This is a genomic window from Streptomyces abyssomicinicus (assembly GCF_008974245.1).
In the GTDB taxonomy this organism is placed as follows: Bacteria; Actinomycetota; Actinomycetes; order Streptomycetales; family Streptomycetaceae; genus Streptomyces; species Streptomyces abyssomicinicus.
This window is the reverse complement of the sequence record NZ_BBZI01000009.1, coordinates 364,135-421,805: the sequence shown is the minus strand read 5'-3', so window position 1 is coordinate 421,805 and position 57,671 is coordinate 364,135. Positions and strand designations below refer to the sequence as shown.

46 protein-coding genes, 2 tRNA genes and 1 pseudogene (1 of these 49 running past the window's edge) are annotated in these 57,671 nt (G+C 70.7%); 28 read left to right on the top strand and 21 right to left on the bottom strand.

The window, feature by feature from the left end; genetic code table 11:
• Window positions 1-652, top strand: the 3' portion of a protein-coding gene (locus tag GBN72_RS22220; protein WP_151773626.1) for an MFS transporter. It extends 638 nt beyond the left edge of the window; only the last 652 of its 1,290 coding nucleotides appear in the window; its start codon lies beyond the left edge, outside the window; it ends in the stop codon at window positions 650-652.
• A 113-nt stretch (window positions 653-765) separates the two neighbouring features.
• Here the strand turns inward: GBN72_RS22220 and GBN72_RS22215 are convergent, their stop codons facing one another.
• Window positions 766-2,208 (bottom strand): CCA tRNA nucleotidyltransferase, encoded by a 1,443-nt coding sequence (locus GBN72_RS22215; RefSeq protein ID WP_151773625.1) that lies wholly within the window; start codon window positions 2,206-2,208, stop codon window positions 766-768.
• A gap of 281 nt (window positions 2,209-2,489) precedes the next feature.
• Between GBN72_RS22215 and GBN72_RS22210 the strand changes: the two genes are divergently transcribed.
• The 7 genes from GBN72_RS22210 to trxA all read left to right on the top strand — a co-directional run bounded on the left by GBN72_RS22210 (window position 2,490) and on the right by trxA (window position 12,240).
• The gene (locus tag GBN72_RS22210) at window positions 2,490-4,841 is read left to right on the top strand and encodes a DUF6049 family protein (RefSeq protein WP_151773624.1); all 2,352 of its coding nucleotides are present in this window, start codon (window positions 2,490-2,492) and stop codon (window positions 4,839-4,841) included.
• Between the two features lie 47 nt (window positions 4,842-4,888).
• The gene (gene murJ, locus GBN72_RS22205) at window positions 4,889-7,171 is read left to right on the top strand and encodes a murein biosynthesis integral membrane protein MurJ (protein ID WP_151773623.1); all 2,283 of its coding nucleotides are present in this window, start codon (window positions 4,889-4,891) and stop codon (window positions 7,169-7,171) included.
• 117 nt (window positions 7,172-7,288) lie between these two features.
• Window positions 7,289-8,962, top strand: a complete 1,674-nt coding sequence (locus tag GBN72_RS22200) for a protein kinase family protein (protein ID WP_151773622.1) — start codon at window positions 7,289-7,291, stop codon at window positions 8,960-8,962.
• Window positions 8,963-9,043: 81 nt separating this feature from the next.
• The gene (gene sigM, locus GBN72_RS22195) at window positions 9,044-9,769 is read left to right on the top strand and encodes an RNA polymerase sigma factor SigM (protein ID WP_151773621.1); all 726 of its coding nucleotides are present in this window, start codon (window positions 9,044-9,046) and stop codon (window positions 9,767-9,769) included.
• Entirely contained in the window at window positions 9,766-10,698 is a 933-nt protein-coding gene (locus GBN72_RS22190) for an anti-sigma factor family protein (protein ID WP_151773620.1), read from the top strand. Before sigM ends, GBN72_RS22190 begins: the two co-directional genes overlap by 4 nt.
• A gap of 199 nt (window positions 10,699-10,897) precedes the next feature.
• On the top strand, window positions 10,898-11,869 hold the full coding sequence (gene trxB, locus GBN72_RS22185) for a thioredoxin-disulfide reductase (protein WP_151773619.1): 972 nt from the start codon (window positions 10,898-10,900) through the stop codon (window positions 11,867-11,869).
• Window positions 11,870-11,907: 38 nt separating this feature from the next.
• Window positions 11,908-12,240 carry a thioredoxin gene (gene trxA, locus GBN72_RS22180; RefSeq protein WP_151773618.1) on the top strand — a complete coding sequence of 111 codons (333 nt, stop codon included), beginning with the start codon at window positions 11,908-11,910 and terminating at the stop codon, window positions 12,238-12,240.
• A 136-nt stretch (window positions 12,241-12,376) separates the two neighbouring features.
• Here trxA and GBN72_RS22175 read toward each other — a convergent pair whose 3' ends face one another.
• From GBN72_RS22175 to rpmH, 9 genes are all read right to left on the bottom strand, one after another.
• Entirely contained in the window at window positions 12,377-12,994 is a 618-nt protein-coding gene (locus GBN72_RS22175) for a GNAT family N-acetyltransferase (RefSeq protein ID WP_151773617.1), read from the bottom strand.
• Window positions 12,995-13,144: 150 nt separating this feature from the next.
• Entirely contained in the window at window positions 13,145-14,263 is a 1,119-nt protein-coding gene (locus GBN72_RS22170) for a ParB/RepB/Spo0J family partition protein (RefSeq protein ID WP_151773616.1), read from the bottom strand.
• Entirely contained in the window at window positions 14,260-15,396 is a 1,137-nt protein-coding gene (locus tag GBN72_RS22165) for a ParA family protein (RefSeq protein WP_246212791.1), read from the bottom strand. The genes GBN72_RS22170 and GBN72_RS22165 overlap by 4 nt, the downstream gene beginning before the upstream one ends.
• Before the next feature lie 454 nt (window positions 15,397-15,850).
• Window positions 15,851-16,570, bottom strand: coding sequence for a 16S rRNA (guanine(527)-N(7))-methyltransferase RsmG (rsmG, locus tag GBN72_RS22160; protein ID WP_151773615.1), 720 nt, complete (start codon window positions 16,568-16,570; stop codon window positions 15,851-15,853).
• 121 nt (window positions 16,571-16,691) lie between these two features.
• Window positions 16,692-17,204, bottom strand: coding sequence for a Jag family protein (locus tag GBN72_RS22155; protein WP_151773614.1), 513 nt, complete (start codon window positions 17,202-17,204; stop codon window positions 16,692-16,694).
• Between the two features lie 15 nt (window positions 17,205-17,219).
• Window positions 17,220-18,491: a membrane protein insertase YidC gene (gene yidC / locus GBN72_RS22150; RefSeq protein ID WP_151773613.1), complete on the bottom strand. Its 1,272-nt coding sequence runs from the start codon at window positions 18,489-18,491 to the stop codon at window positions 17,220-17,222.
• A gap of 3 nt (window positions 18,492-18,494) precedes the next feature.
• A complete protein-coding gene (gene yidD, locus GBN72_RS22145; protein WP_151773612.1) occupies window positions 18,495-18,869 on the bottom strand; it encodes a membrane protein insertion efficiency factor YidD in 375 nt (124 codons plus the stop codon).
• On the bottom strand, window positions 18,866-19,237 hold the full coding sequence (gene rnpA, locus GBN72_RS22140) for a ribonuclease P protein component (RefSeq protein WP_151773611.1): 372 nt from the start codon (window positions 19,235-19,237) through the stop codon (window positions 18,866-18,868). Before rnpA ends, yidD begins: the two co-directional genes overlap by 4 nt.
• 21 nt (window positions 19,238-19,258) lie before the next feature.
• On the bottom strand, window positions 19,259-19,396 hold the full coding sequence (gene rpmH / locus GBN72_RS22135; protein WP_009716483.1) for a 50S ribosomal protein L34: 138 nt from the start codon (window positions 19,394-19,396) through the stop codon (window positions 19,259-19,261).
• Window positions 19,397-19,915: 519 nt separating this feature from the next.
• Here rpmH and dnaA point away from each other — a divergent pair.
• The 12 genes from dnaA (at window position 19,916) to GBN72_RS34860 (ending at window position 37,404) form a co-directional block, all read left to right on the top strand.
• The gene (gene dnaA, locus GBN72_RS22130; protein ID WP_151773610.1) at window positions 19,916-22,084 is read left to right on the top strand and encodes a chromosomal replication initiator protein DnaA; all 2,169 of its coding nucleotides are present in this window, start codon (window positions 19,916-19,918) and stop codon (window positions 22,082-22,084) included.
• A 1,136-nt stretch (window positions 22,085-23,220) separates the two neighbouring features.
• A complete protein-coding gene (dnaN, locus tag GBN72_RS22120) occupies window positions 23,221-24,351 on the top strand; it encodes a DNA polymerase III subunit beta (RefSeq protein WP_151773792.1) in 1,131 nt (376 codons plus the stop codon).
• A gap of 240 nt (window positions 24,352-24,591) precedes the next feature.
• Window positions 24,592-25,467 carry a phosphogluconate dehydrogenase (NAD(+)-dependent, decarboxylating) gene (gene gnd, locus GBN72_RS22115; RefSeq protein ID WP_151773609.1) on the top strand — a complete coding sequence of 292 codons (876 nt, stop codon included), beginning with the start codon at window positions 24,592-24,594 and terminating at the stop codon, window positions 25,465-25,467.
• Between the two features lie 86 nt (window positions 25,468-25,553).
• Complete coding sequence (gene recF / locus GBN72_RS22110; RefSeq protein WP_151773608.1) at window positions 25,554-26,675, top strand: DNA replication/repair protein RecF; 1,122 nt, start codon at window positions 25,554-25,556, stop codon at window positions 26,673-26,675.
• Window positions 26,676-26,788: 113 nt separating this feature from the next.
• On the top strand, window positions 26,789-27,277 hold the full coding sequence (locus tag GBN72_RS22105) for a DciA family protein (RefSeq protein ID WP_246212758.1): 489 nt from the start codon (window positions 26,789-26,791) through the stop codon (window positions 27,275-27,277).
• A gap of 809 nt (window positions 27,278-28,086) precedes the next feature.
• On the top strand, window positions 28,087-30,147 hold the full coding sequence (gene gyrB, locus GBN72_RS22100) for a DNA topoisomerase (ATP-hydrolyzing) subunit B (RefSeq protein WP_151773606.1): 2,061 nt from the start codon (window positions 28,087-28,089) through the stop codon (window positions 30,145-30,147).
• Between the two features lie 101 nt (window positions 30,148-30,248).
• The gene (gene gyrA, locus GBN72_RS22095) at window positions 30,249-32,924 is read left to right on the top strand and encodes a DNA gyrase subunit A (RefSeq protein WP_151773605.1); all 2,676 of its coding nucleotides are present in this window, start codon (window positions 30,249-30,251) and stop codon (window positions 32,922-32,924) included.
• A gap of 20 nt (window positions 32,925-32,944) precedes the next feature.
• Window positions 32,945-33,679: a DUF3566 domain-containing protein gene (locus GBN72_RS22090; protein ID WP_151773604.1), complete on the top strand. Its 735-nt coding sequence runs from the start codon at window positions 32,945-32,947 to the stop codon at window positions 33,677-33,679.
• A gap of 191 nt (window positions 33,680-33,870) precedes the next feature.
• A tRNA-Ile gene (locus tag GBN72_RS22085) sits at window positions 33,871-33,944 on the top strand.
• 155 nt (window positions 33,945-34,099) lie between these two features.
• Window positions 34,100-34,207, top strand: coding sequence for a putative leader peptide (locus GBN72_RS36075; protein ID WP_369695899.1), 108 nt, complete (start codon window positions 34,100-34,102; stop codon window positions 34,205-34,207).
• Window positions 34,208-34,479: 272 nt separating this feature from the next.
• A complete protein-coding gene (locus GBN72_RS22080) occupies window positions 34,480-35,241 on the top strand; it encodes a LamG domain-containing protein (RefSeq protein WP_151773603.1) in 762 nt (253 codons plus the stop codon).
• Between the two features lie 2,034 nt (window positions 35,242-37,275).
• Window positions 37,276-37,404 carry a DLW-39 family protein gene (locus GBN72_RS34860; RefSeq protein ID WP_007824483.1) on the top strand — a complete coding sequence of 43 codons (129 nt, stop codon included), beginning with the start codon at window positions 37,276-37,278 and terminating at the stop codon, window positions 37,402-37,404.
• Window positions 37,405-37,529: 125 nt separating this feature from the next.
• Here the strand turns inward: GBN72_RS34860 and GBN72_RS22065 are convergent, their stop codons facing one another.
• Window positions 37,530-38,084, bottom strand: coding sequence for a helix-turn-helix domain-containing protein (locus GBN72_RS22065; RefSeq protein WP_151773601.1), 555 nt, complete (start codon window positions 38,082-38,084; stop codon window positions 37,530-37,532).
• Between the two features lie 199 nt (window positions 38,085-38,283).
• Between GBN72_RS22065 and GBN72_RS22060 the strand changes: the two genes are divergently transcribed.
• Window positions 38,284-38,356, top strand: a tRNA-Ala gene (locus tag GBN72_RS22060).
• Window positions 38,357-38,915: 559 nt separating this feature from the next.
• Entirely contained in the window at window positions 38,916-40,274 is a 1,359-nt protein-coding gene (locus GBN72_RS22050; protein WP_246212756.1) for a sugar transferase, read from the top strand.
• Window positions 40,275-40,298: 24 nt separating this feature from the next.
• Here the strand turns inward: GBN72_RS22050 and GBN72_RS22045 are convergent, their stop codons facing one another.
• Window positions 40,299-41,249, bottom strand: a complete 951-nt coding sequence (locus GBN72_RS22045; protein ID WP_246212754.1) for a GDP-L-fucose synthase family protein — start codon at window positions 41,247-41,249, stop codon at window positions 40,299-40,301.
• Window positions 41,250-41,386: 137 nt separating this feature from the next.
• Between GBN72_RS22045 and gmd the strand changes: the two genes are divergently transcribed.
• The 3 genes from gmd to GBN72_RS22030 all read left to right on the top strand — a co-directional run bounded on the left by gmd (window position 41,387) and on the right by GBN72_RS22030 (window position 46,309).
• A complete protein-coding gene (gmd, locus tag GBN72_RS22040; protein WP_151773598.1) occupies window positions 41,387-42,400 on the top strand; it encodes a GDP-mannose 4,6-dehydratase in 1,014 nt (337 codons plus the stop codon).
• 180 nt (window positions 42,401-42,580) lie between these two features.
• Window positions 42,581-45,304 carry a CBM96 family carbohydrate-binding protein gene (locus GBN72_RS22035; protein ID WP_151773597.1) on the top strand — a complete coding sequence of 908 codons (2,724 nt, stop codon included), beginning with the start codon at window positions 42,581-42,583 and terminating at the stop codon, window positions 45,302-45,304.
• A 288-nt stretch (window positions 45,305-45,592) separates the two neighbouring features.
• Window positions 45,593-46,309 (top strand): prolipoprotein diacylglyceryl transferase, encoded by a 717-nt coding sequence (locus GBN72_RS22030; RefSeq protein WP_151773596.1) that lies wholly within the window; start codon window positions 45,593-45,595, stop codon window positions 46,307-46,309.
• A gap of 457 nt (window positions 46,310-46,766) precedes the next feature.
• Here GBN72_RS22030 and GBN72_RS22025 read toward each other — a convergent pair.
• Together GBN72_RS22025 and GBN72_RS22020 are read right to left on the bottom strand one after the other, a co-directional pair.
• Window positions 46,767-47,861 (bottom strand): annotated as a pseudogene (locus tag GBN72_RS22025) (glycosyltransferase); the annotation flags it as partial.
• 53 nt (window positions 47,862-47,914) lie between these two features.
• Window positions 47,915-48,454, bottom strand: a complete 540-nt coding sequence (locus GBN72_RS22020; protein ID WP_151773595.1) for a WcaF family extracellular polysaccharide biosynthesis acetyltransferase — start codon at window positions 48,452-48,454, stop codon at window positions 47,915-47,917.
• Between the two features lie 224 nt (window positions 48,455-48,678).
• Between GBN72_RS22020 and GBN72_RS22015 the strand changes: the two genes are divergently transcribed.
• Window positions 48,679-50,349 (top strand): hypothetical protein, encoded by a 1,671-nt coding sequence (locus tag GBN72_RS22015; protein ID WP_151773594.1) that lies wholly within the window; start codon window positions 48,679-48,681, stop codon window positions 50,347-50,349.
• Here the strand turns inward: GBN72_RS22015 and GBN72_RS22010 are convergent.
• From GBN72_RS22010 to GBN72_RS21995, 5 genes are all read right to left on the bottom strand, one after another.
• Window positions 50,336-51,088 carry a class E sortase gene (locus GBN72_RS22010; protein WP_439959794.1) on the bottom strand — a complete coding sequence of 251 codons (753 nt, stop codon included), beginning with the start codon at window positions 51,086-51,088 and terminating at the stop codon, window positions 50,336-50,338. The two genes, GBN72_RS22015 and GBN72_RS22010, sit on opposite strands and share 14 nt — an antisense overlap.
• A 45-nt stretch (window positions 51,089-51,133) precedes the next feature.
• Window positions 51,134-52,444: a class E sortase gene (locus GBN72_RS22005; RefSeq protein ID WP_246212752.1), complete on the bottom strand. Its 1,311-nt coding sequence runs from the start codon at window positions 52,442-52,444 to the stop codon at window positions 51,134-51,136.
• Complete coding sequence (locus GBN72_RS22000; protein ID WP_151773593.1) at window positions 52,441-53,079, bottom strand: aminodeoxychorismate/anthranilate synthase component II; 639 nt, start codon at window positions 53,077-53,079, stop codon at window positions 52,441-52,443. The genes GBN72_RS22005 and GBN72_RS22000 overlap by 4 nt, the downstream gene beginning before the upstream one ends.
• Window positions 53,076-53,237, bottom strand: coding sequence for a hypothetical protein (locus tag GBN72_RS34245; RefSeq protein ID WP_164540794.1), 162 nt, complete (start codon window positions 53,235-53,237; stop codon window positions 53,076-53,078). The genes GBN72_RS22000 and GBN72_RS34245 overlap by 4 nt, the downstream gene beginning before the upstream one ends.
• Before the next feature lie 91 nt (window positions 53,238-53,328).
• On the bottom strand, window positions 53,329-54,123 hold the full coding sequence (locus GBN72_RS21995; protein ID WP_151773592.1) for a DUF881 domain-containing protein: 795 nt from the start codon (window positions 54,121-54,123) through the stop codon (window positions 53,329-53,331).
• 162 nt (window positions 54,124-54,285) lie between these two features.
• Between GBN72_RS21995 and crgA the strand changes: the two genes are divergently transcribed.
• The gene (gene crgA, locus GBN72_RS21990) at window positions 54,286-54,543 is read left to right on the top strand and encodes a cell division protein CrgA (protein WP_151773591.1); all 258 of its coding nucleotides are present in this window, start codon (window positions 54,286-54,288) and stop codon (window positions 54,541-54,543) included.
• 247 nt (window positions 54,544-54,790) lie between these two features.
• Here the strand turns inward: crgA and GBN72_RS21985 are convergent, their stop codons facing one another.
• Together GBN72_RS21985 and GBN72_RS21980 are read right to left on the bottom strand one after the other, a co-directional pair.
• Window positions 54,791-55,660 (bottom strand): rhomboid family intramembrane serine protease, encoded by an 870-nt coding sequence (locus tag GBN72_RS21985; RefSeq protein ID WP_151773590.1) that lies wholly within the window; start codon window positions 55,658-55,660, stop codon window positions 54,791-54,793.
• 126 nt (window positions 55,661-55,786) lie between these two features.
• Window positions 55,787-56,308 carry a peptidylprolyl isomerase gene (locus tag GBN72_RS21980; RefSeq protein ID WP_151773788.1) on the bottom strand — a complete coding sequence of 174 codons (522 nt, stop codon included), beginning with the start codon at window positions 56,306-56,308 and terminating at the stop codon, window positions 55,787-55,789.
• Between the two features lie 270 nt (window positions 56,309-56,578).
• Between GBN72_RS21980 and GBN72_RS21975 the strand changes: the two genes are divergently transcribed.
• A complete protein-coding gene (locus tag GBN72_RS21975) occupies window positions 56,579-57,316 on the top strand; it encodes a DUF5324 family protein (RefSeq protein ID WP_151773589.1) in 738 nt (245 codons plus the stop codon).
• Window positions 57,317-57,671: the final 355 nt, after the last annotated feature.

Sequence of the window (57,671 nt, the reverse complement as noted above, 5' to 3'; positions counted from 1 at the left end):
GCTTCGGCAGGCGCTCACCGGAACCGCTCGCGGCCTGTCCGAAGGGCTGCGCCACCTCACGGAACCCGGCAGGCGCCAGGCCGCCTGGGCGTTGGCGTCGATGACGGTGATGCGCTTCTGCTACGGCGCCCAGACGGTGATGGTCCTGATGCTCTGCCGCCACGCCTGGAGCACCGGAACCACATCCGGTGGAGCGCAGGACGGCCTGGCGCTGCTGGGCGTGGCGGTCGCCGTGTCGGGCGCCGGCTTCTTCGTCGCCGCGGTGGTCACCCCTTCCGCGGCCGGACGCCTGGGGCCGCTGCGCTGGATGACCCTGTGCACCGCATGCGCCACCGTGCTCGCGCCGGCTCTGGTGCTGCCGTTCACTCCGGCGCCGGTCATGGTGGCCGCCTTTCTGCTGGGGGTGATCACCCAGGGAGCGAAGATCTCGACCGACACGGTGGTGCAGTCCCACGCCGAGGACCGGTTCCGCGGCCGCGTCTTCTCGGTCTACGACGTGCTGTTCAATGTGGCGTTCGTCGGAGCGGCCGGCGTGGCGGCACTGATGTTGCCTGCCGACGGCCGCTCGCCTGCATTGGTGATCACCGTGGCGGCGTTGTACGGGATCACCGCGGTGACCCTGTGGCGTATCTCGACGCAGGCACGCAGGTGACCACTCCGAACGCTCGATGGGCGATGTTTCACGTGAAACATCGCCCATCGACACAACGGCGCCTCGTCCCACACCGACGTTTCACGTGAAACATCCCGGGACGGCACCTCGCGTCAGCGCTGCCCGTCCCACCACTCCTTGAGAGCGGCCACTGCGGCGTCGTGCTCCATGGGGCCGTTCTCCAGACGGAGCTCCAGCAGGACCTTGTACGCCTGACCGATCGCCGGGCCGGGGCCGACCCCGAGGATCTCCATGATCTGGTTGCCGTCCAGATCCGGGCGGATCGAGTCCAGCTCCTCCTGCTCCTTGAGCTGGGCGATGCGCTCCTCCAGACCGTCGTAAGCACGGGAGAGAGCGGCAGCCTTCCTCTTGTTCCGCGTGGTGCAGTCGGAACGGGTCAGCTTGTGCAGGCGGTCCAGGAGGGGGCCCGCGTCCCGTACATAGCGGCGGACGGCGGAGTCGGTCCACTCACCCGTGCCGTACCCGTGGAAGCGCAGGTGCAGCTCCACGAGACGGGAGACATCCCGCACCATCTCGTTGGGGTACTTCAGTGCCGTCATCCGCTTCTTGGTCATCTTGGCGCCCACCACCTCGTGATGGTGGAAGGAGACCCTGCCGTCTCCCTCGAAGCGGCGGGTGCGCGGCTTGCCGATGTCGTGGAGCAGAGCCGCCAGACGGAGGGTGAGATCGGGCCCGTTCTCCTCCAGATCCATCGCCTGCTCCAGCACGATCAGGGTGTGGTCGTAGACGTCCTTGTGGCGGTGGTGCTCGTCCCGTTCAAGACGCAGTGCGGGAAGCTCGGGCAGGACGCGGTCGGCCAGCCCGGTCTCCGTCAGCAGGGTGAGGCCCTTGCGAGGGTTCGGGGAGAGGATCAGCTTGTTCAGCTCGTCCCTGACCCGCTCGGCGGAGACGATCTCGATCCGTCCGGCCATCTCGCCCATCGCGGTGACGACCTCGGGGTCGACCTCGAAGTCGAGCTGCGCGGCAAACCGAGCGGCGCGCATCATCCGCAGCGGGTCGTCCGAAAAGGACTCCTCAGGGGTTCCCGGCGTGCGCAGCACCCGGCGCGCCAGATCGTCACGGCCGCCGTGAGGGTCGACGAACTCCTTCTCAGGCAACGCGAGCGCCATCGCGTTGACCGTGAAGTCACGACGCACCAGATCCTGCTCGATGGAGTCGCCGTACGACACCTCGGGCTTCCGGGAGGTGCGGTCGTACGCCTCCGAACGGTAGGTGGTGACCTCGATCTGGTAACCGTCCTTCTGGCAGCCGACGGTGCCGAAGGCGATCCCCACCTCCCAGACCGCGTCCGCCCAGGGCCGCACGATCTTGAGCACGTCCTCGGGACGGGCGTCGGTGGTGAAGTCCAGGTCGTTGCCCAGCCTGCCCAGCAGGGCGTCCCGTACCGATCCGCCGACCAGGGCGAGACGGAACCCCGCCTCGTGGAATCGGTGTCCTAGATCGTCGGCGACAGGGGCCACGCTCAGCAGCTCGCTCACCGCGAGGCTCTCGGCCTGACTCAGGGCACGGGACTTGTCTTCGTTGGCGTTCGGCACAACAGAAAAGAGTACGTGGCCCGGCGCTCGGGGCGCTCGCCAGTGGATTCCTGGCCCGTGTATGAGCGATGGCACAGCCGGCCGGACCCTGCACAGCGCTCCGCCGGGGTCCTGCACAGCGGTCCGTGGCACTTCCTCTCCTCCCACCTCGTTACCATGCCTGGACGCACACTCGGACAGGAGCCGGCGAGCGGAACAACCCCGCAGCCGGTCGCCGTACGACCGGCGGCCGAAGATCCGGTACCGAAGACCACCACCGACGACGAGGGACGGACGAGCGCGTGGCCCAGGCGGCAGACTTCCAGGGGATGAGTTCCTCACCTGGCCGCCGGTGGTTGCGGCGCACCGGCGCAGTGCTTGCCGGAGCGCCTCTGCTGGCCGGCTTCCTCCACCTGCCCTCCGCCGGGTCGGCGGCAGCGGCCCCCACGGCCACACCGGCGGCCGCGGAGGCCGCTCAGGATGCCTCCGGGCCCGTGTCCGTCTCCCTGGACAAGGTGACACCGGGCGTCGTCACCGAGGACGACACGCTGACCGTCTCCGGCACCGTCACCAACACGGGTAAGCAGGCCGTCACCGAAGCCCGGGTCGACCTTCGGCTGGGCGAGGCGCTGCAGACCCGCTCATCGATCGAGGAAGTCTCCCGGCGCACCGCGTTCCAGAACGGCGTGGAGGGCCAGGCGGTCGGCGGCGATCACACCGCCGAGTTCGCCAGGCTCGAGCCGAAGGTGTCGCAGCCCTTCACCATCACCGTCCCGGCCGACGAGCTGGGCCTGGGAGGTGCCGGGGTGTACCAGTTCGGTGCCTCGGTCTCGGGCCGCACCGCCGACCAGCCGTGGGCGGAGCAGGTGCTCGGCATTCAGCGGACCGTGCTGCCCTGGCAGCCGGAGAAGGGGACCAGCACCCGTACGACCTTCCTCTGGCCGCTGATCTCCTCCGTGCAGATGACCGCGGAGACCGACGAGCAGCAGGCCCCGGTGTTCCTGAACGACTCACTGTCCCGCGAGATCGCGCCTGGTGGCCGCCTGGACCGCATGGTCTCGCTGGGTGACCGGCTCGACATCACCTGGGTGGTCGACCCGGACCTGCTCGCCGCCGTGGACGCCATGGCGGACGGCTCCTACCAGGTGAAGACCGAGGACGGCCGGACGGTGGCCGGCACGCAGCAGCACGAGACCCAGGCCAACCGCTGGCTGGCCAAGCTCTCCTCCGCGGTCGAGGACCAGGAAGTCGTCGCGCTGCCCTACGGCGACCCTGACCTGGCCTCCGTCGCGCACAACGGCCGGAATGTCAGCGGCACGCTGAACCACCTCAAGGAAGCCACCGGTGTGGCCGCCGAGACCGTGCGGACCATCCTCCATGTGGAGCCCAGCACGGAGTACGCCTGGCCGGTCGAGGGCGCACTGGACCCCGCCATCAAGAACGTGGCCACCTCCGCCGGCGCCGACAAGGTGATCGCACGCAGCGACAGCCTCAAGGACGACCTCTCCTACACCCCCTCGGCCGCCCGTCCCATCGGTGGCGGTACCACCGCGGTGGTGGCCGACGCATGGTTGTCGACCGCCTTCGAGGGCGACCTGACCCGGGCGGAGAACGCCACCCTGGCCGTGCAGAAGTTCCTCGCCCAGAGCGTCGCGATCACCCAGCAGACCAACAAGGACCGCAGCATCGTCGTCGCCCCGCAGCGGATGCCGTCCGCGAGCCAGGCACAGGCGATGGCTGAGGCCCTGACCGCCCTCCGGGAAGGGTCCTGGTCGACCCCGCAGACACTTGCGGAGGCCGTGGAGGACGATCCGGATCCCCGGGCCTCCACCACCGTGCCGCCGCAGTCGGCCTACCCGTCGGCGCTGCGGAAGAAGCAGCTCCCCCGGGAGGCCTTCGAGCAGATCGCCGAGACACAGGCCAAGCTCGACAGCTTCAAGGTGATCCTCAGCAACGAGGACCGGGTCGTCACGCCGTTCGGCCGGGCAATGAACCGCGCCATGTCCGTCTCCTGGCGGGGGCATGCCGGGGCGGCGGGCGACTACCGCGCCGATGTGAAGGCATACCTCGACGACCTCGCCGACCAGGTGTCGCTGATCGACAAGTCGGAGACCAAGCTCTCCGGGCACAGCGCCACCATCCCGGTGACGGTGCAGAACAACCTGGTGCAGGGCGTCGAGGGTCTGGTCCTCCGGCTGACCTCCACCAACCCCTCCCGTCTGGAGATCGACGGGCAGAAGTACGACGAGCAGCCGATCTCTGTGTCCGGTGGGCACAGCCACTCGGTGAAGTTCACCACCTCGGCCAACGCCAACGGCCCGGTCACGGTGGTCGCCCAGCTCTACACGGAGGACGGGCACGCCTACGGCCGCTCGGTGGCCTTCGACGTCCGCGCCACCGAGGTGACCGCCACGGTGATGTTGGTCATCGGAGGCGGCGTACTGATCCTGGTGCTGGCAGGCTTCCGTATGTACACCCAGCGCAAGCGTGCCGCGGCGCGCGACGAGGGCGATGCGGAGGCAGCCGCGGGTGACGAGGCCGGGGACGGGGCCGGGGACGGCCCGGACGCCCCCGAGCAGGCGAGTGACCCGCGCCCGGACACCTCGGCCGAAAGCGCCGACCCGTCCGCCACGGGTGAGAAAGTGGACCGTTGAGCGATGTCGTGGCCGGTCGGCCCGGGAAACCATGAGGTGGGGTAACCATGAACGCGCCGTACGACGGTGACCGCGGCCGGTCCGCGGGCGGCTCGGGCCACCCCGGCATGCCGCCGACCGAGCACGGGCAGGTGCCGCCGCAGCCGCCCACGGACATGTACCACCAGGACGCCTACGACCAGGACCCCTATCCAGGGCCGGACCATCGAGGGCCGGGCCATCGGGAGCAGGATCTCTCGCAGGAGCCGGTCGGTGAGGCGTTCTACGACGGCGCCATGCATCCGCCCGCCGCACCGGGCCCGCAGGACCCCTACGGCCACACCCGGCCGCAGGAGCCTCCGCGAGGTCCGGACCCGCGGGTCTGGGCTCCGGCGCCCGGCCAGGGCCCGGGCGGGCCGGTGGACGGTCGCACCACCCCGTACGTCGGCATCGACGAACTGGTGACCGGTGCCGCCTCGGCGGACCGGAGCCCGGACGCCTTCGCCAACCTCTATCGCGACCAGCAGCCGAACGGCCCCCGGCCTCCGGCCGACCCGGCCGCGGGCCCTGCCCTGCCCCCGGTGGGCGTCCCCGGCCCCGCACAGGCTCCGGTGGTGCCTGGAGTGCCCCCCGGCCCGGCCGGGCCGCCTCAGGCCTTTCCGCAGCCGCCCGGCACACCGGCCGCGGGCCCGGAGCCCGCTCCGACGGCCAAGAAGGGCGGCCGTGCGTCCAACGTCCTGAAGTCGAGTGCCATGATGGCCGCCGGCACCTTGGTGTCGCGCCTCACCGGATTCGTCCGCTCGATGCTGATCGTCGCCGCGCTGGGCACGGCCACGCTCGGTGACGCCTTCCAGGTCGCCTACCAGCTGCCGACGATGATCTACATCCTCACCGTGGGCGGTGGCCTGAACTCCGTCTTCGTGCCGCAGCTGGTGCGTGCCATGAAGCAGGACGAGGACGGCGGCGAGGCGTACGCCAACCGCCTGCTCACCCTGGTGATGGTGGCCCTGGCCGCCCTCACCGCGCTCGCCATGCTGGGCGCGCCGCTGCTCGTCCGCGCCCTCTCCAGCTCCATCGCGGACGAGCCCGCCGCCAACGACGTCGCCGTCACCTTCACCTTGTACTTCCTGCCCACGATCTTCTTCATGGGCATCCACGTGGTGATGGGGCAGATTCTCAACGCGAGGAACCGGTTCGGCGCGATGATGTGGACCCCGGTCCTCAACAACATCGTCATCATCGTCACCCTGGGCATGTTCCTCTGGGTCTACGGCACGGCCGCCGACTCGAAGATGCAGGTGCAGTCCATCCCGCCGGAGGGCGTCCGCCTGCTCGGCATCGGGGTACTGCTCGGCCTGGTCGTCCAGGCGCTGGCGATGATCCCCTACCTGCGGGAGAGCGGGTTCAAGCTGCGGCTCCGCTTCGACTGGCGGGGCCACGGCATGGGCAAGGCCGCCAAGCTGGCCAAGTGGACCATCCTCTTCGTCCTCGCCAACCAGCTGGGTGCCGTCGTGGTCTCGCAGCTGGCCACCGCGGCCCTGCTGGACGGCGAGAGCATCCCCGGTACCGGCTTCAGCGCCTATGCCAACGCCCAGCTGATCTGGGGCCTGCCCCAGGCCATCATCACGGTGTCGCTGATGGCCGCGCTGCTGCCGCGCCTGGCCCGGTCCGCGGCCGAGGACGATGCCGGTGCCGTCCGTGACGACATCTCGCAGGGCCTGCGCACCACCGCCGTGGCGATCGTGCCGATCGCTTTCGGCTTCCTCGCTCTCGGCGTCCCGATGTGCAACCTGATGTTCGGCGGCTCCGGCACGTCCGCGGCGACGAACATGGGCTACATGCTGATGGCCTTCGGTCTGGGCCTGATCCCCTACTCGGTCCAGTACGTCGTGCTCCGCGCCTTCTACGCCTACGAGGACACCCGGACGCCCTTCTACAACACCGTGATCGTCGCGGCGGGCAACGCCGGCGCGTCGTTCCTCTGCTTCCTGCTGCTCCCCGCCCGGTGGGCCGTGGTGGGCATGGCCGCCTCCTACGGCCTCGCCTACGGCATCGGTGTGGGCGTCGCATGGCGCCGCCTGCGGAAGAAGCTCGGCGGCGACCTGGACGGCTCCCGCGTCCTGCGGACGTATGCCAGGCTCTGCATCGCGTCGGTCCCGGCCGCCGCACTCAGCGGGGCGGTCTCCTACGGCATCGGCCGCACCCTCGGATGGACAATCCTCGGATCGCTGAGTGCGCTCGTGCTGGGTGGCATCGTTCTCCTCGGGGTCTTCTTCCTGGCCGCGCGGCGGATGAGGGTGGAGGAGCTCAATTCTCTGGTCGGCATGGTCCGGGGACGCCTCGGGCGCTGAGTCCGGGGTAGGCGCACAACCATCGGCCGCCACCGCTTGTCGTGCGGAGTGACGGACTGTGGGCACAATGGGTTTCGGCGTGGTGAGCACGCGACGGATGGGGAGGCAGGGACGACGGTGGCGGAACGAAGCACAGCTGCCGTCGACGTGGCAGGCAACAGCGGCGACGAGTCGTTGACCGCCGAGGCGGACCAGTCCACGGCCGACGGGGTGGCCCAGAAGCGGCGACCGGGCACGGAGCACGACCAGGCGCAGGGCGACCTCGTGGTGGCGGACTCCGTCCCCGCCCAGGCGCTGGAACTGCACAGTGGCCACAAGCTGGCCAGGCGGTACCGCCTGGAGGAATGCGTCACCCGTCTGGACGGGTTCAGCAGCTGGCGCGCGATGGACGAGATGCTCCGTCGCGCCGTCGGTGTCCACATCCTTCCCGCCAACCATCCGCGCGCCCGATCGGTCCTCTCCGCGGCCCGCTCCGCGGCTCTCCTCGGCGACCCCCGGTTCGTCCAGGTCCTCGACGCCGTGGAGGACGAGGACCTGGTCTACGTCGTCCACGAATGGCTCCCCGACGCCAGCGAACTCACGGCCCTGCTGGCGTCAGGGCCGCTGGAGGCGCACGACGCCTACCAGATGGTCCTCCAGGTCTCCCAGGCCATGGCCGCCGCCCACCGCGAGGGCCTGGCGCATCTCTGCCTCACACCCGGCACCGTTCTCCGCACGTCCACCGGACAGTGGCGCATCCGCGGCCTCGCCGTGAGCGCCGCGCTGCGCGGCGTCCGCTCCGACACCCCGCAGCGCGCCGACACCGAGGCCGTCGGCGCCCTTCTCTATGCCGGTCTGACCCAGCGGTGGCCCTACGAGACCGACGCCCACGGCCTCTCCGGCCTGCCCAAGGACCTCGGTCTGATCCCCCCGGACCAGGTCCGTGCGGGCGTCCACCTGGGGCTCTCCGAACTCGCCATGCGGGCCCTCGCCAACGACGGTGCCACCGCCTCCCGCCACGAGGCCGCCTGCACCACGCCGGAGGAGCTCTCCAAGGCCGTCATCGAGATGCCCCGCGTCCGGCGGCCCGAGCCCTCCTTCACGCCGCCCTCCGAGTACCCGCGTCCCCCGTACGCGCGGACCTCGTACACGGCCGCGGGTCCCGTACCGCCGCCCGTTCCGGCGCCTCCCGCCCCGCTGGAGACCCGGACGGGCAAGGCACTCAAGTGGGCGGTCTCCGCCCTTCTGATCGCCGCCCTCGGCCTGGGAAGCTGGCAGCTCGCGGACGTCCTGATGCACAACGGCGGCGAACCGCTCGACACGGTGCCACAGACGCAGCCGAAGGACGACAAGCCCCAGCAGCCCGAGCCGATAGCCATCAAGAACGCCACCGACTTCGACCCCTTCGGTGACAGCACGGAGAAGCCGTCGGACATAAGCAAGGTCTACGACGGCAAGTCCGACACCTACTGGCAGACGGACTACTACCGAGGCTATGCCGAGTTCGGAAACCTGAAGCCGGGCGTCGGCGTCATCCTCGACCTGGGGAAGACCCAGACGGTCGGCAAGGTGACCGTCACCTTCAAGGGGGAGACCTCGGTCGAGCTCCGTGCCGCGGACGTCAGCGCCGGCTCCCAGCCCACCTCCTTCGACGACTACGCCAAGGTGGCCAAGGGCTCCGGCACCTCGGTGACCCTCACCCCGGACAAGGAAGTCGAGTCCCGCTACCTCCTCGTCTGGCTGACAAAGCTCCCACCGGAAAGCTCCGGCACCTTCCGCGGCCGGGTGGTGGACGTCAAGGTGAGCAGCTGACGCACCGACGACGGGTCGCCGCCCCACGCACGGCACGGGCCGCGGCCCACTCGGGGGAGTGGACCCCAGGGGGAGGGCCGGATGGCAGACACCGCCAGGTACGAGGGCACGGACGACCGGGAACTGATCGCTCTCCGTCTGCGGGGTGATCCCGAGGCATTCGGTGAACTGGTCCGCCGCCATCGAGACCGTCTGTGGGCGGTGGCCCTCCGCACCCTCGGCGACCGGGAAGAGGCTGCGGACGCCGTCCAGGATGCCCTGGTCTCCGCTTATCGCAGCGCCCATACCTTCCGCGGCCACTCGGCCGTGACCACGTGGCTCCACCGCATCACGGTGAACGCCTGCCTGGACCGCGCACGCAAGGCCGCGACCCGTAGGACATCGCCGGTGGACGACCCGGAGCGCCTGGAACAACTGCTGGAGCCGCACGAAGCGGCCTCCGCGCCCGCGGAACGCAACGACCTCCACCGAGAACTCGTCCGCGCGCTCGCCACCCTTCCACCGGACCAGCGGTCCGCACTGGTGCTGGTGGACATGCAGGGCTATCCGGTCGCGGAGGCCGCCGGAATCCTCGACGTACCGGTCGGCACGGTGAAGAGCCGCTGTGCCCGGGGCCGAGCCCGACTTCTTCCTCTGCTGGCCCATCTGAGGACGCCACCCACGGAGCACGGCGCACATCCTCCAGGTCCTCCTTATGAAGGGCGGAACCGTCCGCACCGCGCATCCGTCCCACCTAGCGCACCGGACAGGCCCACCCTTGGACCCACTGATTCTGCGACCGCGAAGGGCGGAGGTGATCGAGCGTGACCTCCACGAAAGACACGGCCGGGCACCCGGACGTCACGGAGATCTCCGACCTGGTGGAAGGTGTCCTCGCACCCGACCGCACGGCATCGGTGAGCGGACACCTCGAGGACTGCGTTCTCTGTACCGACGTCCAAGCAGCGCTGGAGGAGATCCGGGGCGCACTCGGCACCCTGCCCGGACCGGTACGGATGCCCGCCGATGTCGCCGGCCGGATCGACGCGGCCCTGGCCGCCGAGGTTCTGCTGAGCACAGCGGGTGCCAGGGCGGAGACCGGCTCGGGTGACGGTGACGCCGAGATGGGCAGCATCACGGGTCACGGAAACACCGCCCCCGAGGCCACCACTTCGGCAGCACATGTTTCACGTGAAACAGCACGTCCCACCGACCGTCGGCCGAACGGTCCCGGCGGGACGCATCCCCCGGTCCGCCCCACTTCCTCAAGCCCCGGCCGAGCCGTCGGACGGCCGCGCACCCGGCGCCGTCGTTCGCTGGCGATCGGCGCAGTATTCGCCACTGCGGCCGCCGGTATCGCTCTGCTGCTGATGCAGCCCTTCCAGGAAGACCCTGCCCCACCGACGGCATCGACCTTTTCCGGGCGCCCTCTCGAGCAGGAGGTGACCGGACTTCTCGCCGAAGCCGACGAGTCCGGAGAGTCGTCCTCACCGCAGCCCAGGGTCTTGGGCCGACCGGACGTCGATGTCCCCGCCTGTGTCCGGGAAGGCATCGACAGCCCGGAGGAGGCTCTCGCCGCCCAGAAGGGAACCTTCCAGGGAAAGACCGCCTACTTGGTGGTTCTCCCTGACCCCAAGAGCGATGCCCGAGTGCTCGCCTACGTGGTGGATGCCTCCTGCATCACCGACTCCTCCTCGGGCAGCAAGGCCGAGGCAGACGTACTTCTGCGGCAGTCGTACGCCCGCACCGCCGGCTGAACGATGAGCCCGCCACGTCGGGGTATCCGGTAGGCGTTGCCCTTCAGGATGCCCGCGCACCGAGACACTCGCGTGCCCCCGCACGGAGGGGAATGCCCGGCCTCTAGGATCCGTTGGGGTGATGTGAGAGCGCCGAATCAGGCTCACCGCATCAGACTTGCCCGCCAGTAGACGTATTCCAGAGACGAGGAATCCCGCCGTGAGCGACGTCCGTAACGTGATCATCATCGGCTCAGGGCCCGCCGGCTACACGGCGGCGCTCTACACCGCGCGCGCGTCGCTGAAGCCGCTGGTGTTCGAGGGCGCCGTCACCGCCGGTGGCGCGCTGATGAACACCACCGAGGTGGAGAACTTCCCCGGCTTCCAGACCGGCATCATGGGCCCGGAGCTCATGGACAACATGCGGGCCCAGGCCGAGCGCTTCGGTGCTGAGCTGATCCCGGACGACATCGTCTCGGCCGACCTGACGGGTGAGATCAAGACCGTCACGGACACCGCCGGAACCGTCCACCGCGCCAAGGCCGTCATCGTCGCCACCGGCTCCCAGCACCGCAAGCTGGGTCTGCCGAACGAGGACGCCCTCTCCGGTCGGGGCGTCTCCTGGTGCGCCACCTGTGACGGCTTCTTCTTCCGGGAGCACGACATCGCCGTGATCGGCGGTGGCGACACCGCGATGGAAGAGGCCACCTTCCTTTCGCGCTTCGCCAAGTCGGTCACCATCGTCCACCGCAGGGACACCCTGCGGGCCTCCAAGGCGATGCAGGAGCGAGCCTTCGCCGATCCGAAGATCCGCTTCATCTGGGACAGCGAGGTCGCCGAGGTCCAGGGCGAGGCCAAGCTCTCGGGCCTGAAGCTGCGCAACGTGAAGACGGGCGAACTGTCGGACCTGGCGGTCAGCGGCCTGTTCATCGCGATCGGACACGACCCGCGCACCGAGCTCTTCAAGGGCCAGCTGGAGCTCGACGGCGAGGGTTACCTCAAGGTGGCGGCCCCCTCCACCCGCACCAACGTCACCGGTGTCTTTGCCGCCGGCGATGTGGTCGACCACACCTACCGCCAGGCGATCACCGCGGCCGGCACCGGCTGTTCCGCCGCCCTGGACGCCGAGCGCTACCTGGCCTCCCTCTCCGACTCCGAGCAGCAGGCGGAGCCGGAGAAGACGTCCGCCTGATTCCACTCCCCCCACCGATCCGTAGTTAGGAGCCCTCTGTGGCCGGCAGCCTGAAGAACGTCACCGATGAGACCTTTGAGGAAGAGGTCCTCAAGAGCGACAAGCCCGTCCTCGTGGACTTCTGGGCCGCCTGGTGCGGCCCGTGCCGCCAGATCGCTCCCTCGCTGGAGGCGATCGCTGCGGAGCACGCCGACAAGATCGAGGTCGTGAAGCTCAACATCGACGAGAACCCGGCGACCGCCGCCAAGTACGGCGTGATGTCGATCCCGACGCTGAACGTCTACCAGGGCGGTGAGGTTGCCAAGACCATCGTGGGCGCCAAGCCGAAGTCGATGATCGTGCGGGACCTTGAGGAGTTCATCTCCGAGTAACCGTCTTCGCCCACGGACGCGATGTTTCACGTGAAACCAGGTTTCACGTGAAACATCGCGGGAGGCGGCAAGAAGGAGAGGGCCGATCCCCGTTTGCGGGGTCGGCCCTCTCGTTCGTCTCCCGGCCTCCGGTGCCTCAGAGAGGACGGAGTGCCGGTTCCTTCTGCACGGCCCCCAGAAGTCGGTCCAGGGCCATCTCGACGTCCTCCTTCCAGGAGAGCGTCGATCGCAGTTCCAGGCGAAGCCGCGGATAGGTCGGGTGGGAACGGACCGTCTTGAAGCCGACCGCCAGCAGATGATCCGCGGGGAGCACGCAGGCGGGCTCCTTCCAGCGGGCGTCTCCGAACGCCTCGACCGCCTTGAATCCCCGCCGCAGCAAATCCTTGGCGACCGTCTGCACCAGTACCCGGCCCAACCCTTGCCCCTGGTATTCAGGGAGGATGAACGCGGTGATCAACTGGACCGCGTCCGGAGAGACAGGACTGGTGGGAAACGCCGTCGCGCGAGGCACGTAGGCGGGCGGCGCGTAGAGGACGTAGCCCGCTGGAACGTCGTCCACGTAGACCAGGCGACCGCACGATCCCCAGTCGAGCAGTACGGCGGAAATCCAGGATTCCTTCTCGACCTCGGCCTTGCCTTCCTTGAGAGCCGTCTCCCCACTGAAGGGATCGAGCTCCCAGAAGACACATCCTCGGCATCGCTGGGGAAGGTCCTGGAGATTGTCCAGCGTGAGCGGAACAAGCCGACGCCCCATGAACGTGCTTCCTCGCTTCCTGTGGTCTCACCTTCCACCATGAGGCTTCGTGACCCTGGTGACAAAGCAAAGCGCGGGTCGTGTCCGGATCTCGCCTGACACGACCCGCGCCCGCGGGGCACGTACGCCTACTGCGCTTCTCCCGCTCGCCTACTCGTCGACCTGGACGCCTTGCTCGGTGTCCGTCGACAGGTCCTTCAGCACCGGAGTCTCGTCGGGTGCCAGAGTCGTCAGGATCCGCTCGAGATCCTCCACGGAGGCGAACTCGACCGTGATCTTCCCCTTGGTCTTGCCCAGATCCACCTTGACCCGCGTCTCGAAGCGGTCGGACAGACGGGTGGCCAGCTCGGAGAGTGCAGGGGACACCTTGGAGCCGGCGCGGGGTCCCTTGGCTCGGGCAGGCTTCTCCGGGCTCGTCCCCATCAAGGTGACGATCTCCTCGACCGCTCGGACCGAGAGGCCTTCGGCCACGATCCGCTTCGCCAGCCGGTCCTGCTCCTCAGCGTCCTCGATCGAGATCAGCGCTCGCGCGTGACCGGCCGAGAGCACTCCGGCTGCCACGCGTCGCTGGACGGCGGGGGAGAGCTTGAGCAGACGCAGCGTGTTGGAGACCTGCGGCCGGGAACGACCGATCCTGTCGGCCAGCTGGTCGTGCGTGCACTTGAAGTCCTGCAGCAGCTGGTCGTAGGCGGCCGCCTCCTCCAACGGGTTCAGCTGGGCCCGGTGCAGGTTCTCCAGCAGAGCGTCGAGAAGAAGCTTCTCGTCATCGGTGGCCCGGACGATCGCAGGGATCGCCTCCAGGCCGGCCTCGCGGCTGGCACGCCAACGACGCTCGCCCATGATGAGCTCGTAGCGCCCCGGACCGATCTGCCGGACCACCACGGGCTGCAGCAGGCCGACCTCCTTGATGGAGGTGACCAACTCCGCCAGGGCGTCCTCGTCGAACACCTCCCGCGGCTGACGCGGGTTGGGGGTGATGGAGTCCAGGGGCAGTTCGGCGAAATGCGCTCCCACCGGAGATGCCGGCAGATCGCTGTCTCCGGCCGGTGCCGCGTCCTCGACACCACGCGGCACCGCCGGAAGGGACGCCAGCTTGGCCGCCGGCACACCACGCTCTCCCACGGACCCGGGGATACCGGGGGGTGCCTGCGTGGCCGTGCCCGCAGGAGCCGCCGCAGCCGCCGGACCGCCGACCGGCCTGTCCCCCGTCGGCGCTGCGGGGATCAGTGCGCCAAGCCCGCGGCCCAGCCCTCTGCGTCGTTCACTCACTGGATCCCCTCCACCATGCTCTGTCCACTCATCATCTGCCCCTCCGCCACCTGGCCGCCCTGCGGTTGCCCACTGGGCAGCTGGCCCATCACAGCGCCCGTGTGCGCCTGCGAGCCGTCATAGCTGATGCCCACACCCCGGAGAGCGATCTCCCGGGCGGCCTCCAGGTACGACAGGGCACCACTGGAACCTGGATCGTAGGTCAGCACCGTCTGTCCGTAACTCGGGGCCTCCGAGATGCGCACGGACCGCGGGATGCTCGTCCGCAGCACCTCGTTGCCGAAGTGGCTACGGACTTCTTCGGCAACTTGGGAAGCCAGCCGGGTGCGGCCGTCGTACATGGTGAGCAGGATGGTCGAGACATGCAGATGCGGGTTCAGGTGGCCCCGGATCAGCTCGACGTTCCTCAGCAGCTGACCCAGGCCCTCCAGCGCGTAGTACTCGCACTGGATGGGGATCAGCACCTCGGCGCCCGCCACCATCGCGTTGACGGTCAGCAGACCCAACGACGGAGGACAGTCGATGAGGACGTAGTCCAGCGGCTGCTCGTACGCCTGGAGGGCCCGCTGCAGGCGGCTCTCGCGGGCGACCAAGGAGACCAGCTCGATTTCGGCACCCGCAAGGTCGATCGTGGCGGGCGCACAGAAAAGCCCCTCGACGTCCGGTACGGGCTGCACCACCTCGGAGAGCGGACGGCTGTCCACCAGGACGTCGTAGATCGAGGGAACCTCGGCGTGGTGGTCGATCCCCAGCGCAGTGGAGGCGTTGCCCTGCGGGTCAAGGTCGACGACCAGGACCCGATTGCCGTGCAGAGCCAAGGACGCGGCGACGTTGACCGTGGTGGTGGTCTTGCCGACGCCGCCCTTCTGGTTGGCGACCACGATGATCCGGGTCTGCTCCGGACGGGGCAGACCTTCCCCGGCGGCACGCCCCATGGCGTCCACCGCCTGCTGACTGGCATGGCCCATGGGGGTGTCGTCCATGGGGGGCAGTGTTTCACGTGAAACATCGTCCCCCTGCGACTCGGTGCGGGGACCGGGGACCGGATCGGTCATCGGTCCCGCGATGTTGGCGTCGGACCGCAAGGATTCACTCTCCTCGACTTCAGGCTCTCTATGTACAGAGCGTCCCATGCCTTCGGGGGTGCGAACCAGTGAGGCCGGTTGTTCTGTGGAGAAATCCACCTCTGTGGACAACTTGTCACCCCTGGCGAGCGAACCGCTCGACGGCTTTCGCAGGGGAGCGGCAGGCTTTCGGTCGCGCGGTTCGGCGGCGGCGTGGCTGCGGCCGATAGCACCTTGCAGCAGTGAGCGACGTTTCACGTGAAACAACGATGCCGAGGTGACGGCGCGAGAGGTCTACGACACTCCGGGCGACGGGCACGTGAGGCTAGGGGTGGACCGTGCTGGAGTACCCGCGGGAGTAGCCGTGCCCCGTGGCCGGAGGCGGACGAGGTCCGTCCTATCGGAACACGGGGCACGGTACGGGGCACGCGGCACGGACGCCGGAAGCCGGAAGCGGGAAACAGGAAGCAGGAAGCAGGAAGCAGGACGCGGGTGGGAGCAGGCTGCGGGCGGGCGACAAGCGTCAGCGGCGCCGGCGCGACGGCCGGGCGGGGCGGGCCGCCTTGGCCCGCTTGGCGGCGAACCGTACTCCCCCGGGGCTTTCACCGACCTTCACCTGGACGACCGTCGACAGCGGGTCCACCACTCCCTCTCCGACCTGGAGAACGTCCGTCTCCACCGCCCCCAGCTTGCTCAGGGCCGAGGCGGCGGCCTTCAGCTCTTCCTCCGCCGTGTCGCCCTTGAGGGCCAGCATCTCCCCGTAGGGACGCAGCAGGGGGATGCCCCAGGTGGCCAGACGGTCCAGCGGCGCCACCGCCCGCGCGGTGACCACATGGACCGGTGGCAGCTTCCCGAGGACCTCCTCGGCACGGCCACGGACCACCGTGACGTGGTCCAGACCGAGCAGCTCCACCACCTCGGTGAGGAAGTTCGTGCGCCGCAACAGAGGCTCCAGCAGCGTGATCTTCAGGTCGCCACGGACCAGGGCCAGCGGGATGCCCGGAAGCCCCGCACCGGAACCGACGTCGCACACGGTCACGCCCTCGGGCACGACCTCGGAGAGCACCGCGCAGTTCAGCAGGTGCCGCTCCCAGAGCCGGGGCACCTCACGTGGACCGATGAGCCCACGCTGCACACCGGCGTCCGCCAGCAGCTCGGCGTACCGCACCGCATCGTCGAAGCGATCGCCGAACACTTCACGCGCCTGCTCGGGCGCAGGGGGAAGCTCTGCTGCCTCCGTCACGGGGGACCGTCCTTCCGTACCGCAAAAAGCGCGCTGTGCGCTGACCACCAGAACTACCAGGCTGACAAAGTACGGCCCCGTCTGCTCAACAGACGGGGCCGGTGGAACGTACGCGAGCCGATCAGGCAGGCAGCACGACGACGAAGCGCTGCGGTTCCTCGCCCTCGGACTCGCTGCTCAGACCAGCGGCCTTGACCGCGTCGTGCACGACCTTGCGCTCGAACGGGGACATCGGCCGGAGCCGGACCGGCTCTCCGGTGCTCCGCGCCTCGGCCGCGGCCTTGGCGCCGATCTCGGACAGCTCCGCCCGCTTGCGGGCCCGGAAGCCGGCGACGTCCAGCATCAGACGGCTGCGGTCACCGGTCTCCCGGTGCACGGCCAGGCGCGTGAGCTCCTGGAGCGCTTCGAGCACCTCGCCGTCACGGCCGACCAGCTTCTGCAGGTCGCGGCCGGCGGTGTCGCTGATGATCGACACGGACGCCCGGTCCGCCTCGACGTCCATGTCGATGTCGCCGTCGAGGTCGGCGATGTCCAGCAGACCTTCCAGGTAGTCGGCCGCGATCTCACCCTCCTGCTCGAGGCGGGTCAGGGCGTCCGCACCGTCGGCGGCGGAGGAGACGGTTCCTTCCGTCACGGGATGGGCTCCTTCTTACTTCTTGGACGAGGACTTGGAGCGCTGCTGCGGACCCTTGCGGCCCGACTGGGCACGGCTGCGGCCACCGTTGCCGGGGCCTCCGGCCTTGGTGGCGCCACCCTGGGGCTTACCGCCTTGCGGCTTGCCGGCCTGCGGCTCGCCGTTCTCCTCCGCGGATTCCGCGTCCGACTTCACGGCGCCCTGGCGCTGGGACTTGGTCTGCCGCTTGGGCTGCTGGCGCTTGGCGGCACCGGCGTGCCCGGAGTCGCCGTCCTGCGACTGGTCGGCGGCGAGCTTCTCGCTCTTCACCACGGTGCCGTCGGGCTGGGCGGCGAGGCCCATCTTGTTCAGACCGTTGATGAACTTCCGCTCGGCCGGGTTGCGGTCGCGGCCCTTGGCGACGATGGCCTTGACGATGGCGCGACGGCCACGGCCGGAGACGGCGCCCTTGTGCTCGACCTTCTTGGAGAGACGCTCGAGGTAGGAGGCCTGCGCCTTGGAACCCGGGGTCGGGTTGTTGTGGATGACGTACATCTGCTGGCCCATGGTCCACACGTTGGTGGTCAGCCAGTAGACGAGGACACCGACCGGGAAGTTGATACCGAAGACGGCGAAGATGATCGGGAAGACGTACATCAGCATCTTCTGCTGCTGCATGAACGGCGTCTTCACCGTGGTGTCAACGTTCTTCGTCATCAGCTGGCGCTGGGTGAAGAACTGCGACAGCGACATCAGGACGATCATGATGACCGTCACGACGCGGACGTCGGTGACGTTGGCGCTCAGCTGCTGAATGGCCTCGGCGCTGTCGGTGAACTTGCTCGCCAGCGGCGCGCCGAAGATGTGCGCCTCTCGGGCGCTGTCCACCAGGTCCTGGTTGAGGACGCCGATGGTCTTGCCCTGAGCGATGGAGTTCAGGACGTGGTACAGCGCGAAGAAGAAGGGCGACTGCGCCAGGATGGGAAGGCACGAGGAGAGCGGGTTGGTGCCCGACTCCTTGTACAGCTTCATCATCTCTTCGGACTGGCGCTGCTTGTCGTTCTTGTAGCGCTCCTGGATCTTCTTCATCTCGGGCTGCAGCGTCTGCATCGCCCGGGTCGCCTTGATCTGCTTCACGAAGAGCGGGATCAGGCAGATGCGGATCAGGATCACCAGGGACACGATCGACAGACCCCAGGCCCATCCACTGGACTCACCGAAGACGGCGCCGTACAGGGAGTGGAACTGGACGATGATCCAGGAGACGGGTGTGGTGATAAAGCTGAAGAAGCTGGCAATCGTGTCCACTAATCATGCTCCTTGGGCATGGGACGGGGTCTCTGCGGCCGGGCTCGAGGGGGGTTCGGGCCGGCTGCCCGTCTCTCCTCGGTCCTCGGTGGCGGAATCGGCGGAGGGCCCGCCCTTGCGTGCGCGCCAGGAGGCGCGCAGCATCTCGTGCCACCGCGGGCGTTTCCGCGGGGGCACATGGTCCACGCCGCCGAGCGACCACGGGTTGCAGCGCAGGATGCGCCACGCGGTGAGCGCAGATCCCTTGATCGCACCGTGCCGGTCGATGGCCTGGTAGCCGTAATGGGAGCACGACGGGTAGTACTTGCAGACCGGCCCGAGCAGCGGACTGATCGTCCACTGGTACAGCTTGATCAGAGCCAGCAGCGGGTACTTCATCGCGCGCCCCCTCCCAGCAGCCGCTGGAGAGCGGCGTCCAGGTCTCGGGCCAGTTCTTCGTTGGCCGCGTCACCCGCGGGGGGCAACGCTCGTACGACTACCAGGCTACCGGGGGGCAGCTGAGCGACCCGCTCGCGCATCAGATGGCGAAGTCTGCGCTTCACCTTGTTGCGCACCACCGCTCCGCCCACGGCTTTGCTCACGACGAAACCCGCACGCGTCGGGGGAGCGCTCTCCCCCTGCGCGTGCGGGTCCGTGGCACCGCTACGAAGATGAACGACGAGAAGCGGCCGGCCTGACCGGCGCCCCCGTCGTACAGCGGTCGCGAAGTCCTCGCGCCGCCTCAGCCGGTTGTCGGTGGGCAGCACGATGTCATGACCTGACCGGGATCAGGCGGACAGACGGCCGCGACCCTTGCTGCGGCGGGACGCGAGGATCGCGCGGCCGGCACGGGTACGCATACGCAGCCGGAAGCCGTGGGTCTTCGCGCGACGACGGTTGTTCGGCTGGAAGGTGCGCTTGCTCACTCGGGGGCTCCAGAAATGAATCGGTGGGTGGCGGGTGTCGTCTGGCTGTCACCGTGCGCCCACGAGTAGCTCGCTTACGCCCGAGTGCACCGCTTCTCGACCACTGGTACGTGATCTTTGCCCATCGGAGGCAGGCGGCAGCAGCCATCGACAACTCGACCTGGTCACGGTACGCGCGGCTGCGCCATCCGGTCAAACCCGACGGTCGTGCAACCCCGGCAGTCTACCTCGCACCCGCCGTCCACCTGCTGCTCACAAGGGTGCGCGGGGCTTCCCGGGGCACCCGGGAGAGGCTTCGCACACCCCTCGATTTCCGGGCCGACGTGGGGCGGCGGCACACTGTCCACAGGCTGGGGACAACAACTTGATGCGCAGCCGTTGCCCTGACTACCGTGGGTGGACTCCCGATTCGTTCGGTTCCCCCCGGCCCCGACTGATTCGTTACCTGCCGTCCGCCGGACGGCCGACCGATCGTCCCGCGCACCACGCAGACGTGGGACCTGTGAGAGAGCGTGCACTGTGGCTGACGTACCCGCCGATCTTGCCGCAGTGTGGCCCCGGGTGCTTGACGGGCTCCTGGGTGAGGGCCGCGAGCAGGGGGTCGAGCCCAAGGACGAGCGGTGGCTGCGCACCTGCCAGCCGTTGGCTCTGGTCGCCGACACCGCTCTGCTCGCCGTCCCGAACGAGTACGCGAAGACCGTGCTGGAGAACAGGCTCGCCCCGGTGGTCAGCGACATGCTGAGCCGCGAGTGCGGGCGTCCGATCCGGATCGCGATCACCGTCGACACCTCCATGGGTGAGCCGCCGGCCCCTTCCCCGTCTCCGGCGGGCGGTGGTCAGGAGGAGCCCGAGGGTCCGACGGCCACGCCACTGCGGGAGTCCGCGCCCGACGCGCGGCAGGAGCAGCTGCCCACCGCACGCCCGGCCTACCCGGACCACCAGCGCCAGGCACCCGGCGCCTGGCCGCGCGCGGGCCAGCACGACTTCGGCTGGCAGCAGCAGCCGCTGGGCTTCCCGGACCGCGACCCGTACGCCTCCCCGTCCTCCGCCCAGGAGTACGGCGGCGGCCAGGACTACGGCGCCCCGGACTACGGCACGCAGGGCTACGGCGGCCAGAACTACGGCCGGCCCCGCCCGCCGTACGGCCGTCCCGGCGAGTACGACCGCCAGGACCTCCCCCGCTCCGAGTACGACCGGCGGGGCGGTGAGCGGCGCGACTACGACCGCGGCGAGTACGACCGGGGTGAGTACGACCGCGGCGCCGCCGACCGCGCCGGCGCCGAGCGCTCGGAGTACGACCGGCCCGACCGCGGCGACCGCGGCGACCGCGGCGACCGTAAGGATTACGAGCGGCCGGAGTACGACCGCTCCGACTACGAGCGCCCGACCGACTACGACCGTGAGGGCCGCGACGCCCGCGACGCCCGCGACGCTCGCGACGTCCGCGACGCACGGCAGCAGGAACGCCCGGACCGGACGGAGTACGAGCGTCCCCAGCGTGTGGACGGCGGGTACGAACGACCCGACTTCGAGCGGGGTTACGACGGCTACCCGCCCAAGCCCGCCTCGCCCTCGTCGCTCTCCTCGGGCCCCTCCCCGTCGCCCTCCTCGCTGGTGGGTTCCGGTGGTTCGGGGACGCCGGGCGTCGGCGAGCCCGCAGCCAGGCTGAATCCCAAGTACTTGTTCGAGACGTTCGTCATCGGCGCCTCGAACCGCTTCGCGCACGCCGCCGCGGTGGCGGTCGCCGAGGCGCCCGCCAAGGCGTACAACCCTCTCTTCATCTACGGGGAGTCGGGGCTGGGCAAGACCCATCTGCTCCACGCCATCGGGCATTACGCGCGTAGCCTCTACCCCGGTACCCGGGTGCGGTACGTGAGCTCGGAGGAGTTCACCAACGAGTTCATCAACTCGATCCGCGACGGCAAGGGCGACAGCTTCCGCAAGCGGTACCGGGAGATGGACATCCTGCTGGTCGACGACATCCAGTTCCTGGCGGACAAGGAGTCGACGCAGGAGGAGTTCTTCCACACCTTCAACACCCTGCACAACGCCAACAAGCAGATCGTCCTCTCCAGCGACCGGCCGCCCAAACAGCTGGTGACGCTCGAGGACCGGCTGCGAAACCGCTTCGAGTGGGGTCTGATCACCGACGTCCAGCCTCCCGAGCTGGAGACCCGGATCGCGATCCTCCGTAAGAAGGCGGTGCAGGAGCAGCTGAACGCTCCGCCGGAGGTACTGGAGTTCATCGCCTCCCGGATCTCGCGGAACATCCGCGAGCTCGAGGGTGCGCTGATCCGGGTGACGGCCTTCGCCTCCCTGAACCGCCAGCCGGTTGACCTGGGCCTGACCGAGATCGTGCTGAAGGACCTGATCCCCGGCGGCGAGGACTCGGCACCCGAGATCACCGCGTCGGCCATCATGGCGGCCACCGCGGACTACTTCGGCCTGACCGTCGAGGACCTGTGCGGGACCTCCCGCGGGCGGGCGCTGGTGACGGCACGGCAGATCGCCATGTACCTGTGCCGTGAGCTCACCGACCTGTCGCTGCCGAAGATCGGCGCGCAGTTCGGCGGCCGCGACCACACCACGGTGATGCACGCCGACCGGAAGATCCGTGCGCTGATGGCCGAGCGGCGCTCCATCTACAACCAGGTCACCGAGCTGACCAACCGCATCAAGAACGGCTGACCCGGCCTGTCCTCAGGCCGGGTCCGTGGGGCTTCCCGGCAGCCCGGCCAGGTGGCTGGCCGCGGCGACCCCCTGGCCCCTCGCCCCTGGCCCCTTCTGCGCCCCGGCCACCGCCTGGCGGCGCACCGACCCGTAGCCCGTCGCCTGCCGTCGCCCGTCGCCCCGTCGCCTGCCGTCGGACGCCTGCCCGCCCCGCCGTCGGCCCGGACTGGGCCGACCCGGCCTGGCCCGGCAAAGCCCTTCCACGCCCTCTCACACCCCCTGAGCGCCCCGGAGTTCGTCTCCGGGGCGCTTTTCATGACCTGTGACGGCCCGCCGGCCCCGGTCGGGGGCACCCTCGGGACGGGAACACCCGACCATGTCGTTCGACCTGGCCCGGGGTTACGGTCTTCCTCCACAGATTGGGCCACTTTCTCGGATCCACAGCCTGGGGAGACCCAGGTTGTCCAGAATGTGTCCACAGGTAACGCCGGTGATCGCTCATCAGAACTGGTCAGCGCCATGTGGATTCGTGGACGAAGAGTTTCCACAACCTGTGGACAGCCCAGTGGTCCACAACCGCCTCGCGGAGTTGTCCACCGGTCACCCACAGGAACAGGCGGCTTGTCCCCAGTGAACCGCCGGTTCTCCACACCGCTGTCCACTGTTCGACAACGTCGAGGCCCCGGTCACTGCTCGGAGTGAAAGGCGTCACACGAGGTTGCTGGAGGGGGGTGTGGGAAACCGGGGAAAAGTTGGGGACGCAGCTGGGGAGAAGTCGGCCCTCCCTGTGCACGGGCTGTGCAGAACTTTCCCCCGTCCACAGATACCCCCGGTTGTCCACCGGGTCCACCCACAGGCCCAGTGGATAAAAAACCGACTCTGACCTGCGAAAACGGGGTTATCCACGGTATCCACAGCCCCTACTACTACTCCCAACCTGAGAGAGCCGGGAATTCGTTTCGAAGCGGGTCCTGTGCACAACTGGGCTCGAGCGGTCCGGGCGGGCTCCTGCTCGACTTGACCCGAGCGGCAACAGCTGTCAGCGGGATGCGTCAGACTGGTCCCCGGTGGTCCTCCCCTCCCAGGGAGCCAGCTACACCACCGACGAAGGCCAGCAGGGCGAGGGACGCCGGCAACAGCAGGAGGCGGCAACGGTGAAGATCCGGGTGGAACGCGACGTACTCGCGGAGGCGGTGGCCTGGGCTGCGCGCAGCCTGCCCGCCCGTCCGCCGGCCCCGGTCCTCGCGGGCCTGCTGCTGAAGGCCGAGGACGGGCAGCTGAGCCTCTCCAGCTTCGACTACGAGGTCTCGGCCCGCGTCTCGGTGGAGGCCGAGGTGGAGGAGGAGGGCACGGTGCTCGTCTCCGGCCGCCTCCTCGCCGACATCTGCCGCGCCCTCCCCAACCGCCCGGTGGAGATCTCCACCGACGGCGTGCGGGCGACGGTGGTCTGCGGCTCGTCCCGGTTCACCCTCCACACCCTCCCTGTGGAGGAGTACCCGGCCCTCCCGCAGATGCCGAACGCCACCGGCACGGTCCCCGGCGAGGTCTTCGCCGCGGCCGCCGCGCAGGTCGCCATCGCCGCGGGCCGTGACGACACCCTGCCGGTGCTGACCGGTGTGCGCATCGAGATCGAGGGCGACACGGTCACCCTGGCCTCCACCGACCGCTACCGCTTCGCGGTCCGCGAGTTCCTGTGGAAGCCGGAGAACCCGGACACCTCCGCCGTCGCCCTGGTGCCCGCCAAGACGCTGCTGGACACCGCCAAGGCGCTGACCGGCGGTGACAATGTCATCCTGGCGCTCTCCGGCTCCGGCAAGGGCGAGGGCCTGATCGGCTTCGAGGGCGCCGGCCGCCGCACCACCACGCGGCTGCTGGAGGGCGACCTCCCGAAGTACCGGACACTCTTCCCGACCGAGTTCAACAGCGTGGCCACCATCGAGACCGCCCCGTTCGTCGAGGCCGTCAAGCGCGTGGCCCTGGTCGCCGAGCGGAACACCCCGGTCCGGCTCACCTTCGAACAGGGTGTGCTGATCCTGGAGGCCGGCTCCAGCGACGACGCACAGGCTGTGGAAAAGGTCGACGCCAACCTGGACGGCGACGACATCTCGATCGCCTTCAACCCGACGTTCCTGCTGGACGGCCTGAGCGCCATCGACTCCCCGGTCGCCCAGCTGTCCTTCACCACGTCGACCAAGCCGGCGCTGCTCAGCGGCAAGCCGGCGGTGGACGCGGAGGCCGACGAGGCCTACAAGTACCTGATCATGCCGGTCCGCCTCAGCGGCTGACCTGCGGTCTCTCCGCGGTGCATGGGGGCTGCCCCGCGCACCGCGGAGCCGTTTTCCGGCCGGATCCGGAACCTTCGGGCCCGGCCGGGGCGGGCGGCGCCGTACGCGGCACCGCCCGGCACCGGTCGAAGCACTAGGTCAAGGGGCCGCCCATCGGGTGGCGGTGCGGAGCCGGGTTTACGCTCGGACGTGGGTGCCGGAACGCGCCCACACCCCACTCGCAACCAAAGGGAACAACTGATGGAGCTCGGTCTCGTCGGCCTCGGCAAGATGGGCGGCAACATGCGCGAGCGCATTCGCCGCGCCGGCCACACCGTCGTGGGATACGACCGCAACCCGGACGTCGCGGACGTCCACAGCCTGCGTGAGCTTGTGGACAGCCTGCCGGCTCCGCGTGTGGTGTGGGTGATGGTCCCGGCGGGTGCCGCGACCCAGTCCACCATCGACGAACTGGGTGAGCTCCTCGAGCCCGGTGACGTGGTGGTCGACGGTGGCAACTCCCGCTGGACGGACGACGAGAAGCACGCCGCGGAGCTGGCCGAGAAGGGCATCGGCTTCGTGGACTGCGGCGTCTCCGGCGGTGTCCACGGCCTCGCCAACGGCTACGCCCTGATGTACGGCGGCGAGGCCGAGCACGTGGCCAAGGTGCAGCCGGTACTGGACGCCCTGAAGCCCGAGGGCGACTTCGGCGCCGTGCACGCCGGCAAGGTCGGCGCGGGCCACTTCGCGAAGATGGTCCACAACGGCATCGAGTACGCCATGATGCAGGCCTACGCCGAGGGCTGGGAGCTGCTGGAGGCGGTCGACTCGGTGACCGACGTCCGGGAGATCTTCCGCTCCTGGCGTGAGGGCACCGTCATCCGCTCCTGGCTCCTCGACCTCGCCGTCAACGCCCTCGACGAGGACGAGCACCTGGAGAAGCTCCGCGGCTTCGCCCAGGACTCCGGCGAGGGCCGCTGGACGGTCGAGGCCGCCATCGACAACTCGGTCCCGCTGCCCGCCATCACCGCCTCCCTCTTCGCCCGGTTCGCCTCCCGCCAGGAGGACTCCCCGCAGATGAAGATGATCGCCGCCCTGCGCAACCAGTTCGGCGGCCACGCGGTCACGCAGAAGTAGTCCGCAGCACCACGGGGTCCTGCCCGTAGCAGGGCAGGACCCCCGCACCGCCTAGCAGTCCACGCCGGGGAGGTCGGCGCCCGTCCATGCATGTCACGCATCTCTCGCTGGCCGACTTCCGCTCGTACGCCCGGGCCGAGGTCCCTCTCGGCCCGGGCGTCACGGCGTTCGTGGGACCCAACGGGCAGGGCAAGACCAATCTGGTCGAGGCCGTCGGCTACCTGGCGACCCTGGGCAGTCACCGGGTCTCCTCGGACGCGCCCCTGGTGCGGATGGGCGCCGAGCGGGCGATCGTGCGGGCCCAGGTCCGGCAGGGGGACCGGCAGCAGCTGATCGAGCTGGAGCTCAACCCGGGCCGCGCCAACCGGGCCCGGATCAACCGTTCCTCGCAGGTCAGGCCCCGTGACGTGCTGGGCATACTGCGCACGGTGCTGTTCGCGCCGGAGGACCTCGCGCTGGTCAAGGGCGACCCCGGCGAGCGGCGGCGGTTCCTGGACGAACTGGTCACCGCGCGCTCCCCGCGCATGGCGGGCGTCCGGTCCGACTACGAGCGGGTGCTCAAGCAGCGCAACACCCTGCTGAAGTCCGCCGCGCTGGCCCGCCGCCATGGCGGACGGAACATGGACATGTCCACGCTGGACATCTGGGACCAGCACCTGGCCCAGGTGGGGGCCGAGCTGCTGGCGCAGCGGCTCGACCTGATCGCCGTCCTGCAGCCGCTGTCCGACAAGGCGTACGAGCAGCTGGCCCCCGGCGGCGGGCCGGTCGCGCTGGAGTACAAGGCGTCCGCGCCCGGCGAGGGGCACACCCGCGAGGAGCTGTACCAGCAGTTGCTGGAGGCGCTGGCCGGGGTGCGCAAGCAGGAGATCGAACGGGGCGTGACGCTGGCCGGGCCGCACCGGGACGACCTGGTGCTGCGGCTGGGGCGGCTGCCGGCCAAGGGGTACGCGTCGCACGGCGAGTCCTGGTCGTACGCGCTGGCCCTGCGGCTCGCCTCCTACGAACTGCTGCGGGCCGAGGGCAACGAGCCGGTGCTGATCCTGGACGACGTCTTCGCCGAGCTGGACGCGCGACGGCGGGACCGGCTGGCGGAGCTGGTCGCGCCGGCCGAGCAGGTGATGGTGACGGCGGCGGTGGACGAGGACGTGCCGGCGGCGTTGACCGGGGCGCGGTTCCGGGTCGCCGAGGGGACGGTGGAGCGGGCGTGACGACGGGTTCGGGAAGCGGGGGTTCCGCGGCGGCGGGCGGGGCCGGCGCCGGTTCCGGTGCCGGAGGCGCTCCTGCCGCGGGTTCTGGTGGCGGCAAGGGCCAGCCGTCCGGGGTGGACCTCGCCCGTGTCGCCCTGCGGGCGGCCCGGGAGCAGGCGCGGGCGCGGGGCGAGGCGACGCGGCAGGGCAAGGGCGCGGGAGCCGGGCGGCGCGGTGCGCGGTCCGGGTCGCGGGGCGACGGGCGGGATCCGATGGCGCTCGGCGCGGCGATCAACCGGCTCGTGACGGAGCGGGGCTGGGAGCGACCGGCGGCGGTCGGCGGGGTCATGGGGCGGTGGCCGCAGATCGTGGGCGACGACGTGGCCAACCACTGTTCGCCGGAGCGGTACGACGAGGACGAGCGGGTGCTGGTCGTGCGGTGCGACTCCTCCGCGTGGGCGGCGAACCTGCGGTTGCTGGCGCCGCAGCTGGTGGCGCGGCTGAACGGCGATCTGGGGCACGGGGCGGTGCGGGTGATCAAGGTGCTGGGGCCGGCGGGGGCGGTGCGACCGCGGTACGGCCCGTTGCGGGCGTCCGGTTCCCGCGGCTCCCACGACTGGTGACGCCGCGCTCCCACGGGGCAGTGCCTTCGCGAGGCTGACGTTCGCGTTCCCTGCGCGCCGCCCGGGGGGTGCGGGCGCCGGGGCGGGACCGGGGGACCGGCGGGGCGCCCGGCCGCCCGGGGCGCCGCCCGGCCGGTCGCTGCCGGAACCTTGCCGCCGTGCCTTCCCGGGTGCCGGAACGCCTCCCATCCGCGCGCGGCCGCCCCCACACCGCGGTGCGGCGCAGGAACAGCTCCGGTAGCAGCACTCTCTCGTTCCCCCGACCCGCCCCCTTCCCAGCAGGCGCTGAGCCTGCGTGTACGAGCCGTCACGTGCGCACGCACCGCCTGCGCCCACCCGTGCCGCCCCCAGCGGCACGATTGCCCGCAGGCGGAACGAGGCTCCGGCTTGGCCGCCCCGCAGACGGAACGGCGGCATTCGACCGGCCCGGCAGACGGAGCGGCGGCCCTCGCCTCCGCCCGCAGGAATGCCCCGTACCGCCGCGGAAATCAGGGATAGGGCGGGTGTTCGAAGAGGGCGCCGCTGAAGGTGACCTTCCGGTAGCCATGGGTTGACAAGGCGAAGGGCTGAGTGCCGCTGTGAGGCTCTTTGAGCCCCATCCCGTATATGGGGAGTCGGTGCGGTCCGGTTCAGGGCGGCACATGCGAACTGAGGTGCCCGCAACGGCCCATCACTGTCGGCGCTAGCGGTAGACTGGAGCGCAATCCCGCCCCACTTGTGGGACACACACCGAGCAACGCTGATCCAGGCCTAAAAACCGCAACATGCCGCAGCCGCTCCGGTCGGGTCATCGGCCGCGAGGACGGCTTGTGCTGTGCCAGAAAGGGCGCTTCGTGGCCGATTCCGGCAACCCCAACGAGAACATTCCGTCCACCACCGCCGCCGCCGAGGGCAACCCGCCCTCGTACGACGCGAGCGCCATCTCCGTGCTCGAAGGGCTGGACGCGGTCCGCAAGCGGCCCGGCATGTACATCGGCTCGACCGGTGAGCGTGGTCTGCACCACATGGTGCAGGAGGTCGTGGACAACTCCGTCGACGAGGCGCTGGCCGGCCACGCGGACACCATCGACGTCACGATCCTCGCCGACGGCGGCGTCCGGGTCGTCGACAACGGCCGCGGCATCCCCGTCGGCATCGTCCCGGGCCAGGGGAAGCCGGCCGTCGAGGTCGTGCTCACCGTCCTGCACGCGGGCGGCAAGTTCGGAGGCGGCGGCTACGCCGTCTCCGGCGGTCTGCACGGCGTCGGTGTCTCGGTCGTGAACGCCCTGTCCACCCGGGTCTCCGTCGAGGTCAAGACCGACGGTTTCGTGTGGACGCAGGACTACAAGGCGGGCGTGCCGACGGCCCCGCTGGCGCAGGGCGACGCCACCGACGTGACGGGCACCTCGGTCACCTTCTGGGCCGACCCGGACATCTTCGAGACCACGGAGTACTCGTTCGAGACCCTCTCCCGGCGGTTCCAGGAGATGGCGTTCCTGAACAAGGGCATCTCCATCAGCCTGACCGACGAGCGGGAGGCCGCGAAGGCCACCGCCGGCGCGGACGAGGCGGGCGCGGACGACAAGCCCGAGGTCAAGACGGTCACGTACAAGTACGACGGCGGCATCGTCGACTTCGTCAAGTACCTCAACTCCCGCAAGGGCGAGATGGTCCACCCGACCGTCATCGACATCGAGGCGGAGGACAAGGAGCGCCAGCTCTCCGTCGAGGTCGCGATGCAGTGGAACGGCGGGTACAGCGAGGGCGTCTACTCCTTCGCCAACGTCATCCACACCCACGAGGGCGGTACCCACGAGGAGGGCTTCCGCGCCGCGCTGACCACGCTGATCAACAAGTACGCGCGCGACAAGAAGCTGCTCCGCGAGAAGGATGACAACCTCACCGGCGACGACATCCGCGAGGGCCTGACCGCGATCATCTCGGTCAAGCTCGGCGAGCCGCAGTTCGAGGGCCAGACCAAGACCAAGCTGGGCAACACCGAGGTCAAGACCTTCGTCCAGCGCGTCGTCCACGAGCACCTCACCGACTGGCTGGACCGCAACCCCAACGAGGCCGCGGACATCATCCGCAAGGGCATCCAGGCCGCCACGGCCCGCGTCGCCGCCCGCAAGGCGCGTGACCTGACCCGGCGCAAGGGCCTGCTGGAGTCCGCCTCGCTGCCGGGCAAGCTGGCCGACTGCCAGTCCAACGACCCGTCCAAGTGCGAGATCTTCATCGTCGAGGGCGACTCCGCCGGCGGCTCCGCCAAGTCCGGCCGGAACCCGCAGTACCAGGCGATCCTCCCGATCCGCGGCAAGATCCTCAACGTCGAGAAGGCGCGGATCGACAAGATCCTGCAGAACCAGGAGATCCAGGCGCTGATCTCCGCCTTCGGCACCGGCGTGCACGAGGACTTCGACATCTCCAAGCTCCGCTATCACAAGATCATCCTCATGGCGGACGCCGACGTCGACGGCCAGCACATCAACACCCTGCTGCTGACCTTCCTGTTCCGCTTCATGCGGCCGCTGGTGGAGGCCGGGCACGTCTTCCTCTCCCGTCCGCCGCTCTACAAGATCAAGTGGGGCCGGGACGACTTCGAGTACGCCTACTCCGACCGGGAGCGCGACGCCCTGATCGAGCTCGGCCGCAGCAACGGCAAGCGGATCAGGGACGACTCGGTGCAGCGCTTCAAGGGTCTCGGCGAGATGAACGCCGAGGAGCTGCGGATCACCACCATGGACCAGGAGCACCGGGTCCTCGGCCAGGTCACCCTCGACGACGCCGCCCAGGCCGACGACCTGTTCTCGGTCCTGATGGGCGAGGACGTCGAGGCCCGCCGCGCCTTCATCCAGCGCAACGCCAAGGACGTCCGCTTCCTCGACATCTGAGTCGGTCACCGCTGAGCAGTCGAACAGCTGACCGGCCGCACGGCCGAGCAGCTGAGTAGCTGGGCAATCGCTGACCGCACCAGGAAGGATCTTCACCCGCAATGGCCGACGAGAACACTCCCGTCACTCCCGATCCCGCCGGGGACAACGCACCCGAGACCGTCGCCGTCGACCCCACCGAGGGGGGCGACGTCGCGATGCGCATCGAGCCGGTCGGGCTCGAGACGGAGATGCAGCGCTCGTACCTCGACTACGCGATGTCCGTCATCGTCTCGCGCGCGCTGCCGGACGTCCGGGACGGCCTCAAGCCCGTGCACCGCCGCGTCCTGTACGCCATGTACGACGGCGGCTACCGGCCCGAGAAGGGCTTCTACAAGTGCGCCCGCGTCGTCGGCGACGTGATGGGCAACTACCACCCGCACGGCGACTCCTCCATCTACGACGCCCTGGTCCGCCTGGCCCAGCCGTGGTCGATGCGGATGCCGCTGGTCGACTCCAACGGCAACTTCGGCTCCCCGGGCAACGACCCGGCCGCGGCCATGCGGTACACCGAGTGCAAGATGGCGCCGCTGTCGATGGAGATGGTCCGCGACATCGACGAGGAGACCGTCGACTTCACGGACAACTACGACGGCCGCTCCCAGGAGCCGACCGTCCTGCCGTCCCGCTTCCCGAACCTGCTGATCAACGGCTCGGCCGGCATCGCGGTCGGCATGGCGACCAACATCCCGCCGCACAACCTCCGCGAGGTCGCGGCCGGCGCGCAGTGGTACCTGGAGAACCCGGAGGCCTCCCAGGAGGACCTCCTGGACGCGCTGATCGAGCGCATCAAGGGCCCCGACTTCCCGACCGGCGCCCTGGTGGTGGGCCGCAAGGGCATCGAGGAGGCCTACCGGACCGGCCGCGGCTCGATCACCATGCGCGCGGTGGTCGAGGTCGAGGAGATCCAGAACCGCCAGTGCCTGGTCGTCACCGAGCTGCCCTACCAGGTCAACCCGGACAACCTGGCCCAGCGGATCGCCGACCTGGTCAAGGACGGCAAGATCGGCGGCATCGCCGACGTCCGCGACGAGACCTCCTCGCGCACCGGCCAGCGCCTGGTCATCGTGCTCAAGCGGGACGCGGTCGCCAAGGTCGTCCTCAACAACCTGTACAAGCACACCGACCTCCAGACCAACTTCGGCGCCAACATGCTGGCCCTGGTCGACGGCGTGCCCCGCACCCTCTCGCTGGACGCGTTCATCCGCCACTGGGTGACGCACCAGATCGAGGTCATCGTCCGGCGGACCCGCTTCCGGCTGCGCAAGGCCGAGGAGCGCGCCCACATCCTGCGCGGCCTGCTGAAGGCCCTGGACGCCATCGACGAGGTCATCGCGCTGATCCGCCGCAGCGACACGGTGGACGTGGCCCGCGGGGGCCTGATGGAGCTGCTGGAGATCGACGAGATCCAGGCCAACGCGATCCTGGAGATGCAGCTCCGCCGGCTCGCCGCCCTGGAGCGCCAGAAGATCATCCAGGAGCACGACGAGCTCCAGGCGAAGATCAACGAGTACAACGAGATCCTCGCCTCCCCGGTCCGCCAGCGCGGCATCGTCAGCGAGGAACTCGCCGCGATCGTCGAGAAGTTCGGCGACGACCGCAAGAGCGCGCTGGTGCCCTACGACGGTGACATGTCCATCGAGGACCTGATCGCCGAGGAGGACATCGTCGTCACGGTCACCCGCGGCGGCTACATCAAGCGCACCAAGACCGTCGACTACCGCGCGCAGAAGCGCGGCGGCAAGGGCGTGCGCGGCACGAAGCTCAAGGAAGACGACATCGTCGACCACTTCTTCGTGTCCACCACCCACCACTGGCTGCTGTTCTTCACCACCAAGGGCCGGGTCTACCGGGTCAAGGGGTACGAACTGCCGGACGCCGGCCGGGACGCCCGCGGTCAGCACGTCGCGAACCTGCTGGCCTTCCAGCCGGACGAGCAGATCGCCGGCATCCGCGCGATCCGCGACTACGAGGTCGCCCCGTACCTGGTGCTCGCCACCAAGAGCGGCCTGGTGAAGAAGACCTCGCTGAAGGACTACGACTCGCCGCGCTCCGGCGGCGTCATCGCCATCAACCTCCGGCAGATGGACGACGGCAGCGACGACGAGCTGATCGGCGCCGAGCTGGTCTCCCCCGACGACGACCTGCTCCTCATCAGCAGGAAGGCCCAGTCCCTGCGGTTCACCGCGACGGACGATTCGCTGCGCCCGATGGGCCGCGCGACCTCGGGTGTGAAGGGCATGAGCTTCCGCGAGGGCGACGAACTGCTCTCGATGAATGTCGTGCGACCGGGTACGTTCGTGTTCACGGCGACGGACGGTGGATACGCCAAGCGCACCGCCGTCGACGAATACCGGGTGCAGGGACGTGGCGGTCTCGGCATCAAGGCTGCCAAGATCGTCGAGGACCGCGGGTCGCTCGTCGGCGCGCTGGTGGTGGAGGAGAGCGACGAGATCCTCGCCATCACGCAGGCCGGCGGTGTGATCCGCACCCGGGTGAGCGAGGTCAGGGAAACCGGCCGTGACACCATGGGCGTCCAGCTGATCAACCTGGGCAAGCGCGACGCGGTGGTCGGCATCGCACGGAACGCCGAGGCGGGACGCGAGGCGGAGGAGGTCGACGGCGACATCGTCGTCGACGAGGCCGCCGAGGGAACCGTCGAGGGCGCGCCCGGCGTGACGACCGCGGAGGCCGGGACGACCGGCGCGGACGAGGGCGAGGAGCCCTCGGCCGAGTAGGCACGAGGAGTGAGACGAGCGTGAACGGAGCCACGGGCGCCGGACCGACCGGTGGGGAGACCGACGGCGGCGGCCGTGGCTCCTTCACGCGTGAGCAGGCCCCGCCGCAGCAGGCGGCGGGCGACCATTCGATCCATGGATCCCAGGGGGGAACCGTGACCCAGCCCACCCAGCCCTACGAGCAGCCCGGCCAGGCCCAGGCCCAGGCGCAGGGACGTCACGACGTGACGCCGCTGCCGACGTCGCCGCTGCCCGGGGAGTGGCAGGGGCACCAGGGTGCCGCGGGGCCGTACCACCCGCCGCAGGCCTACGAGGCGGGCGCCTCGGGCGGCGCCCCCGCCGTCGCGGTGCGGCGGCCGCGGACCGGGGCCAAGCCGGTGCCGCGCACCCGCAAGGCGCGGCTGCGGGTCGCCAAGGCGGATCCGTGGTCGGTGATGAAGGTCGGCTTCCTGCTCTCCATCGCGCTGGGCATCTGCACGGTGGTGGCCTCGGCCGTGCTGTGGCTGGTCATGGACGCGATGGGCGTCTTCTCCACGGTCGGCAGAACCATCGCGGAGGCCACCGGCTCGGAGGGGTCCAACGGCTTCGACCTCCAGGCCTTCCTGTCGCTCCCGAACGTGCTGATGTTCAGCGGCGTGATCGCGGTGGTGAACGTGGTGCTGGTGACGGCGCTGGCGACGCTGGGCGCCTTCATCTACAACCTCTCCGCCGGCTTCGTCGGCGGCGTGGAGCTGACGCTCGCCGAGGACGAGTAGCGCCTCCGGGCGCCTCGGGCCGCCTCGGGCCGCCTCGGGCCGCTTCCGGTTGCCTCCGGTTGCTCCCGGACGCCTCCGTGGGCCTCCGGGAGGGCGGCGCGGCGGGCCTGCGAGAACCGATTTTGGGAGTTCGCATGTCGTGCGCTAATCTTCAGGAGTCAGCGCGCGGGACACACACCGCAAAGCGCGGCGGGGCTATAGCTCAGTTGGTTAGAGCGCATCCCTGATAAGGATGAGGCCACAGGTTCAAATCCTGTTAGCCCCACAGAAGCAGTACACGCCGAGAGGGCGCCTCCCTGAGTGGGAGGCGCCCTCTCGGCGTTTTGGGCTGTCGCGGCGAACTGCGGGTGGATGGACGGGCTTGTGGGCCACGTCTATAGTTCGGCGTCAGTGGCCGACGGGTGACCTGGATCACCGTCGATGTCACGTTCCGCTGGAGAGGGAGAGGGGGTCGGCGTGGCTGTGACGGCGCTTGTCGTGCGGCGGCATGTCGATCTTCTGCGTACCGCCAGCTGTCTGTGTCGTTGAGGCACTGCCGGTCGTGCGCGCGGTGGTAGGTCACCGTCGCCGCCGGGTTTCCGCATCGGTGAGCTGACAGACGCCGACGTCGCGGTCGGGCTTCTGGTGGGCCCTGGTGGGCTTCAGGGGGCCCCGGGGAGCCTCGGGGGCTCTGGCCGCCTGACTGTCCGGATGCCGTGGTCATGGACATGTATTCGAGCGTTGCCGCCTTTGGCGGTAGCGCGGTCATCGGTGCGGCGATTTTCATGCGATTACCTTCTTTCACTTGATTTGGGGCGAATGTGAAGCTTCGTGCTGTGCTGGCGTCGGTGGCGCTGACAGGGGTGCTGGTGTCTCCGGCCTCGGCTGTGTCCGGCGACGGCAAGGGTGATGCGTCGCGGGGCTCGGGGCCGGTGCTCCGGTACGGGTTCGAGGGCGTGGGCGCGAACGTCGTGAAGGACCTTTCCGGCAACGGGCTGGACGGGAGGATCGTCAACGGCCGTGGTGCCCACATGCAGGCGCCCGGCCTGCCGCGGCAGGGTGGTTCCCTCGAGCTGCGTGGCGCCCGGCACCAGTACGTCGATGTGCCGTCGAGTCCGGCGCTCGACGCCGACCGCTGGACGCTGTCGGCGTGGGTCCGCTACACGGGCGTCGAGAACGACAAGACCGGGGGCAGGTGGGAGGTCCTGGAGAAGGCCGACGCGTACTGGATGAACATCCGGACCAACGGCCGGGTGCGGGTCGGTGGGTTCTTCGGCGGTTGCGAAGGGCCTGACGTCTGGCAGTACCTCGACAGTGCCCAGCCCGTCGAGCGCGACGCCTGGACGCATCTGGTCGGCTCCTACGACGGGTCGACCCTGTCGGTGTACGTCGACGGTGTCCTGTCGGCCTCGCGGCCGATATCGGGACGGACCTGCGTCAGTGGTGAGCCGTTGGCCGTCGGAGCCAAGAACAATCCGGCGGAGGGCCTTCTGGAGGCCTTCTGGGACGGGCGGCTCGACGATGTCCGGGTCTACGACCGGGCGCTCGGGGCGGGAGAGATAACGCGCCTCGCCCGGCGCTGAGTCTCGGTCGGCTCACGCAACACAGACCCTCGGTCCTTCCGGACCGGGGGTCTTCTTCTGGCGGTCTGTCGTACCGCCGCGTCCGCGTGGCCTGGGACGGCCTGCCGGACGCATGGGGAAACGCCGCCGGCCCGCCGGGTGAGGGCGGGCTCGAGAGGGCGTGACGCGGGTGCGTGGACCGGGGACGTTCCGCATGCGCGGGTCCGGTCGGTGGAGAGGGGTGTGTGGAGGAGCGGGGTGTGCGGAGGGACGGGGTGTGCGGAGGGACGGGGTGTGCGGTGGCCCTGGGGGTGGGCGGGGCTGAGGGACTCCGCGTCGCGGAAATGGGTGCGCGGGCGCGGGGTGACGGGAGCGGTACGGAAGCAGGGGTGACGTCGGTGCCGGGGCGCGGTATCCGGCCTGGCGGCGAGGTGCTCGTGCTGAAACCGGGCGGGGGTGGGGGTGGGCCAGTGCTGTGCGGTGCGTGTGCGGGGTCGTGGGGGGTGCGGCGGCTTCGGGCGGTACGAGTGGGTGGGGCGGCGCGAGCGGGGTGGGCCGGGGCGGTGGATCGGTGGGGTGCGGCGAGGTCGCTGGGTGGGCGGTCGCGGGGAGGTGAGGGGCTGGGGGCGGTGCGGTGAGCCGGTGCGGCCGGCTGGGGGTGTGCCGTCGCCTGGTGGACCTGGTGGACCTGGTGGACCTGGTGGACTCGGCGGATGGGACCGGTGGGCCTCGCGGCTGGGGGGTGGGGGGCCGGTTGGCGGGTGGTGGAGTCGGTGCGGGGCCTGCGCGGGGCGGGTTGGGGGGCTGTGTCACGGGAACCGCGGCCGTGCTGCCTGGCACGGATGAGCCGGGCGTGGGGAGGGATCCGGCTGGCTGCGCGGCGGTCGGTGTGGAACGGGGTCGTGGCGGGGTCGTTCATCCGAGGGGAGGGGGCCCGGGCGGGGGTGGGTGTGGTGGACGCGGTCACCAGGCTTTCGACTCCGGCTTCGACTTCGGTTTCGATCTCGGCTTCGGCTCCGGTTTCTACTTCTGCTGCGGCAGAGGTGGCGGCGGCGGTGGTGGGGACTGCGCCGGGGGCTGGGTCCCGGGCCGTGCCGCGGGCGCCGGGAAGTGGTCGTGTGCGGAGGTGCGGGGAGGCGGTGGTGCGAAGGGCCGTCGGTTGGTTGGAGTGGGCGGAGGTGCCGGGGTGTGCATGCCCGCCGGGGAGGGGGGAGGCGCCGGGGTGGGTGGGGGCGGAGCCGGCGGGGGCGGTGCGAGGGGCCGTGGACGTGGGGCAGGCCGGGGCGGAGGGGGCGCCGCGGTGTATGGCCGGCTCCTGCTCGGCGGGGTCGGCCAGGCGGTCGGCGCCGTCGCGGCGGGAGGCCGTGTCGGAGGCGGAGGAGGGGGCCGTGGGGAGCGCGGCGGGGACCAGGAGGCCGACGCCGGCGGTGGAGCGGGAGCGGGAGTGCGGCGAGCCGCCGTGCGCCTCGGCGAGGATCCGCTGCTTCGTCGTGGGCGGCAGGGCCCGGTCCACCGGTCCCGCGCCGCTCCGTGCGACCTGCCGGGGTACCGCGGCCGCCGCCGCCGTGCGGGACGCCGGGGCGGCGTCCGTCCGGCCGCCGCTGCCGCCACGGCGTCCGCCGTTGCGCGCCGGCTCGCTCTGCGGTACCGGTGCCGCGGCCGTCGTGGAGACGAGCCCCAGCGCCGTGAACAGCGCGAGGAACGCGGAGACGAGCACCTGCCACATCTTCCTGACCTGGGTTCCAGCCATGGATGACCTCACATTCAGGTTGGGCGATTTGCGTACTTTCCTCATGATGTGTATGAGCGTCGCAATCCGTGGGACCCTCGCCCGTGGCGCGTCGATGGTCTGATGAACACCACCCGGACGGACGCACGGCCCGAAAGTTGCCCGAATCCCCGCCCCCGCCTCCGCCGCCGGTTCCGGTGCCCTGGTGATCAGGGCCGTCCACAGGGGAGTTGGGTGCCCGACCCTTGGTCACCGTTCGATATCGGTCGGTGTGTATAGTCGGGCGTCCAGAGGTCTTCTACGTCAAGGAAAGACGAGGTCGCGCGGTGAAGAAGCTTCTCCTGGTCGCCCTGGCCGCCATCGGCGGTCTCCTCGTGTACCGCCAGATCCAGGCGGACCGCGCCGAGCAGGATCTGTGGACCGAGGCCACCGACTCGGTGCCCAGCGGTTCCTGAGCCGGCGGTTGCCGAAACCACGCGAAAACCCCGGTCGCCCGCAGGCGGCCGGGGTTTCGTGTGTTCCGGGCACGGTCAGAGCCGGCCGGGGCCGGCCGGGGCCGGCCCCGGAACAGCTCCGCACCTCAGTTCTGGTGCACCTGGTAGTGGGCCACCGCGTCCGCGGTGCGGCCGGCGCCGTACACCCGGAGGAACTCGGCGAGTTCGGGGTGGCTCTCCCCGATCCGCTCGGCGGCCTCGATGATGTCGCCGGCCGCGGCCAGCGAGCGCAGGAGACTCTGTATCTCCCGCACCACCCTCTTCACCGTCGGGGCGCCCACCGTGCTCGCCGCGGTCTGCTGCGAGGCGGCGCTCAGCATGGAGCCGCCCTGGGACTTCTTGATCTCCTCCATGCGCTCGGCCGCCTCGGCCGCGCTGACGCTGCCGTCGGCGACCTGGGCCGCCAGGTCCTGCAGCAGCCGCACCCGCTGCACCACGGCCGGGTTGCCGATCTTCGCCCGCTGCCCGCTCATCAGCTGGGACAGCATGGGCGCGGACAGGCCGAGTACACCCGCAAGCCGCGCCTGGTTGAGCCCCAGGTCATCGATCAGTCGCCGGAAGAGCTCCCCCAGAGGCTCCCCGTACCAGTTCCGCTGCAGCTCGCGCGCCCGTGCGGTGGCTTCCTGCTGTGCGGCGTCCATGCGTCTCCCCATCGCTTCCCCATGTACAGGGTTCGCTCGAGCGAACCACGTACCGAATCTTACGGAGGGGGAGCGGCGGCCGGGACCCTGCGGCCGACCCGGTTGACCAATCCTTTTGCGGGATGGTGGGGGTGACCGGGTAGTCTGGTCGTCGGCTCGCACCGGTGGTTCACGCCATCGGGGCGGACGCCACCTTTGAGGGGCCTTAGCTCAGTTGGTAGAGCGCTGTCTTTGCATGGCAGATGTCAGGGGTTCGACTCCCCTAGGCTCCACTTCACGCGACACGCTTCCCAGGTGTCCCGTCCCCTGTGGCCCCTGTGCCTCCTGTGCCTCCTGTGCCTCCTGTGCCCAGGGGTGTCGAAGCCCTCCCTCGCGGAGGGCTTCCCGCGTTCCCGGCACGTGTGCGGACGTACCGGCCCCGTGTGCGCAAGCGGGGGTGAGGCGTCCGACGGGGTGTCAGCCGTGCCTCTGCCCGCCCGCATGCGCCCCCCGTGCTTCACCTGAAACGTCCGTCGGCGCCTGATTCGTCCTGTTTGACGTGGGCATGCGCGTGAAATCGGGGTAAAACCATACTGAACACAGCCCCTGTGCAGTACGGTGCCGTTCCGTGCGGAGGTTCATGGGGATGGGTCCGCACGCACACACGGTGACCCTCGACCGGGGTCACTCGGCCTGGGGGGCGTGTGGATGGTGGGCGATGCTCGGACATCCGTGGGGGTACGTGAGGCCGGCAGGTCCCGTACTCGTCGGACTCTCCGTGGAGAGACGATTCGACAGCGGGTCATCGGCCTGCGTGACAAGCCGGGTTGGTACGCACCCGCGCTGATCTGTGTGGACGCCGCGGTGCCGGTCGTGTCGGTGCCCTGGGTGCTGACGCAGGCGGCACAGCCCGCCGCCGGGCCGGTGACCGCGACATCGGCCCTGACCTGGATCGTGGTGCGGGGCGCCAGACGCCGCTACACCCGCCAGGAGGTGGGGGAGTCGCGCGGCGCCGTGCCGGTGCTGCACGACTGGCTCATCGCCCTCGCGGTCCTCGCGGTGATCGGGGTCGGCGTCCGCACGGTCGTCGACCCCTTCGTCGTCCTGGCCGCGCTGACGCCCGCGCTGGTCCTTTCCCTCTTCGCCCGGCGGGTGGTCCACGCCCACCTGGCCAGGGCCCGGCGCGCCGCGCAGGCGGTGCTGCGGGTGCTGGTGGTGGGCGAGGCCGGGGCGCTGCCGGTGGTGCTGGGCCGGCTCGACTCCCGGACCGACCACCCCTACGCCGTGGTCGGCACGGTCTCGGTCGGCGGCGACGTCCCCGGCGCGGAGCGGCTCGACCCTCCCGCCGACCCCGACCCGGTGTCCGGCGCGCGGGCGGGGCGGACGCTGGTGGACTCGGTGCGCCGGCACCGGGCGGACGTCGTGCTGCTGGCGCCGGGCGCCCGGCTCTCCGGCCCGGCGCTGCGGCACCTGGTGTGGGCGCTGCAGGACGCCGAGATCGAGGTGGCGCTCGCGCCCGGCCTGGTGGAGGTCTCCGGCAAGCGCCTGGAGATCGGTTCGGTCGCCGGTCTCACCGTGCTGAAGGTGGCTCCCCCGCAGGGCCCCGGGGGCGTGCAGCAGGTGCTGAAGGGTGCCCTGGACCGCACCGGGGCCGCGCTCGGCCTGCTGGTGCTCGCCCCGCTCCTGGCGCTGATCGCGCTGGCCGTGTGGCTGGACTCGCGCGGCCCGGCGTTCTACCGGCAGCAGCGGATCGGCCGTGACCAGGAACTCTTCGTGATGTGGAAGTTCCGCACCATGGTGGTGGACGCGGACTCCCGCAAGGGCGAGCTGGCGGAGCGGAACGAGAACGACGGGCTGATGTTCAAGATGCGCCGCGACCCGCGGGTGACCCGGGTCGGGCGGCTGCTGCGCCGTACCTCGCTGGACGAGCTGCCGCAGCTCTTCAACGTCCTTGTGGGTGACATGTCCCTGGTAGGTCCACGCCCGCCGCTGCCCGAGGAGGTCGCCGGGTACGACGCGACGGTGCTGCGCCGGCTGCGGGTGAAGCCCGGCATGACGGGGTTGTGGCAGGTCAGCGGCCGGTCGGACCTCTCGTGGGAGGAAACGATTCAGCTCGACCTGCACTACGTGGACAACTGGTCGTTCGTCAGCGACCTCGACGTGCTCAGCCGTACGCTCCGCGCCGTCGCCGACGGCCGCGGAGCGTACTGAGAGACCGAAGCGGTGCGGCCGGGATCAGGCGCGGGAGGCGCCCGCGCCCTGGGACAGCCACCAGCGGTAGGTGCCGTCGATGCCGTCGCGCAGCGCGACGGACGGCTTCCAGCCGAGCCCGGTCAGCCGGGAGACGTCCAGCAGCTTGCGGGGCGTGCCGTCGGGCTTGGAGGTGTCCCAGCGGATCCCGCCGGTGAAGCCGGTGACGTCGGCCACCGTCCCGGCGAGCTCACGGATGGTCAGGTCCTCGCCGCAGCCGACGTTGACCGGCTCGTCGGCGTCGTAGGCCTCGAGCAGCCGGACGCAGGCCGAGGCCAGGTCGTCGACGTGCAGGAACTCCCGGCGCGGGGAGCCGGAGCCCCACAGGGTGACGTGGTCCGCGCCGGCCTCGCGGGCCTCGTGGAAGCGGCGGACCAGCGCGGGCAGGACGTGCGAGGTCTCCAGGTCGAAGTTGTCGCCGGGCCCGTAGAGGTTGGTGGGCATGGCGCTGATCCAGGAGGCCCCGAACTGGCGGCGGTAGGACTGCACCTGGCAGATGCCGGCGATCTTCGCGAGGGCGTAGGGCTCGTTGGTGGGCTCCAGCGGGCCGGTGAGCAGCGCGTCCTCGCGGATGGGCTGGGGCGCGAACTTGGGATAGATGCACGAGGAGCCCAGGAAGAGCAGCCGGCCCACCCCGGCGGCGTGCGAGCCGGAGATCACGCTCAGCTGGATCCGCAGGTTGTCCTCGAGGAACTCCACCGGGCGGGTGCTGTTCGCCATGATCCCGCCCACCTTCGCGGCGGCCAGGACCACCGCGTCCGGGCGGACGTCGGCGAGGTGGGCGGCGGTGGCCGCGGCGTCCCTCAGGTCCAGGTCGGCGCGGGGGCGGGTGAGGACCTCGTGCCCGTCGGCGGTGAGGCGGCGGACCACCGCGGAACCCACCAGCCCGCGGTGGCCGGCCACGAATATCCGGGACTGCGGCGCAAGAAGTGTCATGGCCCGGATCATGCCAGCAGCCGGGGGCGAAGCCCGCGCATTCCAGAAGATTTCCGTACGTACTGTTCGCGTACGGGCAGTGTGACCGAGCACGGGGCGCGGCCGGTACTCCGGCCCGTCGGGGAGGGGATGCACTCATGACCAAGACCGCGTTGATCACCGGGGTGACCGGCCAGGACGGCTCGTACCTGTCGGAGCTGCTGCTGGAGAAGGGGTACACGGTGCACGGGCTGGTGCGCCGTTCCTCCAGCTTCAACACCGAGCGGATCGACCACATCTACCAGGGCCCGCAGGAGCCCGGCCGCCGCTTCGTGCTGCACCACGCCGACCTCTGCGACGGTGTCGCCCTGGTCAACCTGCTCCGGGAGATACAGCCCGACGAGGTGTACAACCTGGGCGCGCAGTCCCATGTGCGGGTCTCCTTCGACGCCCCGCTGTACACCGGCGACGCCACCGGGCTGGGTTCGCTGCGGTTGCTGGAGGCGGTGCGCGCGGCCGGCATCGACACCCGCTTCTACCAGGCGTCGTCCTCGGAGATGTTCGGCGCGACGCCGCCCCCGCAGAACGAGGGGACCCCGTTCCACCCGCGCAGCCCCTACGGCGCGGCCAAGGTCTACGCCTACTGGTCGACGGTCAACTACCGTGAGGCCTACGGGATGTACGCGGTCAACGGCATCCTGTTCAACCACGAGTCGCCGCGCCGGGGCGAGACCTTCGTGACCCGGAAGATCACCCGCGCGGTGGCCCGTATCAAGGCGGGCCTGCAGCGGGAGCTCTACCTGGGCAACCTGGACGCGGTCCGTGACTGGGGCTACGCGCCCGAGTACGTGGACGCCATGTGGCGCATGCTCCAGCAGGACGAGCCGACCGACTACGTGGTCGCCACCGGGGTGGCCGCCACGGTGCGCGAGTTCCTGGAGACGGCGTTCGGGCACGCGGGGCTCGACTGGCGCGAGCACGTCCGTCACGACGCCAAGTACGAGCGTCCGAGCGAGGTGGACGCGCTGATCGGCGATGCCTCCAAGGCCGAGCGGCTGCTCGGCTGGAAGCCCGAGGTCAGGGTGGAGGAACTCGCCCGGATCATGGTCGACGCCGACGTCCGGCAGGTGACCGCCGAGCTGGCGGGCACCGCGGTGCGTGTCGACCGCTGATCCACCGATCCACCGGTTGTCGCGCCGGGCCCGGTTCCGGGACGGTACCGGTCCACGGCGCGCGGGTTCCGACCGGGTCCCGGGGGGACGGGCACCGGCCGGACACAGAGGGAGACAACGCGCCCGGCGTCCCGCCGGACGCGTCAGGGGCGGCCCCAGGGCCGTTTGTTTGGGGGTTCGATGAGAAGAACGAGAGGGCTGAGCGCGGCCCTCGCGACGGCGCTCGCGGCCGGCCTTGCGGCCGTCGCGACGCCGCAGGCCGGCGCGATCAGCGAGTCGGTCGCCTTCACCGCGGACGATCTGCCCACCTGGCAGACCAACGGCATCGTCTGGGCGCTCGCCCAGGCGGACGGCGTGGTTTTCGCCGGCGGCACCTTCTCCGCGGTGCGTCCCCCCGAGGGGGGAACGGGCAGTGAGCAGCAGGCACTGAACTTCGTGGCGCTGGACGCCGCCACGGGCGCGCCCACCGACTGCGAGCTGTCCTTCACGGTGTCCTCCGGCACCGCCACCGTCCGCGCGCTGGCCGTCTCGCCCGACGAGGAGACGCTCTACGTGGGCGGCTACTTCGGGGCGGTCAACGGCACCGCGGTGTCCAGCGTGGCCGCGATCGACATCGACACCTGCACGCCGCGCGGCGGCTTCAACGCCGCCTTCCCGGCGACCGTGCGGGCGCTGGCCGTCACCGAGGACACGGTGTACGCGGGCGGTGACTTCACCAGCGTCAACGGCCAGCCGCGGGAGCGCTTCGCGGCCGTGGACGCGGTCAACGGGGCGGTGCGTCCGTTCACCGCGAACGTGGACGAGCCGGGCCGGGCGATCGAGATCACCCCGGACGGGCAGCACGCCCTGCTCGGCGGTGACTTCTTCACCGTCAACGGGCAGAACTCGCACGCCCTGGCCGTGGTGGACGCGGCCAGCGGCGCGGTGGAGCGGGCCTACGGGTCCGGGTTCATCCCCACCACCTCGGTGGTCAAGGACATCGACACCGACGGGACCGGGTTCTACACCGGCAACGAGGGCACCGGCGGTGGCGTCTTCGACGGCCGGATCGCCCTGGACCTGGGCACCTTCGACCAGCGCTGGCGTGACACGTGCCTGGGCGCCACCCAGGCGGTGGAGTCCTACCAGGACGTCCTCTACAGCGCCTCGCACGCCCACGACTGCTCCAGCGTCGGCGAGTTCCCCGACGGGCGGCGCCAGCACTTCCTGGCCCAGCCCACCACCTCGACCGCCAAGCTGGGCTGGTTCCCGGACAGCAACGACGGCCTCGGCGAGGGCATCGGCCCGCGCGCGCTGACCGTCTCGTCCAAGAACGGCGTCCAGTACCTGTGGTCCGGCGGCGAGTTCACCACGGTGAACGGCGCGGCGGCGCAGGGCCTGACCCGGTTCGCCTCCACCGGTGACGTGGGCGCGCCCACCGTGCCGGTGATCGGTGCTGACGCGGCGGAGCCGGGGAAGGTCAAGATCCGCTGGCGGAGCAGCATGGACAACGACGACAGCCGGCTGATCTACAAGATCTACCGCAACGGCTCCACCACGCCGATCGGCACGGTGGAGGCCGACTCGGTCTACTGGGAGCGTCCGCAGGCATCCTTCACCGACACCGGTGTCACCGCCGGCTCCACGTACACCTACCGGGTGACGGCCTCGGACCCGGCGGGCAACACCAGTGCCCTGTCGGCGACCGCGAGCGTCACCGTGCCGAAGACCGCCGAGCCGTACGGCTCGGCCGTCCTGGCGGACGGGCCGAACCTGTACTGGCGCCACGACGAGAAGACGACGCCCTACGTCGGCGACTCCTCGGCCGGTGACCTGAGCGGCGTGATGAGCGGCGGCCCCACTCTCGGCGAGGCGGGCGCGATCACCGGCAACGGCACCTCGTACGGCTTCGACGGCTCCGACGACCGCCTCTACAGCGACCGTCGCACCACCATCGGCGCCGCCTACTCGGTGGAGACCTGGTTCCGCACCACGACGACGCGCGGCGGCAAGCTGGTCGGCTTCGGCAACAACACCACCAGGAACAGCGGAAGCTACGACAAGCACATCTACATGGCCAACGACGGGCGGCTGATCTTCGGCGCCTACAGCGCCACCACGCGGACGGTGTCCTCCGGCGCCGGCTACAACGACGGCGACTGGCACCACGTGGTGGGCACCCAGGGTCCCGGCGGCATGACGCTCTACGTCGACGGCGCCCGGGTCGCGGGCAACACCTCGTACACCACGCACCAGAGCTACGCCGGGTACTGGCGGGTGGGCGGCGACAACCTGAGCAGCTGGCCGTCGCGTCCCAGCAGCGACAACTTCGCCGGTCAGATCGACGAGACCGCGGTCTACCCGACCGTGCTCGCGGCCGACCGGGTGGCGGCCCACCACGAGGCGGCCACCCGGCAGGGCGACACCGTCACCTCCGTGCAGGCGTCCGAGGACACCTACGTGAACGAGGGCTCCAAGGGCACCGCCTACGGCTCCGCCACCTCGCTGGCGGTGCGGGGCAGCTCCGGGTACGAGGCGTACCTGCGGTTCGAGCTGCCCGAGGCGCCGGCCGGGACAGTGCTGACCGGTGCGGCGCTGGAGGTCCGCACGGACTCCTCCGCCACCGCCGGTTCGGCGGACGCCATCGCGGTCCGGCCGGTCACCGGGGACTGGACCGAGGCGGGCACCACGTGGAACACCAAGCCCGCGCTGGGCACGGCCACTCTGGGCACGCTCACCCCGCCGGCCGCGTCCAGCTCCAACGCCACCACGGAACTGGACGTCGCCGCGCTGCGCGCCGCGCTGGGCGGGCAGTACGGCGTGGGGCTGACGTCCGCGGGGACGGACGCGCTGTGGCTGTGGTCGAGTGAGGCCCCGGCGGCCTCGGGGACGCCGCGGCTGATCCTCACCTTCTCGCCCCAGTAGGGCGGCGGTACCCACCCGGCCCGGTGGTCCCGCGCGGGCGCACGTCCGCGCGGGGCCACCGGGCCGGTCCGTATCCGGGGCACGACCCGCGGGTCGCGTCGGTCCTCGGCAGCGGGGTTCCGTGGGCCGGCGGGTCCGTAGTTCCGTTGACCTCGCAGTTCTGTGACCCGGTAGTTAGTTCTGTGCTCCGTAGTTCTGTGCCCGGTAGTTCTGTGCCCGGTAGTTCGTAGTCCCGCAGTTCCGCACGTTCCGCACCTTCGCGGGTGCGGCGCAGAAAGCAGGAGTCCGATGCGCAACCATCCGCTGGCGGCGGCCGCCGCCCTGATCGCCCTGGGCCTGCTGCCCGCGCTCTCCGGCTGTTCCTCCTCCGCCGACCCCGGCCCGGCCGGCGGCGCCGCCACGGCTCCGGACGGCCGGGCGGCGGGACAGTCCTCCGGCGGCGACGGGGCGCCTGGGCAGGGGTCGTCGGGGTCCCCGGCGCCGGTGCTGCCGGATTCGGAGATCAAGGCGCCCGACGGTTCGGGGGAGTTCTCCGCGAAGGAGAAGGAGTACCTCAGCGGCCGGGTGCCCGAGCAGATGGAACCGGCCGCCGTGCTGGACCTGGGCAAGGAGGCCTGCCAGCGGGTCGGGCGGACCGCGAAGCACGACGAGGACGCGGCGGTCGCGGCCCTGGTCACGGGGGAGATCCCGGACGCCGAACCGGCCGTCACCCACCTGTGCCCGGAGTACGGGCCGCTGCTGGAGGCCGCCGGGAAGGGCTATCCGGACGGCGACCACAAGAAGCCGGCGGCCGGCGAGTACCGGACCACGGCGGCGGCGCCGTCCTGCACCTGGACCGTCACCGGGGCCGACGGCAAGGAGTTGGCCGCCGGTCCCGGCGCGGGGGGCGGTGACGGGGCCGGTTCCGATTCCGGTGCCGGGAAGGACGGCACGTACACCATGACCGTGCCGTCCGGGGCCGCCCGGCTGGTCTCCTCCGGTTGCTACGCCTGGCTGCGGGCCTGAACCCTGCCCCACTCCGCGGCGCGGTGCCCCGCCGCGCGGTCCGCGGCCGCATCCGCCCGGCGCGGTGTCTTCCGCAGGGCCGCGGCCAGGTCCACCGGGCGCGGGGCCTGCCCGGTGGGGCCTGTGGTGCGTTTCGCTGCGCCTGCGGCCCGGGCCCGGGCCCGGGCGGCGTCCGGGGTCCGGGGTCCGCCGTCCGGGGTCCGGGTCCGGGCGGCGTCCGGAGCCTGGGGCCCGGGCGGCGTCCGCGGGCCGGGGCCCGGCCTCAGCCGTGCGGGTCCGCAGCCGGGCTCTCGGGGGCCGTGGTCCGCTCCTCGGGGGTGTCGGCCGCCGGGCCGGGGGCCTGGTCCGGCGGGCCGGGGCGCGGGCCGGGTTCCGCCAGGTCCGCGGTCCGGTCCACGGGTGGCGCGGGGCGGGGCGAGGCGCCGGGCGAGGTCCCGGCCGTCCGGACCGCCCGGCCGTAGACCTCCAGCAGTTCCCCGACCACCGCGTCGATCGAGAAGGCCTCGCCGGCCAGCCTGTGGGCAGCCGCCGAGGCCTTCTCGGCGTTCTCGGGGTCCAGCAGCTCCAGCACCGCCTCGGTGAGCCCGCCAGAGCCCTCCACCACCCGGCCCGCGCCCGCCCCGCCGACCGCCGGGGCCAGGCCGTTGGAGCGCGTCACCACGGCGGGCGTACCCACCGACAGGGACTCCAGCACCGACATCGGGAACGGCTCGTCCACCGAGGGCAGGACGTAGACGTGGGCCCGGCGCAGTTCCTCCAGCACCCGGGCGGAGGGCAGCGCGCCCACACAGAAGACCCGGTCGGCCAGCCCCAGCTCCTCCACGCGCCGCCGCACGGCGGGCAGTTCGCCCTCGTCGGGGCCCGCGATCACGAACGCCGCGTCCGGGTACCGGCGCAGCACCCCCGGCGCGGCGTCGACGAAGTCCACCGGGCGCTTGCGGGCCTGGAGCCGGGCGGCGTACAGGATCCGCGGCGGCCCGGCGGGCAGCGGGCGCGGGTCCTGGGCGGGCACGCCGTTCACCAGGTGCACGGCCGTGGCCAGCGGGGCGCCCACGACCGCGTCCAGGTCGCGCCGCTCGTGCGCGGTGAGGTGGAGCACCGCCGCCGCGCCGCGCAGTACCCGGCGTACGGCCAGGGCGTCCAGCACCTTCGCGAGCGCCTTGCCGCTGGGGTCGACCATGCCGTGGGTCTGCAGCACCAGCGGCACGCCGGCCCGCAGCGCGGCCAGCGCCACCGGCAGGGTGACCAGGTCACGGGCGAGGTGGACGTGGACCAGGTCCGCGTCGCGCACCAGGCGTCCGGCGCGGGCCAGCAGGGCGGGCGAGGTGATCCCGCTGAAGCCGAGCGGCAGCAGGCGGCGGGCCGGGAACAGCGTGGCGGGGACCCCCTCCACCTCACGCGGCGGTCCGCCGTCGAACCCGTCGGCCAGCGCCAGGAGCCTGGGGCGGTGCCCGCGGGCGGTCAGGCCGTGCGCCAGGTTGAGCGCGACCCGGACCGGGCCGCCGAAGGCTCCGGTGGGCGAGTGCAGGGTGACCGCGTGCAGGACGCGCAGCGACGCGCCGGGACCGGGGGCGGCGTCGAGGGCAGGGCCGGGGCCGGGGGCGTTCACGCGGGCTCCTGCACCGGGCGGCGCTCACCGTCGGCGGTGTGCAGCGTGAGCTCGGGCAGGTCCCGGTGCAGCACCGCTCCCGCGCCGACCACGGCGTGCCGGCCGACCGTCGCGCCGGCCAGCACCGTGGCCCGGGCGGCTATCCAGGCGCCGTCCTCCACGGCGATCGGGGCGTTGCGGTAGCGGAAGTCGGCCGCGCGGTGGTCGTGCGAGCCGGTGCAGAGCAGGGCCTCCTGGGACACGCACACATGGCGGCCGAGCGTGATCGGCTCCAGGTTGAGCAGCCAGGCGCCCTCGCCTATCCAGGCGTGGTCGCCGACGGTCAGCTTCCACGGCCAGAGCACCCGGACCCGGTGCCGGATCAGCACCCGCTCGCCCACCGTCGCGCCGAAGGCGCGCAGCAACGCGACGCGCAGCCGGGGCGGGCACCACCAGGCCATGAAGACCAGGTTCATCACCGCGAACCACAGGGCCTGGACCAGCTTGCCCCGCCCCTTGTCGTAACCGGCCAGAGTGAACGACGAGAGATCACGCATCTGCCGGGCCCCCTTCCCCCAAGCCTGGCGGGAGGCCGGTCGGGCCTCCCTGAACGGCCGCGCTCCCCTACGCGGTGATCACAGGCTAATGGCTCGTCAGAGGTCACGGCAGGCCCTGTGGACAACCCCGGCCGCATCGTCCACAGGCCGGTCGCGGGGCGGGTGATCGCTCGTAGACTGCGAGCGATCCGGCCGGGGGGCCGGACCGGGGGTGGGGGGATGCGATGACCAGCGAGCGACCGGCCGCCGGACCGCGGGGGTTCCTGGCCGGGCAGACGCGGGGGTCCGTGCAGACGCGGGAGTCCGTGCAGACGCGGGAGTCCGGCGGTCCGGGCGTCCCCGTCGTCCCGCAGAACGGCGGGCGTCCGCGGGTGCGTGCCCGGCCCTTCGCGCCGAGCGCGCTGCTGACCACGGCGATGTCGGTGCCGCTGGTGCTGGGCCTGCCGCTGCTGCTGCCGCTGGTGGTGATGAACCAGCCGGGCAGCGGCGCGCGGGACACCGCGTACTGGCTGCAGGCGGGGCTCACCGCGTACTGCGGGGCGCGGCTGTGCGCCATGATCCTGGCCCGCCGCCGCAAGCTGCTGCAGGCCACTTTCTGGATGTTCTGCTACATGGCGATGGGGGTCGCCCCGCTCGCGCAGGCGGTGCTGGGCCGGGTGCCGACACCCGTGGTGGGGCCGCGTGAGGACCTGGTGCTGGCGATCGCGCTGGTGCTGTTCGGCTGCTGCGCCTTCGACCTGGGGGCCCTGCTGGCCCGGTTCCGGCCCCCGTGGCGGCGCCGGGAGGCAGAGGAGGAGCGGGACTCCGGCGCGCTCGCCAGGGGTGCGGAGGACGACCGCCACGGGGACCGGCCGCGTCTGGTGCACCGGCGCCGTGTGCATCTGCTGACGCTGGCCGCCTTCGCGGCGGCGGCGCTGCTGGTGGTGCGTCTGGGCGGACCGGCGGTCTTCTTCTCCAGCCGTCAGGAGATCACGGCCGGCCTGGAGGACGCCGGCCTGTCCGGCAACGGCTCCGAGGCGGGCCAGGCCTTCGTACGCGGCTTCGGCACGGTGCTGCCGCTGATCGCCCTGCTGGTCCACGTCCGGCGGCTGGCCACCTCCCGCAGGGCCCGGCGCAGCTGGTCCACGGTCGCCGTGTTCGCGTCGCTGTGCGTTCTGAACGCGGTGGTCAACAACCCCGTCTCCAACCCGCGTTACTGGTTCCTGACGGTGATGTTCGCGCTGCTGTTCACGGCGTTCCCGGTGAGTGCCGCGCTCTACCGGATGTCGCTGACGCTGGGCGTGGTGGTGGCACTGCTGCTGTTCCCGTTCGCCGACGCCTTCCGCTACGACGAGAACAACACCCGCACCATCGAGACGACGTCGTTCCTGGAGCCGCTGGCGCTGAAGGACTACGACCAGATAGGCATGTTCGCCAACACGATCACCTATGTCGACTCGGCCGGGCACACCTACGGCAACCAGCTGGCGGGCTGCCTGCTGTTCGCGGTGCCGCGGTCGGTGTGGGAGGACAAACCCGTCGACACGGGCGTGATGGTGGGCCAGTGGATGGGCACGCGGAACACCAACCTGTCCTCCCCGGTGTGGGCCGAGCTGTACATCGACTTCGGCGCGGTGGGGATGACGGCAGGCATGGGGCTCCTCGGGTACGCGGCCGCCCGGTTCGACCGGAGGGTGGCGAGGGCCTCCGCCGGGAGACGCGGCCACCCGGGGCGGCTGCTGCTGATCACCGCCCCGCTGATAGCCGGGTACTCGTTCATCCTGTTGCGCGGACCGCTGCTGCAGGCGACCGGGCGGGTGGCCATCGCCGCGATGTGCCTGCTGTTCATCACCACCCGGCGCGCCGACCGGGCGGTGCCGGGGGAGGCGCCGCCCGCGCGGCCTAGGAGTTCTTGATCTCCTTGGGCGGGGTCCGCCGGTCGTCGACCGGGTCCACCCGGACCAGTTCTCCCCAGACGATGTAGCGGTGCTCGGAGGTGTACATCGGGGTGCAGGTGGTCAGCGTGATGTACTTGCCGGCCTTCTTCCGCCCGGACTCCTCGGGCACCGGCTTCAGCACGCCGACGTTGTACTTGGAGGTCTCCGGGAGGATCTCGAAGACCTTGTAGACGTACCACTTGTCCTTGCTCTCGAAGACGATCGGGTCGCCCTCGCGGATCTTGTGGATGCCGTGGAACTTGGCCCCGTGCCCGTCGCGGTGCGCGGCCAGGGAGAAGTTGCCGTCCTTGCCGCTGGTGGGGAGTGTGGCCTTGACCGGGTCGGTGTAGTAGCCGGCCGCGCCGTCGTCGAGCACCTTGGGGTCGGTGCCCTTCTTCACCAGTATCTGGTCGTCGTCCATGGTCGGGACGTGCAGGAAGCCGATGCCGCCCTTGGTGTCCAGGCTGCCGGGTCCGCCGGCGCCCTCCACCGCCTGTTCCCACTGGTCGCGGATCCGGTCGCTCTCCCGGTCCGCAGCGCGGTCGGCGAGCAGGTTGGTCCACCACAGCGAGTAGACGACGAAGAGGCCGAGCACCACGCCGGCCGTCATCAGCAGCTCCCCCAGGAGGCCGACCAGCGTGGCCACGGGCCCCCGGGAGACACGACCGCCGTTGTGCCGGTGCGGGCGTGTGTCCTCGCCGCTCCGGTCGTGCTCCACCGTTGCCACCGTGGCCGTCCCCCGTCGTGTCCCGTACTCACCCTGTCACGGGTTCACCAGCGCGTCGGGCTTCCCCTCGTCACGCGGGCGTTCCTCGTCCATCTTGCCCCAGACGATCATCCGGTAGGTGCTGGTGAACTCCGGGGTGCAGGTGGTCAGTGTGATGTAGCGGCCCGGGCCGGCGAAACCCGACCCCGGCGGTACGGGGTCGAGGACGGAGACGTTGCCGGGTGAGGTGGACGGAAGGATCGAGGTCATCCGGTACACGTAGTAGGTGTCGCGGGTCTCCACCACGATCGGGTCACCCGGCTTCAGGCGGTTGATGTACCGGAAGGGCTCGCCGTGGGTGTTGCGGTGCCCGGCGAGTCCGAAGTTGCCCGAGTCGTCGCCCGGCATGGCGGTCGGGATGCTCTCCTCGTCGTAGTGCCCGACCATGCCGCGGTCCAGCACCTTCTCCTTGTCGATGCCCTCGGCGACCGGCACCACCACGTCGAGGGTGGGGATGTGGAGGAGGGCGAAGCCCTGGCCGGGCTCGAAGGAGCCGGGGTCGCGTGCCCCCTTGTCCCAGTCGTCCTGGAGCTGGACGGTCTCGCGGTCCACGTCGGCGGCGGCGAGGACGTTGGTCCACCACAGCTGGTAGGCGACGAAGAGGATCATCAGCACGCCGGTGGTGATGAACAGCTCGCCCACCGCGCGGCTGATCAGCACGGCCGGCCCGGGTCTGCGGGCCCTCTCCGCGCGGCGGCGTTCCACCCGGGAGAGGGACGTGCTCCCCTCGGCGCCGGCGCCGGCGTCCGGCCCGGACGCGTCCGCCGCGGTCTCGGCGGAGCGCGGCGCGGCCCGGCGTCCACGGCGGCCCTTGGCCGCGGCGGCGGCCCGTCTGCGGGCCGCCCGGCCGCCGTCCGCGGGCCCCGCCGCGGTGGACGGCGAAGACGACGCCGCGGCGTCGGACGTTCCGGTCCCGGTGGACGCGGCGTCCGCGGACGCGTCGACGCCGGGCAGGGAGACGACGGCCAGCCGCATGGTGCTGGAGGGGTCGGGAGCCTGCGCGGCGTGCGGGAGCGGGCCGTCCGCCGCCGGAGCGGGGTGCGGGCCGGCGGCCGCGTGGCGCCCGGCGTCCCCCCGGCGCCCGTCGGTGGCCTGGTGTCCGTCGGCGGCGTGGTGTCCGTCGGCCGCGTGGTGTCCGCCGTCGCCGAAAGGGATCTCCGCGCCGGCGTCACGGAACGGATCGGCCGGCCCCACCGGACCTGCGGCGCCGAACGGATCGGTCCCGAACGGATCGGCGGGGCCCCCCGGGGAGGACGGGGGTATGCGCAGCGCCACCGTTTCGTCGTCCTCGGGGCGCCACCCGGTCACGCCGTGGACCTGCCGACGACCGGCGCCAGCCCCTGCGAGCGCGCCACCGCCTCCGGGTCACCGCACTCGGCCAGCCAGTTGGCCAGCATCCGGTGACCGTGCTCGGTCAGCACCGACTCGGGGTGGAACTGCACGCCCTCCACCGGCAGTTCGCGATGGCGCAGCCCCATGACGATGCCGTCCGCGGTCCGCGCGGTCACCTCGAGCTCGTCGGGGACGGTCACCGGGTCGGCGGCCAGCGAGTGGTACCGGGTGGCGGTGAACGGGGAGGGCAGGCCCGCGAAGACGCCCTTGCCTCCGTGCTCGACCGGGGAGGTCTTGCCGTGCAGGAGCTGCGGCGCGCGGTTCACCACGCCGCCGTAGGCCACCTGCATCGACTGCATGCCGAGGCAGACGCCGAAGACCGGAACGCCGGCCGTGGCGCAGTGGCGCACCATGTCGACGCAGACCCCGGCCTCCTCGGGCGAGCCCGGGCCGGGCGAGAGCAGTACGCCGTCGAAGCCCTGCTCGGCGTGGGCGAGGCTCACCTCGTCGTTGCGCAGCACCTCGCACTCCGCGCCCAGCTGGTACAGGTACTGGACGAGGTTGAAGACGAAACTGTCGTAGTTGTCGACCACGAGGATCCGCGCGCTCATTGTTCGTCCACCGTCGCATCGCCGAAGGGAAGGAGCGGCTCGGCCCACGGGAAGACGTACTGGAACAGCACGTACACCGCGGCCAGCACGAGGAACAGCGAGAGCAGGGCCTTCACCCAGGTGTTGCCCGGCAGATGCCGCCAGATCCAGCCGTACACGGGTACCTACCCCTCCCCTTCGTCGCCTTCGTCACGTTCGTCACGCGGATCGCTTGCGCGCGCGTGCATCACGGAGCCGTACTGCACCAGACTAGGGCCTCGGGGACCCGTTTCCGGCGGGCCGGGCGTACTGGAGGTCGACCGCACCGGTATAACCGGGAAGGGTGCGGACGCCGTCCTCCTCGACCTTCCAGCCCAGGCCGTAGACGTTCACGTAGATCATGTAGTTCTGGATCGCGGGGGACTCCGCGAGGGCCTTCTGCAGCCGCTCGGGGTCGCCGACCGCGGTGACCTTGTAGGGCGGGGAGTAGACCCGGCCCTGGAGGATCAGGGTGTTGCCCACGCAGCGCACCGCGCTGGTGGAGATCAGCCGCTGGTCCATGACCTGGATGCCCTCGGCGCCGCCCTTCCAGAGGGCGTTCACCACGGCCTGCAGGTCCTGCTGGTGGATGACCAGGTAGTCGGGTTCCGGCTCGGGATAGCCGGGCAGCTTGGCGGTGGCGTCCGGCGGGGCGTCGTTGAGCGTGACGGTGACCGCTTCGCCCTTGACCGGCTCGGTTCCGGCGGCCCGCTCCAGCTCCTGGAGCTCGGCGTCCTCGGCGTCCGTCGTGCCCTGCTCGCGGGCGGCCAGGGCGTCGACCTCCTCGCGAAGGGCCGCGTTGGACTTCTGGAGCCCCGCGTTCTCCCGGCTGCGCTCGTGGATGAGGTCCGAAAGGCGCAGCAGGGAGTCGTCGGTACGGATGTTGGTGCCCTTGGCGGTGTGGAAGCTGGTCGCGAAGAGCAGCCCGGCCAAGGCGAACACGGCCAGTGTGAGGACCCTCACGGGTCGGAACCGGAAGCGGCCGGGGCTGGTGCCCGTCCCCGGGGAGTCGGCAGAATTGCTCAACGTACCCTTGTCTCCTTCGGCGCCACGGAAGCACTACGCTAACGGACGCCCGGGGGAGTGCTCAGTCGTCCCTTTGCTGTACATCTGAACATCCCTTAGCAGCTGCCCCGGAGCGTGCACCGTTCCAGCGCGGCACGCAGCGCATCGACAGGAGAGACCCTCGTGCCGAAGTCACGTATCCGCAAGAAGGCCGACTACACGCCGCCCGCGGCCAGGACGCAGCCGGCGGCGATCAAGCTGACCAATCGCGCCTGGGTGGCTCCGGTGATGCTGGCGCTCTTCCTCATCGGGCTGGCCTGGATCGTCATCTTCTACGTGACGGACGGTTCGCTGCCCCTCGAGGCGCTCGGGAACTGGAACATCGTGGTGGGCTTCGGCTTCATCGCCGCGGGGTTCGCGGTTTCCACCCAGTGGAAGTAGGGGCCTGAGCCCACCTTTCCACCGGGTTATCCACAGGAGTTATCCACAGGTGGAAAAGAAAAGAAGATCTGTGGATAACCCCTGCGGGGCCGGATCGGATGTGACCGATCCCTCACTGCTCGAAAACCTGTTCCCCCTCGGCCTGACCTGCGGAAACCGCGGACGGTCGCAGGGGGTTCAGTGTTTTCCCAGGTGAGGACGGAGTCGGTGCGAACCTGTGGACAGAGCTGTGACTCTGGGCGATGGCTCAGGTGAGCTGGGCAGTTCTCAACAGAGTGATGCCCACCGCTGCGACAAGCACCAGGGCACAGCTTCCGTACTGGATGAGCGTCCTGCGGGGGCCCTTGGCCCGCAGCATCGCGAAGCCGATCACGCCGCCCGCGACCAGTCCGCCGACGTGGGCCTGCCAGCCGATGGAGGTTCCCGGCACGAAAGGCAGTGCCAGGTTGAGAACCAGGAGCAACAGGACGGGGCGCAGGTCCCGGTTGAGCCTGCGCTGAAGCATCAGCAGAGCGCCGAAGAGGCCGAAGGTGGCCCCTGAAGCGCCCAGCGCGGTGCTGTCCGCGGGCATCAGCAGGTAGCCGAGGGCACTTCCCGCCAGTCCGGAGACGAGGTAGAGCGCGAGGTAGCGGGCACGTCCCAGTGCCGCCTCGAGCGGGCCGCCCACCAGCCACAGGGTCAGCATGTTCAGCGCGATGTGCCGCAGGTCGACATGGGTGAACATCGAGGTGACCAGCCGGTGCCACTCGCCCAGGACGGCGATGCCCTGAGGCCATTGCATCAGGTGCGTGGCGAGGCCGGGCACGGTCTGGACGGCGAGGAAGACCGCGAGGTTGATCCCCAGCAGGATCTTGGTGACCAGGCGGGTGTCCGCCACCATCGGCGCCCCGGTCAGCGTGCGCGGCGCCGAGGAGCCGGTCTTCGCCCCGTCCCGCACGCACTCGGGACACTGGAAGCCGACCGAGGCGTTGATCATGCAGTCCGTGCAGATGGGCCGGTCGCAGCGGGTGCACCGTATCCCCGTCTCGCGGTTCGGATGGCGGTAGCAACCGGGCAGGGTGTGGTCCTGCTCCTGCCCTCGCGGGCTGCCGTCGCCCGGATCGTTCCCCGCGGCCATTCCGATCCCCTCACTGCCTGCCCCGCACCTCGTCGAGCGGCGGCGGGCGGAAACAGTACCGCCCCGCTCACCCGGGACGGGCGAGCGGGGCGAAAGGTTCCCTCGCGGGTCCCCTGTGGTCCCGTGTCAGCGGGACTCGATCACCACGGACTGGATGGTCACGTCCTCGACCGGGCGGTCGGTGCGCGGGTTCGTCCGGGTCTCGGCGATGGCGTCCACGACCTTCTGGCCGGCGGTGACCTCACCGAAGATCGTGTGCTTGCGGTTCAGCCAGGTCGTCGGGGCGACCGTGATGAAGAACTGCGAGCCGTTGGTGCCCGGTCCGGCGTTGGCCATGGCCAGCAGGTAGGGCTTGTTGAAGGACAGGTCCGGGTGGAACTCGTCCTCGAACTGGTAGCCGGGACCGCCGGTGCCGTTACCGAGCGGGTCGCCGCCCTGCAGCATGAAGCCGCTGATGACCCGGTGGAAGACGGTGCCGTCGTAAAGCTTGTCGGACGTCTTCTGGCCGGTGGCGGGGTTGACCCACTCGCGCTCGCCCTTGGCGAGCTCGACGAAGTTCTTGACCGTCTTGGGCGCGTGGTCCGGGAAGAGCCGGATCTCGATGTCGCCGTGATTGGTCTTCAGGGTGGCGTAGAGCTGCTCGGCCACGATCTGCCTTCCGTTGTCGTCTGTGACTCCCACGATCCTCGCACGCCGCGCCCCTGGAGGCGGGCACCGGCCGTCGTCCGTAGCGGATCGAGTGGTTTCGCTTGCGCCCCGTCGACCGACTCGTTCCAGAAGCGGTCTCTTTCGGCCGTCCATGACGTGGATCGTGACCCGGATGCCCGCTGTGGCATGCCCGATACGGCGCTCACAGGCATGATCCGACAAAGGGTGGAAAGCCGATGGAAACCGTACGCCACCGAGGAGGAGGAACCCGTGACCCGCAAGAATTGCGCGCGCGCCCGGACCGGTTCGGCGAAGGACAGCGTGCTGCACGCCGGTCAGGCGCTGGCTCCCTACGCCGACACGGCCAGGGTCAGGGCCGCTCAGTACGCCAACGAGGCGCGCGTACGGCTCGCGCCAGTGGTGTCGCAGGCGGCAGGGCAGGCCCGGGCACAGTACGGCGCCCATGTGGCTCCGCGACTGGCGCAGGCCACCACCTATGTGCCGACCAAGGTTGATTCGGCCGCCCGTGAAGCGGCGCTGCGCACCCGTCTGGCCGCCCAGCAGGCCGTGGAGGCCTCGCGACCGGTGATCGAGCAGGCCCGTGCCAACGCGGGCCCGGTCAGGGAGGAGGCCACCGCGCGGAGCGCCGCCGCACTGGCCGCGCTGCGCGGGCAGGTGTCTCCCAAGGACATCGAGCGCCTGGTGAGGAAGCGGCGCCGGAGGTCCGCGCTGGGTAGTTTTACCAAGAAGACGGCTGTGCTGGGGTTGTTGGGCGCCGCGGCGTTCGCCGCCTGGCGGTGGTGGGACAGCCAGGCCAACCCGGACTGGCTGGCCGAACCGTCGGAGGCCACTGAGGTTCCGGACGACGCGAGCAGTCTGGCGGAGGCCGATGGCAGTGGCCCGGTCGCTCCCACCCCGGAGGACGTCCGAACCGATGAGACGACGGGGCCTTCGACGGTCGGCGAGCAGAACACGCCGGCCTCGCCGGACGACGAAGAGCGCCGTTGATCTCAGGGCGTTCACACGCCGGGTGATGTTTCACGTGGAACATCGCTCTCGGGCCCGGGCCGCCTCATCGGCATGAGGCGGCCCGGGCCCGATGTCGTCCGTAGTGGCCGGCCGCCGCAGCGGCCATCCCGGCCGACGCGGCCGTCGTGGCAGTCGTGGTCGTCGCGTCCGACGTGGGCGTCGGGCCATGGTGGCGGCGGGGCAACTCTCCCTGTTCGAACGCAATTCCCTCTATAGTTCGAGAACGGCTACGGCCGGAACATTCGCCGAGCGCCGCCCCACACGCACCTCGCTGCCGCGCTCGGCCAGGGGGCAGGGGAATGGGGAGGGGCACGGCGATGACGCACGCCGAGAA

Excerpts from the sequence above, each read along its gene's own strand:
- GBN72_RS22000 (WP_151773593.1), bottom strand. The coding sequence starts at position 53,079 with ATGAGCGCGCGGATCCTCGTGGTCGACAACTACGACAGTTTCGTCTTC.
- GBN72_RS22045 (WP_246212754.1), bottom strand. The coding sequence starts at position 41,249 with ATGACACTTCTTGCGCCGCAGTCCCGGATATTCGTGGCCGGCCACCGC.
- GBN72_RS22065 (WP_151773601.1), bottom strand. The coding sequence starts at position 38,084 with ATGGACGCCGCACAGCAGGAAGCCACCGCACGGGCGCGCGAGCTGCAG.
- yidD (WP_151773612.1), bottom strand. The coding sequence starts at position 18,869 with ATGAAGTACCCGCTGCTGGCTCTGATCAAGCTGTACCAGTGGACGATC.
- GBN72_RS22165 (WP_246212791.1), bottom strand. The coding sequence starts at position 15,396 with ATGGGACGCTCTGTACATAGAGAGCCTGAAGTCGAGGAGAGTGAATCC.
- GBN72_RS22175 (WP_151773617.1), bottom strand. The coding sequence starts at position 12,994 with ATGGGGCGTCGGCTTGTTCCGCTCACGCTGGACAATCTCCAGGACCTT.
- sigM (WP_151773621.1), top strand. The coding sequence starts at position 9,044 with ATGGCAGACACCGCCAGGTACGAGGGCACGGACGACCGGGAACTGATC.
- recF (WP_151773608.1), top strand. The coding sequence starts at position 25,554 with ATGCATGTCACGCATCTCTCGCTGGCCGACTTCCGCTCGTACGCCCGG.
- GBN72_RS21985 (WP_151773590.1), bottom strand. The coding sequence starts at position 55,660 with ATGGCCGCGGGGAACGATCCGGGCGACGGCAGCCCGCGAGGGCAGGAG.
- GBN72_RS22030 (WP_151773596.1), top strand. The coding sequence starts at position 45,593 with ATGCGCAACCATCCGCTGGCGGCGGCCGCCGCCCTGATCGCCCTGGGC.
- murJ (WP_151773623.1), top strand. The coding sequence starts at position 4,889 with ATGAACGCGCCGTACGACGGTGACCGCGGCCGGTCCGCGGGCGGCTCG.
- GBN72_RS22020 (WP_151773595.1), bottom strand. The coding sequence starts at position 48,454 with ATGCGTGATCTCTCGTCGTTCACTCTGGCCGGTTACGACAAGGGGCGG.
- GBN72_RS22015 (WP_151773594.1), top strand. The coding sequence starts at position 48,679 with ATGACCAGCGAGCGACCGGCCGCCGGACCGCGGGGGTTCCTGGCCGGG.
- gmd (WP_151773598.1), top strand. The coding sequence starts at position 41,387 with ATGACCAAGACCGCGTTGATCACCGGGGTGACCGGCCAGGACGGCTCG.
- GBN72_RS22035 (WP_151773597.1), top strand. The coding sequence starts at position 42,581 with ATGAGAAGAACGAGAGGGCTGAGCGCGGCCCTCGCGACGGCGCTCGCG.
- gnd (WP_151773609.1), top strand. The coding sequence starts at position 24,592 with ATGGAGCTCGGTCTCGTCGGCCTCGGCAAGATGGGCGGCAACATGCGC.
- gyrA (WP_151773605.1), top strand. The coding sequence starts at position 30,249 with ATGGCCGACGAGAACACTCCCGTCACTCCCGATCCCGCCGGGGACAAC.
- GBN72_RS36075 (WP_369695899.1), top strand. The coding sequence starts at position 34,100 with ATGTCACGTTCCGCTGGAGAGGGAGAGGGGGTCGGCGTGGCTGTGACG.